General features: G+C 64.4%; 35 protein-coding genes. 23 read left to right on the top strand and 12 right to left on the bottom strand.

Annotated features, from left to right (window positions below):
* Positions 1-81 precede the first annotated feature (81 nt).
* Positions 82-1,302, bottom strand: coding sequence for an MFS transporter (locus ACO6VM_RS10465; protein WP_110994680.1), 1,221 nt, complete (start codon positions 1,300-1,302; stop codon positions 82-84).
* A 345-nt stretch (positions 1,303-1,647) separates the two neighbouring features.
* Here ACO6VM_RS10465 and ACO6VM_RS10470 point away from each other — a divergent pair, with 345 nt between their 5' ends.
* Genes ACO6VM_RS10470 through ACO6VM_RS10480 form a run of 3 tightly spaced genes read left to right on the top strand, consistent with a single transcriptional unit; the run spans position 1,648 to position 4,246 of the window.
* Complete coding sequence (locus tag ACO6VM_RS10470) at positions 1,648-3,084, top strand: cytochrome ubiquinol oxidase subunit I (protein WP_401059649.1); 1,437 nt, start codon at positions 1,648-1,650, stop codon at positions 3,082-3,084.
* Position 3,085: 1 nt separating this feature from the next.
* The gene (gene cydB / locus ACO6VM_RS10475; protein ID WP_401059651.1) at positions 3,086-4,093 is read left to right on the top strand and encodes a cytochrome d ubiquinol oxidase subunit II; all 1,008 of its coding nucleotides are present in this window, start codon (positions 3,086-3,088) and stop codon (positions 4,091-4,093) included.
* A gap of 12 nt (positions 4,094-4,105) precedes the next feature.
* On the top strand, positions 4,106-4,246 hold the full coding sequence (locus ACO6VM_RS10480) for a DUF2474 domain-containing protein (protein WP_401059720.1): 141 nt from the start codon (positions 4,106-4,108) through the stop codon (positions 4,244-4,246).
* A 72-nt stretch (positions 4,247-4,318) separates the two neighbouring features.
* Here the strand turns inward: ACO6VM_RS10480 and ACO6VM_RS10485 are convergent, their stop codons facing one another.
* Both ACO6VM_RS10485 and ACO6VM_RS10490 read right to left on the bottom strand, forming a co-directional pair.
* A complete protein-coding gene (locus ACO6VM_RS10485; RefSeq protein ID WP_401059652.1) occupies positions 4,319-5,443 on the bottom strand; it encodes a methyltransferase in 1,125 nt (374 codons plus the stop codon).
* Positions 5,444-5,530: 87 nt separating this feature from the next.
* Positions 5,531-6,232 (bottom strand): autoinducer binding domain-containing protein, encoded by a 702-nt coding sequence (locus ACO6VM_RS10490; RefSeq protein WP_422403232.1) that lies wholly within the window; start codon positions 6,230-6,232, stop codon positions 5,531-5,533.
* A 212-nt stretch (positions 6,233-6,444) separates the two neighbouring features.
* Here ACO6VM_RS10490 and ACO6VM_RS10495 point away from each other — a divergent pair, with 212 nt between their 5' ends.
* Positions 6,445-7,221 (top strand): ferredoxin--NADP reductase, encoded by a 777-nt coding sequence (locus tag ACO6VM_RS10495; protein WP_125465598.1) that lies wholly within the window; start codon positions 6,445-6,447, stop codon positions 7,219-7,221.
* A gap of 40 nt (positions 7,222-7,261) precedes the next feature.
* On the opposite strand, the gene mscL is transcribed toward ACO6VM_RS10495, so the two are convergent.
* Complete coding sequence (gene mscL / locus ACO6VM_RS10500) at positions 7,262-7,681, bottom strand: large-conductance mechanosensitive channel protein MscL (protein WP_401059656.1); 420 nt, start codon at positions 7,679-7,681, stop codon at positions 7,262-7,264.
* Positions 7,682-7,859: 178 nt separating this feature from the next.
* Here mscL and radA point away from each other — a divergent pair, with 178 nt between their 5' ends.
* The 8 genes from radA to ACO6VM_RS10540 all read left to right on the top strand — a co-directional run bounded on the left by radA (position 7,860) and on the right by ACO6VM_RS10540 (position 19,051).
* Entirely contained in the window at positions 7,860-9,227 is a 1,368-nt protein-coding gene (gene radA / locus ACO6VM_RS10505; RefSeq protein WP_390970215.1) for a DNA repair protein RadA, read from the top strand.
* A 71-nt stretch (positions 9,228-9,298) separates the two neighbouring features.
* Positions 9,299-9,802: an RNA polymerase sigma factor gene (locus tag ACO6VM_RS10510; protein ID WP_401059658.1), complete on the top strand. Its 504-nt coding sequence runs from the start codon at positions 9,299-9,301 to the stop codon at positions 9,800-9,802.
* A gap of 68 nt (positions 9,803-9,870) precedes the next feature.
* Positions 9,871-10,866 carry a FecR family protein gene (locus tag ACO6VM_RS10515; RefSeq protein ID WP_401059660.1) on the top strand — a complete coding sequence of 332 codons (996 nt, stop codon included), beginning with the start codon at positions 9,871-9,873 and terminating at the stop codon, positions 10,864-10,866.
* Between the two features lie 198 nt (positions 10,867-11,064).
* A complete protein-coding gene (locus ACO6VM_RS10520) occupies positions 11,065-13,728 on the top strand; it encodes a TonB-dependent receptor (RefSeq protein ID WP_401059722.1) in 2,664 nt (887 codons plus the stop codon).
* An 81-nt stretch (positions 13,729-13,809) separates the two neighbouring features.
* The gene (locus ACO6VM_RS10525; protein ID WP_401059662.1) at positions 13,810-14,424 is read left to right on the top strand and encodes a heme acquisition protein HasA; all 615 of its coding nucleotides are present in this window, start codon (positions 13,810-13,812) and stop codon (positions 14,422-14,424) included.
* A gap of 169 nt (positions 14,425-14,593) precedes the next feature.
* Positions 14,594-16,357, top strand: coding sequence for a type I secretion system permease/ATPase (locus ACO6VM_RS10530; RefSeq protein ID WP_401059664.1), 1,764 nt, complete (start codon positions 14,594-14,596; stop codon positions 16,355-16,357).
* A gap of 4 nt (positions 16,358-16,361) precedes the next feature.
* Positions 16,362-17,708, top strand: coding sequence for an HlyD family type I secretion periplasmic adaptor subunit (locus tag ACO6VM_RS10535; RefSeq protein ID WP_401059666.1), 1,347 nt, complete (start codon positions 16,362-16,364; stop codon positions 17,706-17,708).
* 5 nt (positions 17,709-17,713) lie between these two features.
* Positions 17,714-19,051 (top strand): TolC family outer membrane protein, encoded by a 1,338-nt coding sequence (locus tag ACO6VM_RS10540; protein WP_422403233.1) that lies wholly within the window; start codon positions 17,714-17,716, stop codon positions 19,049-19,051.
* Positions 19,052-19,120: 69 nt separating this feature from the next.
* Here ACO6VM_RS10540 and ACO6VM_RS10545 read toward each other — a convergent pair whose 3' ends face one another.
* Both ACO6VM_RS10545 and ACO6VM_RS10550 read right to left on the bottom strand, forming a co-directional pair.
* On the bottom strand, positions 19,121-20,638 hold the full coding sequence (locus ACO6VM_RS10545; protein ID WP_390970203.1) for a nucleobase:cation symporter-2 family protein: 1,518 nt from the start codon (positions 20,636-20,638) through the stop codon (positions 19,121-19,123).
* A gap of 262 nt (positions 20,639-20,900) precedes the next feature.
* On the bottom strand, positions 20,901-21,269 hold the full coding sequence (locus ACO6VM_RS10550) for a PilZ domain-containing protein (protein ID WP_390970201.1): 369 nt from the start codon (positions 21,267-21,269) through the stop codon (positions 20,901-20,903).
* A gap of 167 nt (positions 21,270-21,436) precedes the next feature.
* On the opposite strand from ACO6VM_RS10550, the gene ACO6VM_RS10555 reads away from it, so the two are divergent.
* The 3 genes from ACO6VM_RS10555 (at position 21,437) to yjiA (ending at position 24,785) form a co-directional block, all read left to right on the top strand.
* Positions 21,437-23,503 carry a carbon starvation CstA family protein gene (locus tag ACO6VM_RS10555; protein ID WP_110994697.1) on the top strand — a complete coding sequence of 689 codons (2,067 nt, stop codon included), beginning with the start codon at positions 21,437-21,439 and terminating at the stop codon, positions 23,501-23,503.
* Between the two features lie 13 nt (positions 23,504-23,516).
* Positions 23,517-23,714, top strand: a complete 198-nt coding sequence (locus tag ACO6VM_RS10560) for a YbdD/YjiX family protein (RefSeq protein ID WP_110994698.1) — start codon at positions 23,517-23,519, stop codon at positions 23,712-23,714.
* 78 nt (positions 23,715-23,792) lie between these two features.
* The gene (yjiA, locus tag ACO6VM_RS10565; protein ID WP_422403234.1) at positions 23,793-24,785 is read left to right on the top strand and encodes a GTPase; all 993 of its coding nucleotides are present in this window, start codon (positions 23,793-23,795) and stop codon (positions 24,783-24,785) included.
* Positions 24,786-25,177: 392 nt separating this feature from the next.
* Here the strand turns inward: yjiA and glyA are convergent, their stop codons facing one another.
* Positions 25,178-26,431: a serine hydroxymethyltransferase gene (gene glyA / locus ACO6VM_RS10570; protein ID WP_033701398.1), complete on the bottom strand. Its 1,254-nt coding sequence runs from the start codon at positions 26,429-26,431 to the stop codon at positions 25,178-25,180.
* 293 nt (positions 26,432-26,724) lie between these two features.
* Positions 26,725-30,555, bottom strand: coding sequence for a sensor domain-containing protein (locus ACO6VM_RS10575; RefSeq protein ID WP_401059673.1), 3,831 nt, complete (start codon positions 30,553-30,555; stop codon positions 26,725-26,727).
* Positions 30,556-30,791: 236 nt separating this feature from the next.
* Here ACO6VM_RS10575 and ACO6VM_RS10580 point away from each other — a divergent pair, with 236 nt between their 5' ends.
* The 3 genes from ACO6VM_RS10580 (at position 30,792) to gdhA (ending at position 34,782) form a co-directional block, all read left to right on the top strand.
* On the top strand, positions 30,792-31,205 hold the full coding sequence (locus ACO6VM_RS10580; protein ID WP_401059675.1) for a hypothetical protein: 414 nt from the start codon (positions 30,792-30,794) through the stop codon (positions 31,203-31,205).
* 232 nt (positions 31,206-31,437) lie between these two features.
* Entirely contained in the window at positions 31,438-33,105 is a 1,668-nt protein-coding gene (ettA, locus tag ACO6VM_RS10585; RefSeq protein ID WP_401059677.1) for an energy-dependent translational throttle protein EttA, read from the top strand.
* A gap of 336 nt (positions 33,106-33,441) precedes the next feature.
* On the top strand, positions 33,442-34,782 hold the full coding sequence (gdhA, locus tag ACO6VM_RS10590) for an NADP-specific glutamate dehydrogenase (RefSeq protein WP_401059679.1): 1,341 nt from the start codon (positions 33,442-33,444) through the stop codon (positions 34,780-34,782).
* An 87-nt stretch (positions 34,783-34,869) separates the two neighbouring features.
* Here the strand turns inward: gdhA and ACO6VM_RS10595 are convergent, their stop codons facing one another.
* From ACO6VM_RS10595 to ACO6VM_RS10610, 4 genes are all read right to left on the bottom strand, one after another.
* The gene (locus ACO6VM_RS10595; RefSeq protein WP_401059681.1) at positions 34,870-35,391 is read right to left on the bottom strand and encodes a GreA/GreB family elongation factor; all 522 of its coding nucleotides are present in this window, start codon (positions 35,389-35,391) and stop codon (positions 34,870-34,872) included.
* A 69-nt stretch (positions 35,392-35,460) separates the two neighbouring features.
* A complete protein-coding gene (locus ACO6VM_RS10600) occupies positions 35,461-35,817 on the bottom strand; it encodes a hypothetical protein (protein ID WP_125465581.1) in 357 nt (118 codons plus the stop codon).
* A 184-nt stretch (positions 35,818-36,001) separates the two neighbouring features.
* A complete protein-coding gene (locus ACO6VM_RS10605; RefSeq protein WP_401059683.1) occupies positions 36,002-37,855 on the bottom strand; it encodes a DUF4105 domain-containing protein in 1,854 nt (617 codons plus the stop codon).
* Positions 37,856-37,932: 77 nt separating this feature from the next.
* Positions 37,933-38,421: a DUF3015 domain-containing protein gene (locus ACO6VM_RS10610; protein WP_110996202.1), complete on the bottom strand. Its 489-nt coding sequence runs from the start codon at positions 38,419-38,421 to the stop codon at positions 37,933-37,935.
* 256 nt (positions 38,422-38,677) lie between these two features.
* Between ACO6VM_RS10610 and ACO6VM_RS10615 the strand changes: the two genes are divergently transcribed.
* The 5 genes from ACO6VM_RS10615 (at position 38,678) to ACO6VM_RS10635 (ending at position 43,524) form a co-directional block, all read left to right on the top strand.
* Positions 38,678-41,116 (top strand): Lon protease family protein, encoded by a 2,439-nt coding sequence (locus ACO6VM_RS10615; protein ID WP_258643264.1) that lies wholly within the window; start codon positions 38,678-38,680, stop codon positions 41,114-41,116.
* A 162-nt stretch (positions 41,117-41,278) separates the two neighbouring features.
* Complete coding sequence (locus tag ACO6VM_RS10620; RefSeq protein ID WP_110996200.1) at positions 41,279-41,617, top strand: hypothetical protein; 339 nt, start codon at positions 41,279-41,281, stop codon at positions 41,615-41,617.
* 240 nt (positions 41,618-41,857) lie between these two features.
* Entirely contained in the window at positions 41,858-42,346 is a 489-nt protein-coding gene (locus tag ACO6VM_RS10625; protein ID WP_110996199.1) for a TIGR00645 family protein, read from the top strand.
* Between the two features lie 170 nt (positions 42,347-42,516).
* Positions 42,517-42,822 carry a DUF6482 family protein gene (locus tag ACO6VM_RS10630; protein WP_125465577.1) on the top strand — a complete coding sequence of 102 codons (306 nt, stop codon included), beginning with the start codon at positions 42,517-42,519 and terminating at the stop codon, positions 42,820-42,822.
* Between the two features lie 84 nt (positions 42,823-42,906).
* A complete protein-coding gene (locus ACO6VM_RS10635) occupies positions 42,907-43,524 on the top strand; it encodes an FKBP-type peptidyl-prolyl cis-trans isomerase (RefSeq protein WP_125465576.1) in 618 nt (205 codons plus the stop codon).
* Positions 43,525-43,589 lie beyond the last annotated feature (65 nt).

Raw genomic sequence — 43,589 nt, forward strand, 5'->3', positions numbered from 1 at the left:
CCCCCCCCCTCCTCCCCCCCTCCCCCCCCCCCCCCCCCCCCCCCCCCCCCCCCCCCCCCCCCCCCCCCCCCCCACGGAGGGTCAGCCGTTGTGCAAGCGGTCGCGGTGGGTCAGGGTCGGGAACAGTTTCATCCACACCCCGGTCACCACCAGGGTGCCGACACCACCGAGCACCACCGCCGGCACTGTGCCAAACCAGTGCGCGGTGAGCCCCGATTCGAACTCGCCGAGCTGGTTCGAGGCGCCGATGAACAGCCCGTTCACCGCACTCACCCGGCCGCGCATTTCATCCGGGGTCTCCAGTTGCACGAAGGCGCCACGGATGACCATGCTGATCATGTCAGCCGCACCCAGCACCACCAGCACCGCCAGGGAGAACCAGAACGAGGTGCTCAAGCCGAAAGCGATGGTCGCCACGCCGAACACCCCCACCGCGGTGAACATGACCAGGCCCACCTTGCGTTCCACCGGGAAGCGCGCCAGCCACAGCGACATCAGCAGCGCACCCACCGCCGGGGCCGAACGCAGCAGGCCCAGGCCCCAGGCGCCGGTGAGCAGGATGTCCTTGGCGAACACCGGCAGCAGCGCGGTGGCGCCGCCCAGCAGTACGGCGAACAGGTCCAGCGAGATGGCGCCGAGGATGTCCGGGCGGCTGCGGATGAAGCGGATCCCGGCCAGCAGCGACTCAAGGCTGGCGCGGCCTTGCTGGAGTGGTTGCTGGCGGGCGTCGAGGCTGAGCATGAGCAGGCAGGCGATCACGTACAGGGCCACGGTCGGGGCATACACCCAGATGCTGCCGAAGGCATACAGAAAACCGCCCACCGCCGGGGCGACGATGGTCGCCGTCTGGGTCGCCGACGCCGACGCCGCCACCGCCCGCGGGAACAACCCCGGCGGCACCACGTTGGGCAGCAGCGCCTGGGTGGCCGGCATCTCGAACGAGCGGGTGGCGCCCAGCAGGAAGGCCAGCACGAAGATCAGCTCGCGGCTGACGTTGTCAGTGGCACTGCCAAGGGCCAATGCCAGGGCGATCAGCGCCTGCAAGGCCTGACAAAGCGCGGCGACCTTGCGCCGGTCATAGCGGTCGGCAACGTGCCCGGTGTGCAGCATGAACAGCACGCGCGGGGCAAATTCCACCAGCCCGACCAGGCCCAGGTCGAGCACATTGCCCGTCAACTGGTAGAGGTGCCAGCCGATGGCCACGGTGAGCATCTGGAAGCCGCTGGCAGTGAAGACGCGGGCCAGCCAGAAGGCCATGAAAGGGCGGTGATGACGCAGCAATTGCGGGGCGGAGTCGGACATCGGCAGGCCTGTAACCTCGGCAATAGAGGGGTCTGCAGAGTAGCATCTGTTTGTAACATTTAGTTGCTGAATGTCGAGGTGGACAGTTTTTCAGCGTCCGGAAAAGGGGGTGGGACAACGGGTCACGCGGCAATCAACCACACATCTTGTGACTTGATTCGGGACTATGCTTCCAGACATTCGTTGACCTGGATCAATCGTTCCAGATGCAACGAACTTGGCCCTCGGGCCGGAATCCCTGCGATCGAACAGAACAATTCCAACGAGCCGCACTCGATCACTGTGGGGGCAGTGGGCGATAAGGGCCACAAGCCTGGACGCCGGATTATCTGAAGAGGAAGCACCATGTTCGGATTAGAAGCCCTAGAGCTCGCCCGAATCCAGTTTGCCTTTACCGTGTCCTTTCACATTCTGTTCCCGGCCATCACCATTGGCCTGGCGAGCTACCTGGCGGTTCTCGAAGGCCTTTGGCTCAAGACCGGCAACAACACCTACCGTGACCTCTACCACTTCTGGTCGAAGATCTTCGCCGTCAACTTTGGCATGGGCGTGGTCTCCGGCCTGGTCATGGCCTACCAGTTCGGCACCAACTGGAGCCAGTTCTCCGACTTCGCAGGTTCCATCACCGGTCCCTTGCTGACCTACGAGGTACTGACGGCGTTCTTCCTCGAGGCCGGTTTCCTTGGCGTCATGCTGTTCGGCTGGAACCGTGTCGGCCGCGGCCTGCACTTCTTCGCCACTTGCATGGTGGCGCTCGGCACCTTGGTCTCGACCTTCTGGATCCTGGCGTCCAACAGCTGGATGCAGACCCCCCAAGGCTACGAGATCGTCAATGGCCAGGTGATCCCGGTGGACTGGTTCGCGGTGATCTTCAACCCATCCTTCCCCTACCGCCTGATGCACATGGCCACCGCCGCCTTCGTCGCCACGGCGTTCTTCGTCGGCTCTTCGGCGGCCTGGCACCTGTTGCGTGGCCGGGATAACCCGGCGGTGCGCAAGATGCTGTCGATGGCCATGTGGATGGCGCTGGTGGTCGCGCCGATCCAGGCGGTGATCGGTGACTTCCACGGCCTCAACACCCTCAAGCACCAGCCGGCGAAGATCGCGGCCATCGAGGGCCATTGGGAAAACAAACCCGGTGAACCGACGCCGCTGATCCTGTTCGGCATCCCGGACATGCAAGCCGAAACCACCCGCTACAAGATCGAGATCCCGGCCCTGGGCAGCCTGATTCTGACCCACAGCCTGGACAAGCAAGTACCGGCAATGAAGGAGTTCCCGCCCGAAGACCGCCCCAACTCGACCATCGTGTTCTGGTCGTTCCGGGTCATGGTCGGCCTGGGCATGCTGATGATCTTCGTTGGCCTGTGGAGCGTGTGGCTGCGCAAGCGCGGCACCCTGTACAGCTCGCGGCCGTTCCTCTACCTGACCCTGTGGATGGGCCCGTCGGGGCTGATCGCCATCCTCGCCGGCTGGTTCACCACCGAGATCGGTCGCCAGCCATGGGTGGTCTACGGGCTGATGCGGACCGCCGACGGTGTGTCCAACCATAGTTATGCGCAGCTCGGTTTCACCCTGGTGATGTTCGTGGTGGTGTACTTCGCCCTGTTCGGCACCGGCATCGGCTACATGATGCGGCTGGTGCGCAAAGGGCCGAAAACCGGCGAAGGCGAGGAGCACACCCCGGGTGGCCCTGGCCAGCAACGTACGCCGGCGCGGCCACTGTCCGCCGCCGATGATGGCCATGAGGCCACCTCCACCCGCCTGAGCGAGGGGAACTGAGATGGGTATCGATCTTCCGCTGATCTGGGCCGTGATCATCATCTTCGGCGTGATGATGTACGTGGTGATGGACGGTTTCGACCTTGGGATCGGCATGCTCTTCCCGTTCGTCCAGGACGAGCGTGACCGTGATGTGATGATGAACACCGTCGCCCCGGTATGGGACGGCAACGAAACCTGGTTGGTGCTGGGTGGCGCCGCGCTGTTCGGGGCCTTCCCGCTGGCCTACTCGGTGGTGCTGGAGGCGCTGTACCTGCCGCTGATGCTGATGCTGGTGGGGCTGATCTTCCGCGGCGTGGCCTTCGAGTTCCGCTTCAAGGCGCGGGCCAACAAGCGGCATATCTGGGACAAGGCGTTCATCTGGGGCTCGCTGGTGGCCACCTTCTTCCAGGGCGTGGCCCTGGGCGCCTTCATCGAAGGCTTCAAGGTGGTCGACCGCAAGTTCGTCGGCGGCTACCTGGACTGGCTGACGCCGTTCACCCTGTTCTCTGGCCTGGGCCTGATCGTCGCCTACACCCTGCTGGGCTGTACCTGGCTGATCATGAAAACCGAAGGGCCGCTGCAGCAGAAGATGCACGACATGGCGCGGCCCCTGGCGCTGGTGCTGCTGGCGGTGATCGGCATCGTCAGCCTGTGGACACCGATTGCCTACCCGCAGATCGCCGACCGCTGGTTCAGCATGCCTAACCTGGTGTGGTTCATGCCGGTGCCGCTACTGGTGATGGTGACCTTCTACGGCCTGCTGCGCGCGGTGGCACGTAACGCGCACTACACGCCGTTCCTGCTCACCCTGGTGCTGATCTTCCTTGGCTACAGCGGTTTGGGGATCAGCCTGTGGCCCAACATCATCCCGCCGTCGATCAGCATCTGGGATGCCGCCGCACCGCCGCAGAGCCAGGGCTTCATGCTGGTGGGCACGCTGTTCATCCTGCCGTTCATCCTCGGGTACACCTACTGGAGCTACTACGTGTTCCGCGGCAAGGTTACCCATGAAGACGGCTATCACTAGGAGCGCGCCATGATGGATGTCGAACAGAAGAAACCGTTGTGGCAACGCCTGGGCTGGCTGGTGCTGATCTGGGCGCTGAGTGTCGCGGCGCTCGGGGTATTCGCCTACGGGATGCGAATGTTCATGACTGCGGCGGGGTTGAGCACGCACTGAGCCTGCATCGAAACCATCGTGGGTAGCGTGGGAGCGGCAGTGCGCCGCTCCCACCTTGCCACCGGGTCTACATTACTTGCGCGCCTTGAGCACGACGAACTTCGGCGTCGCCGCCACTTGCTCCACCCCTCTGAACAACCGCGCCAGCTTGCTGTGGTAGCCCAGGTGCCGGTTGCCGACGATGTACAACGCTCCCCCCACCTCCAGCGCCTCCCGTGCCTGCTGGAACATGCGCCAGGCGAGGAAATCGCCGACCACCTGCTGCTGGTGGAACGGCGGGTTGCACAGCACCACGTCCAGCGACTGCTTCGCAAGCCCCGCCAGGCCATCCGCCGCCTCAATCGCTACTTCACGATCGCCCAGCGCGGCCTGCCAGTTGTCACGGGCCGATTGCACCGCCATGTACGACTCGTCCACCAGGGTGTAATGCGCGTCAGGGTTCGCCAGGGCGCTGGCGATGGCCAGTACGCCATTGCCGCAGCCCAGGTCTGCCACTCGGGCGCGGCCCAGGTCGCGTGGCAGGTGCGGCAGGAAGGCACGGGTGCCGATGTCCAGGCCTTCGCGGCAGAACACGTTGGCGTGGTTGACCAGTTCCAGTGCCGGCACATCGAGGCGGTAGCGGCTAGGGTAGGGGGACTGGGCGAGCGGGCGCTCGGCGACCGTGGCGGTGAGCAGGCGCGCCTTCTTCTGGGCCAGCGAGGCCTGGACCGGGCCGATGTATTTTTCCATCAGGTCGCCGGCCGCACGTGGCAGGTGCTTGATCATGGCGCCGGCGATCACCTGAGCGCCGGGGGCCAGGTGGCCCTGCAGGCGGATCAGCTGTTCTTCGAGCAGGGCCAGGGTTTTCGGCACGCGCACCAGCACGCGATCGAACGGCCCTTGCCAGTGCTGGTTGGCGGCTACGAAAGGTACGGCATCGAACGGCTTGCCGTTGCCTGCCAGGTTCTTCTCCAGCGCCATGCGCGCCAGGTGCGAGTCGCCGCTGCTGGTGACGTCCAACGTGCCGGCCAGGCTGGCGGCCAGGGCGCCGAAGCTGTCGTTGAGCACCAGCACCCGGCAGTCTGCGGCCGGTGCTTGGGCCGCCAGGTGCTCCAGCAGGTACTGGTCGGCGGCGTCGAACGCCAGCAGCGGGTCGTTGGCCTGTTCCGGCTGGCGAATCAGGTCGAGGTCGGCGAAGGGGCTGTTGAACAGTGGCATGAAGTACGGCTCGGCGCGAATCTGGCCGTCGCGGTGCGCGACAGGCTTGAGGTAGGCGATTCTACAGGGCTTTGCGCTTCGAGGGGGTTACAGCAGGCCTTGGCGGAAGACGTTGACGATGGCTGCCACCTTGTTGTTGGTGTTGGTCTTGGCGATCACGCTGCGAATGTGGAAGTTCACGGTGCTGGTGGATAGCGAGAGTATCTTGGCGACATCCTCGGCGATCTTGCCTTCCGAGGACCACTTCATCACTTCCAGCTCACGCTTGCTCAGCGGCGGATAGTGCTCCTCGCTGGCCATATGCTGTTCGCTCACTGCGGTATGCAGCACCTGGCACAACCACATGATCTGTGCGCCGTTTTCATAGAGTTCGATGGGGCGAATCGGGCCGTCTGGCCGGGCTACACTCAGCTGGCTCTCGTTGTGCAGTTGATCGAACAACGATTGCGTCCAGCCATGGCGCAGGCCGTGGGCACAGGCTGACTCGCGCAGCTGCGGCATCTCTTTGAACAGGTCGTCGTTCCACAACAGCGGCAGGGTAATCTTGCGGCATTCGCAGCAAGCCGGGTCGCTGTTCATGAACTCGTGCTGATAAACCTGGTGCCACTCGTCCGGGTAGTTGCTGCGGAAACTCACCTTGGGGGCTTTACCCGCGACATGCATGTGGGTCGCCAGGCTGACGAATTGCATACCGAGTGCCTGCACCAGTTCGACTGCCTGGAGGAACAATCTGTCGGGGTCGTGCTCCCCCAGCATCTGCTGAAGCTGTTCGCTGTGCCACTGTGACATTGGTGGAGCTCCCTGAAATCCGATGGATCCAATTACCGGACTGCACGGGCCAAGTGTAGGAAAAGTCCTCGTGCCGTGCTGGGTTTTTTTGCTATAGCTGTCGCATTTCTTGCGCAGCTTTTTGTCAGCCAAAAGCGATGCCCTACAATCCGGTGGTGTTTATCACCGGCGCTTTGCGAGACACTTGGCGCATCTGATTTTTGGAGCCCGTCATGACCGCCAGCGCCGACAAGTTCACCCGCCAGACCCTGCTCGATGTTCAGCCCCTGACGCCGAACCTGTTCAGCCTGCGGGTCAGCCGTGACCCAGGCTTTCGCTTCCGCTCCGGGCAGTTCGCCCGCCTGGGCGTGACCAAGGCCGATGGCAGCGTGGTATGGCGCGCCTACTCGATGGTCAGCGCCCCCCACGACGAATTCCTCGACTTCTTTTCCATCGTGGTGCCCGGCGGTGAGTTCACCAGCGAGCTCAGCCGGTTGGGCGCGGGCGATACCTTGCTGATCGACCGCCAGGCATTCGGCTACCTGACCCTCGACCGCTTTACCGGTGGCCGCGACCTGTGGCTGCTGGCTACCGGCACCGGTATCGCGCCGTTCATGTCGATCCTGCAGGACTTCGAGGCCTGGGAGCGCTTCGACAACATCAAACTGGTGTACTCGGTGCGCGAGGCCAAGGAGCTGGCGTATGTGCAGGAGATCGCCGGGCTTGAGCAACGCGACTACCTGGCGGAGTTCGCCGGCAAGTTGCAGTTCATTCCGGTGGTGACCCGAGAGCCGCATCCGGGGGCGTTGAATGCGCGGATCACCACGCTGATCGAGAACGGCGAGCTGGAGCGCGCGGCGGGGCTGGAACTGTCGCCGGAGCATTCGCGGATCATGCTGTGCGGCAACCCGGACATGATCGATGAGACGCGCAAGGTGCTCAAGGCGCGCGACTTGCAACTGAGCCTGAGCAAGCGGCCTGGTCAGGTCGCGGTGGAGAACTACTGGTAAACGAAAACGGCGCTTGAGGGCGCCGTTTTCATGCTCAGCCTCAGGGCTGGCGATTCTGGTTCTGTGCCTTGAGCAGGTCGCGGATCTCGGTCAGCAGGGTCTCTTCGGCGCTCGGTACCGGTGGCGCGCTCGGCGCCACGGCTTCTTCGCGCTTGAGGCGGTTGATCGCTTTCACACCCATGAAGATGGCGAAGGCGACGATGATGAAATCGAGGATGGTCTGGATGAACTTGCCGTAGGCCAGCATCACGGCCGGCACGTCACCCTCGGCGGCCTTCAGGGTAATGGCCAGGTCACTGAAGTCCACACCACCGATCAGCAGGCCGATGGGGGGCATGATCACGTCGCCGACGAACGACGAGACGATCTTGCCGAAGGCGGCGCCGATGATGATACCGACGGCCATGTCCACGACATTTCCTTTGACGGCGAAGGCCTTGAACTCACTGAGCATGCCCATGTGCGATTTCCTTGTAACAAATGGTGAGGTAGACGCAGTGTAAGCCACTTAAACGCTTCATGCGTGGCAATCAGGGCTACTGACTGCGGTTAGAACGAATAGTTTTGTCGCCTTTCGGCGCGTTCGGGACACGTCCGGCTTCGGCTATCATGGCGGTTTTTTCCAGGAGACTGCGCCCATGGCCAAGGCCAAGCGTTTGTATGGCTGTACCGAATGTGGCGCGACTTTCCCCAAATGGGCCGGCCAGTGCGGCGAGTGCGGCGCCTGGAACACCCTGGTCGAGACCATGATCGAAAGCGGCGGCGCGGCGGCCCCCAGCGGTCGGGCCGGCTGGGCCGGGCAGCAGGCGCAGCTCAAGACCCTCGCCGAGGTCAGCGTCGAAGAGATCCCGCGCTTCACCACCAGCAGCACCGAGCTTGACCGGGTGCTCGGGGGTGGCCTGGTCGATGGTTCGGTGGTGTTGATCGGCGGCGACCCGGGCATCGGCAAATCGACCATCCTGCTGCAGACCCTGTGCAACATCGCCACGCAGATGCCGGCGCTGTACGTCACCGGCGAAGAGTCGCAGCAGCAGGTGGCCATGCGCTCGCGGCGCCTGGGGCTGCCCCAGGACCAGCTCAAGGTCATGACCGAAACCTGCATCGAGGCGATCATCGCCACTGCCCGCCAGGAGAAACCGCGGGTGATGGTGATCGACTCGATCCAGACCATTTTCACCGAGCAGCTGCAATCGGCCCCGGGTGGCGTGGCCCAGGTGCGCGAAAGCGCGGCGCTGCTGGTGCGCTATGCCAAGCAGAGCGGCACGGCGATCTTCCTGGTCGGCCACGTCACCAAGGAAGGTTCGCTGGCCGGCCCGCGCGTGCTGGAGCACATGGTCGACACCGTGCTGTATTTCGAGGGTGAATCGGACGGGCGCCTGCGCCTGCTGCGGGCGGTGAAGAACCGCTTCGGCGCGGTCAACGAACTGGGCGTGTTCGGCATGACCGATCGCGGCCTCAAGGAAGTCTCCAACCCTTCGGCGATCTTCCTCAACCGTACCCAGGAAGAGGTGCCCGGCAGCGTGGTGATGGCCACCTGGGAAGGCACCCGGCCGATGCTGGTGGAGGTGCAGGCACTGGTCGATGACAGCCACCTGGCCAACCCGCGGCGGGTGACCCTGGGCCTGGACCAGAACCGCCTGGCCATGCTGCTGGCGGTCCTGCACCGTCACGGCAGCATCCCCACCCACGATCAGGATGTGTTCCTCAACGTGGTCGGCGGGGTCAAGGTGCTGGAGACCGCCTCTGACCTGGCGCTGCTGGCGGCGGTGATGTCGAGCCTGCGCAACCGGCCCTTGGCCCACGACCTGCTGGTGTTCGGCGAGATCGGCCTGTCTGGCGAGGTGCGACCGGTGCCCAGCGGCCAGGAGCGCCTCAAGGAGGCCGCCAAGCATGGCTTCAAGCGTGCCATCGTGCCCAAGGGCAATGCGCCGAAAGAGGCGCCGCCGGGCTTGCAGGTGATTGCCGTGACTCGTCTGGAGCAGGCCCTGGATGCATTGTTCGAATAGTCGGCTTCTTGCAAGTGATTCTCAATAGCTAGTAGCATGCGGCCACCTTGCGACCATCGTATGGAGTGCGTGTGGCGGAGTTCGACCTCAAGCGGCTGTTCCTCAAGCACGCGAAAAACCTGCAGGCCATGCTTTCGCGCAAAGTACGCGACCCGCAATTGGCCGCCGACCTGGTGCAGGACAGTTTCCTGCGCCTGGCCGAGCAGCAGCACGTCGACCGCATCGACAATGCCCAGGCCTACCTGTACCGCACGGCCCATAACCTGATGGTCGATCATGTGCGTCAGCAGCAGCGGCGCAAGACCGATCTGGTCCCCCACGAAGCGCTGGAAAGCATCATCGAGGACGGCCCCGGGCTCGACGAGCAGGCTGCCCGCATCCAGCACCTGCGCCGCTTGCAGGCGATCCTCGAGACGTTGCCCGAACGTACCCGGCAGGTATTTCGCCTCAATCGCCTGGAGGGCATGACCCACGCCGAAGTCGCGCGTCACTTGGGTATTTCCGACAGCTCCGTGCAGAAGCATCTGGCCAAGGCCCTGGCCTATGTGATGCAGTGCCTGCAGGAAGCGGAATGACCAACGGTTTACTGACAAACGCCGCTTCAGACGTCAGCCCAGACATAACCAGATCGCGAGAGAACCGTGTGAGCAGCCAGAACGAGCAAGCCATCCGCGAGCAGGCCGCCGAGTGGGTGGTGCTGCAAGGCGCCGGCCCCCTGAGCAGTGTGCAGCAGCAGGCGCTGGAGCAGTGGTGTGCGAGCGACCCGCGCCATGCCCGGGCCTATGCCTTCGCGCAGGCGACCTGGGGCGACCTGGGGCAGTTGGCGGGCCTTGCCCCCGCTGGCGCGCCGCATCGCGCGCCGCTGCCGCGCAGTACGCGCACGCCTGCCCGGCGCAGGGTTTCGCGTATTCGGCGCGCCGTGGCCTGCAGCGCGCTGGTGCTGCTGGCGGTGCTGGGCGTGGAGCAGGGGCCCGGCCTGTTGCTGGACTGGCGCGCGGACTACGTCACCGCTGCTGGCGAAGTGCGTCGGGTGACCTTGCCCGATGGCAGCCTGGTCGATCTCGACAGCCGCAGCGCCTTGCAGTTGGCCTACGATGGCCAGCAGCGGCGGGTGCGTCTGCTGGCCGGCGATGCCGTGTTCAGTGCAGCGCCGGTCACGGCCGCCGAGCCACGGCCGTTCGTGGTCGAATATGCCGGCGCCAGTACGCGGGCCCTGGGCACGCGGTTCGTGGTCGGCATGGCGGGCGAGGGCGGTTGGGTCGGCATGCTCGAACACAGTGTCGAGGTAAAACTGCAAGCCGCGCCGGTCCAGGGCGTGACCAGCCAGCTGTTGCAGGAGGGCCAGGCGCTGCGCTACGACCAGGCCCAGGGCGTGCGCCTGTGGCCTGGGCGCGATGTGCAGCGGGCCACCGACTGGCAGCGCGGGGTGCTGGTGTTCGAGCGCCAGCCGCTGGCCGAGGTGGTCGAACGGCTGAACCGCTACCGTGACGGGCGCCTGCTGGTGGTCGACGCGGCCTTGGCGCAACGCCAGGTCAGTGGGGTGTTCCGCCTCGACAACCTGGCCGTGGCCGCCGATGTGCTCACCGCCGAACTCAAGGCCGAACGCCTGCAATTGCCTGGCTTGACGCTGATCTACTGAACCGCTGAAAAAAACTTTCGTTTCGCGTTACTGAGTTTTCCTGCGTCGCACGTCTGATTGTTGAGATTGATTTTCATTACTAGAAATCGCCAACAGAAGACGAGACGCGCAGTGAGCACGCACCCCGCACAACCCCGCCGACCCCTGAGCCGCATTGCCCTGGCCAGCAGCCTGGCCATTGGCGCCTTGAGCCTGCCGATGGGGATCGGCCTGGCCCAGGCCGCCACGTCGCCGAACAGCACAAGCCGCAGCCTGGTGCAGTTCGACATTCCCGCCCAGCCGCTCGACAGCGCAGTGCTGGCCTATGCCGAACAGTCCGGTGTGCAGGTGTTCTATGACAGCCGCAAGCTGGTCGGCCTGTACAGCGAAGGGCTGCGCGGTGGCTACAGCGTGGAAGAGGGCCTGCGCCTGCTGCTGCGCAACATGCCGGTGCGCTACCACTTCAGCGCCGCGGGGCAGGTGGGGCTGGAGCGGCTCGAAGAGTCCGGCACGGCCCTGGAACTGGGGGCCACCCAGGTCGAGTCCAGCCGTGACGGTGACTGGGTGTACCAGGCGCCACGTTCGGCCAGCGTGATCACCCGTGATCAGATCGATAAGCGCCCGCCGCGCCATGCCGCCGACATGCTCGAGCAGACCGCCGGGGTGTACACCGCAGTCAACCAGCGCGATCCGGGCCTGTCGGTGAACATCCGCGGCGTGCAGGACTACGGCCGGGTCAACATGAACATCGACGGCATGCGCCAGAACTTCAGCGTCAACGGCCACCAGCAGCGCAATGGCACGATGTTCATCGACCCAGAGTTCGTCAGCAACGTCGAGATCGAGAAGGGCAGCCAGTCCGGCATGGGCGGCGCGGGTGTGCTCGGCGGCATTGCCAGCTTCAACACCCTGAACGCCGCCGAGTTTCTCGGCCCGGGCAAGGAGATGGGCGGCCGGATTCGTGCCGGGCATGGCATCGGCGAGCTGGGCAACGGCACCTATTTCAACGGCAGCGGCGTGTTCGCCTTCGGCAACGAAGTGGGTGACCTGCTGCTGGGCATGAGCGAGCGCCACTTCGGCAACTACCGCGCCGGCACCAACAACAAGGACAACCTGGGCACCGAGATGCGCCTGCGCAAGTTGTTCCCGCGGGCCTGGGACAACTGGATCGAGTCCGAGGTCGGCGACATGGGCACGGTGACCCGCTCGAACCTGATCAAGGTGGGCCTGAACCTGCCCGAAGACCAGCGCCTGCAACTGAGCTACATGGAAACCGACACCGACAGCAAGGACGCCTGGACCTGGCTGGCCTCCGACCTCAACTCGTTCTACTACCGGCGCACTGCCAGCAGCGACATCAACGCGAAGAACTTCGGGCTCGACTACAGCTACGCGCCGGACAACGACCTGATCGACTTCAAGGCCAAGCTGTATTTCGTCACCACCCGCCAGGACCGCTGGAACAACAGCAATACGGCCAGCGTCGGCAGCGGCAACTTCTACGCCGACTACAACGATCACTTCCAGACCGATACCTGGGGCCTGCAGGCGCAGAACACCTCGCGCTTCTATTTCGGCCAGAGCAACCTGCTGAGCTTCAACTATGGCGCCGAACTGTTCCTGGATACCTTCAAGCCGAGCAGCGAACGCATCCCCGCGCCGAGTGAAAGGGACAACCCGTTCATCGCCGGGGCCGACCCAGAAGGCAAGCGAGCCATGGGCAGCCTGTTCGGCAACCTGTCGTTCGAGCATGACGGCTGGCTGACCCTGGATGCCGGCCTGCGCTACGACCGCTATCGCCTGACCGGCAAGACCGGGTTCAGCACCTGGGCCTACCCGCTCGGTGTCACCGGCGTGGACGTGATGCGTGAGCAAACCGAGTTTGCCTATGACGTCGAACGCGAGGAGGGGCGCTTCTCGCCGACCTTCGGTATCGGCGTCAAGCCGGGGCTGGACTGGCTGCAGCTTTACACTCGCTGGGGCCGCGGCTGGCGCCCGCCGGCCGTGACCGAAGCGTTCATGAGCGGCAAGCCGCACGGCGGCGGCAACGAACTGGTGTACCCCAACCCGTTCCTCAAGCCCGAGCAGTCGCATAACTGGGAAGCCGGTTTCAACATCTTCAAGGAGTCGCTGTTTCGCGATGGCGACCGCCTCGGCATGAAGGTGGCCTACTTCGATACGCGGATCGAGAACTTCTCGTACCTCGACTACAGCGTCGACCTGCCCGGCACCGACATCACCGGGCTGTCGCTGGGCAACAGTGCCTACACCAACAACCTCGAAGGCACCACCTTCCGCGGCGTGGAGTACTCGCTCGACTACGACAACGGCCGCTTCTACACCCAGCTCAGCTACACCCACATGATCGGCAGCAACGAGTTCTGCTCCAAGCAGCTGTACATGGGCGGCGGTGTGCAGCGCAACGAAGCCGGCATGATCGACACGGTGATCGACTTCGGTGGCTTCCCGATCCCGGTGACCCTGCCGGGCTACAACTTCACCGAGGGCCAGGCGATCAATGACCAGATCAGCTGTGGCGAGATCATGGGCAACGCCGCCTACATGCCGTCCGACCGTGGCGCGTTGACCACCGGCCTGCGCTTCTTCGACAACACCCTCGATGTCGGCGCCCGTCTGCGCTACAGCGCGGGCCGGGGCGAGCACCTCAACAGCCAGGGCTACGGCAACCTGGAGAAGGCCCGCTGGCCGGAATACAAGGTCTACGACCTGTATGCCAGCTACTGGGCGACCCCGCAGCTGAACATTGCCCTGTCGCTGGAAAACGTCACCGACGAGGCTTACTTCGTGGCCATGGGCGACGCCAACAACCTCTCCCTGGCCCGTGGCCGGACCCTCTCCGGCATGCTCGAGTACCGTTTCTGATTCACCAGGTTCGCCCACTGTCGGGCAACACGAAGGCGTTGGACGCCTTCGCTCTCAACTGCAACGCAATGAGGAAATGCAATGTCTCTGTCCGTTACCTACTCGGCTTCCTTCGCCAACTTCACCGTTGACCAGTACCTCTCGGCCTGGGCCACCGGTTTCAAGACCGCTGCCCACAACGCCAGCAACACCGGTGGCTTCAACGAGGGTGGCACCGATGGCAGCCAGTACGCCATTCGCGGCACCAATGGTTCGAACTTTGCCGTGATCGCCGAAAGCGACACCCCGACCGGCCTGCACTACGCCTGGAATGCCTCGCTGCCGGCCAGCGACAACCAGAACCACTACCTGTACGGCGAGCTGGACACCGTGACCCTGGGCAACACCCTGCTGCGTGACGCCAGCGGCAACTACAGCGTGCAGGCGCTGGCCGTGAGCTTCGACGGCCTGGACCTGAACGCCGCTCAAGGTGCCGGCCGTGCAGGCAACGACGTGCACAACGTGATCTACAACCTGATGCAGGGCAAGACCACCGGCCTGGAAACCGTGCTGGACAACCTGCTGGCCGACTACGGCGTATCCACCAACAACACCTTCGCCCAGATCAACACCGCCCTGGCGGCTGGCCCGGTCGCGGCCTCGGCCGAAGCCGTTGGCGTGCAGGCGCTGCCTGAAGACCTGGCCTTGGCGGCCTGAGCCCAGGCATGAAAAAGCGAATGGAAGGTAACCCTGCCATTCGCTGATCTGTTGCATTTACCCCGCAGCCCGTGTCTTTGCCGGGCCCAGGCTGCGGTGGTGCGAATTCTGTGGCGTCGACGGGCACAAAGCAATCGCCGGTCGACGCACCCTGTGAGGTTTCCAACGAATGCGAACCGCTCCCGCCGCGGCCAACGAAGTGCTGCAGGCGCTCAAGGCCTGCCGTGCCGGCCTCGCCAACGTCGCCCTGTTCACCGCAGTGATCAACCTGCTGATGCTGGCGCCGGCGCTGTACATGTTGCAGGTGTATGACCGGGTCCTGTCGTCGCGCAACGAGATGACGCTGCTCATGCTCAGCCTCCTGGTGCTGGGGCTGTTCGCCTTCATGGGCGTGCTGGAGTGGCTGCGCAGCCAAGTGGTGGTGCGCCTGGGCACGCGCATGGACATGGACCTCAACCCGCGGGTGTTCGACGCCGCCTACGCGGCCAGCCTGGCGGGGCACAAGGGCGCGGCCGGGCAGATGCTCGCCGACCTGACCAGCCTGCGCCAGTTCGCCACCGGCCAGGCGCTGTTCGCCTTCTTCGACGCACCCTGGTTCCCGGTGTACCTGCTGGTGATCTTCATGTTCAGCCCGTGGCTTGGCCTGATGGCGTTGGTGGGCGCGGTGTTGCTGACAGTGCTGGCCTGGGTCAACGAGCGCCTGACCAAGGCCCCGTTCGCCGAGGCGGGCGAGCTGTCGCAGCAGGCTGGCCTGGAGGCCAGCGCCAACCTGCGCAATGCCGAGGTGATCGAAGCCATGGGCATGCTGGGCGCGGTGCGCCAGCGCTGGGCACGCCTGCACCATGGTTTTCTTGCCCGGCAGAACCTGGGCAGCGAGCGCACTGCGGCGGTCAGCGCGGTGTCCAAGACCGTGCGCCTGGCTTTGCAGTCGCTGGTGCTGGGGCTGGGCGCTTGGCTGGCGATCGAGCAGTTGATCACCCCCGGCATGATGATCGCCGGCTCCATCCTGATGGCCCGGGTGCTGGCGCCGATCGACCAGTTGATCGGCGCCTGGCGCCAATGGAGCGGTGCCCGCCTGGCCTACCTGCGCCTGAGCGAGCTGTTGCGCACGCAACCGCCACGCCCGGCCGGCATGCCCTTGCCGGCGCCGTTGGGCAGGCTCACGGTGGAACAAGTGGGCGCGCTGCAGCCGGGCAGCAACCGGCCCTGCCTGAACAACCTGGGTTTTGACCTGGCTGCCGGTGAGTCGCTGGGCATCATCGGCCCGTCGGGTTCGGGCAAGTCGACCCTGTCCCGTCTTTTGGTCGGTGCTGCCGCGCCGTCCACCGGCAAGGTGCGCCTGGACGGAGCCGACCTGCGGGTGTGGGAGCGCCAGGCGCTGGGCCGGCATATCGGCTACCTGCCGCAGGATGTGCAACTGTTCGCCGGCAGCATTGCCGACAATATCGCCCGCCTGGGCCCGGTGGACGCCCAGCAGGTGGTGGCCGCCGCGCAAATGGCCGGTGTGCACGAGATGATCCTCAAGCTGCCGGCTGCCTATGACACGCTGCTGGGCGAGGGCGGCAGCGGGCTGTCTGGCGGCCAGCGCCAGCGCATCGGCCTGGCCCGTGCGCTGTACGGGTTGCCGGCGTTGATCGTGCTCGACGAGCCCAACTCGAACCTTGACGAGGCCGGTGAGCAGGCGCTGCTCGAGGCCGTCGGCAAACTGCGAGAGCACAAGCGCACGCTGATCCTGATCACCCACAAGTCGTCGTTGCTGGCGGGCCTGGACAATCTGCTGATGCTGCAGAACGGCCAGCTGCAAGCCTACGGGCCGACCGCCCGGGTGCTGCAAGACCTACAGCGCGCCGCCCGCCCGGCGCCGGTTGCCGCCGCCCCTGCCACACGCCCGCCCCTTGGCCTGAGCGCCAGCTTCGGCCTGCCAAGAGCCTGACTTCATGACCGTACATGCCGTTACCAAGCGCAAGACCGATGTGCCCGCCGACCCCGACAACGTGCTCAGCCTCAGTGAACATCGCCCTGCCCGGATGGGGCGCTGGCTGGTGTTGGCCGGCTTTGGCGGCTTCCTCTTGTGGGCTGCGCTGGCACCGCTGGACAAGGGCGTGCCGGTGACCGGCAACGTGGTGGTGGCGGGCAGCAAGCAGGCGGTGCAGCACCCCACGGGTGGGGTGATCGAGCAACTGCTGGTGCGCGATGGCGAGCCGGTCAGTGCCGGCCAGGTGTTGCTGCGCATGGACCCGACCCAGGCCCAGGCCCAGGTCGGCTCGCTGCGGGTGCAGTACGTCAACGCCCGTGCCGGTGAGGCGCGTTTGCTGGCCGAGCGTGACGGCCTGCCGGGCCTGGCGTTCCCGGAGGGCCTGCAGGCCGAGGCTGGCACGCCCTGGGTGGCTGCGGCCCTGGAGGGCCAACGCCAGTTGCAGATCAGCCGTGCCCGCGCATTGGACATGGAGCTTGGTGGCATGCGCGAAGGCATCGCTGGCGCCGAAGCCTCGTTGCAGGGCTTGCAGGGCTCGCTGGCCAGCAAGCAGGCCCAGCGCGACGCCCTCGACGAGCAACTGCGTAGCCTGCGCGACCTGGCCCGGGATGGCTATATCGCCCGCAACCGGCTGCTCGACAATGAACGCCTGCTGGCCCAGGTCAACGGCTCGATCGCCGAAGACCTGGGCTCGATCGGCCGTACCCGGCGCCAGGTGCTGGAACTCAAGCTGCGCATCGGCCAGCGCCAACAGGAGTTCCAGAACGAAGTGCGTCAGCAGTTGACCGAGCTGCAAGCCAGTGCCGAGGACCTGGGCAATCGCCTGCGCAGCGCCGAGTTCGAGCTGGCCCACACCCAGGTGCGTGCCCCGGTGGCCGGCACGGTGGTGGGGCTGAGTGTGTTCACCAATGGCGGGGTGATCGCCCGTGGCCAGCAGTTGATGGAGATCGTTCCGGCCGGTGCGCCGCTGCTGGTCGATGCCAGGGCTCCGGTGGAGATGGTCGACCGCTTGCGCCCGGGGCTGCCGGTGGAGCTGATGTTCGCCGCCTTCAACCAGAGCACCACGCCTCGGGTGGAGGGGGAGGTGAGCCTGGTATCGGCTGATCGGCTGGTCGATGAAAAGACCCAGCACCCCTACTACCAGGTGCGCATCAAGGTCAGCGAGCAGGGCCTGCAGCAGCTGGCGGGGCTGGATATCCGCCCGGGCATGCCGGTGGAAGCGTTCGTGCGCACCGGTGAGCGCTCGCTGCTCAACTACCTGTTCAAGCCGTTGGCCGACCGGGTGCATGTCGCCCTGGCGGAGGAGTGATGCGGATGCCGCTGTTTGCCCGCCTTGCCCTGCCCATGCTGATCGCTGCCAGCCTGCCGGCGCAGGCGCTTGACCTGGGCGATGCCTATGCCCTGGCCCTGCGCAACGACCCGGCCTGGCACGGGGCGATCGCCGAGCGCGCCGCCGGCGTGGAGAACCTGGCGATCGGCCGTGCCGGCCTGTTGCCCAAGCTGTCGTACCGCTACAACCGCGCGCGCAACGACTCCGAGGTGACCCAGCACAGCCAGTTCGGCAACGTCACCACCCAGCGCGACTACCGCAGCTACAGCTCGACGCTGACCCTGGAGCAACCGCTGTTCGACTACGCCGCCTGGAGTGCCTATCGCCAGGGCGTGGCCCAGGCGGCGCTGGCGGACGAGCGCCTGCGCGGGCGCGGCCAGGAACTGGTGGTACGGCTGTTCCAGGCCTACAGCGAGGCGTTGTTCGCCAACGAACAGATCGGCCTTGCCCAGGCCCAGCGGCGCACCTATGCCGAGCAACTGACACTCAATGAACGATTGTTCAAGGGCGGCGAGGGCACCCGTACCGACCTGCTGGAAACCCGCGCCCGCTTCGAGCTGGCCCAGGCCCAGGAGATCGAGGCCGGCGACAGCCTCGATGCCGCGCTGCAGGCGCTGCAGGCGATCATCGGCGAGCCTGTGACGGTCGAGGACCTGGCACCGCTGGCGACGCGCTTCACGGTCCAGCCACTGACACCGGCCCGCTTCGAACCCTGGCGCGACCTGGCCGTGGCCCACAACGCCGAGCTGGCCAGCCAGCGCCATGGCCTGGAGGTGGCCGAACACAACGTCGAGCGCCAGCGCGCCGGGCACCTGCCGTCGCTGAGTGCGTATGCCAGCAGCGGCGTTTCCAGTTCCAGTTCCGAAAGCAGCTACAACCAGCGTTACGACACCGACAGTGTCGGCCTGCAACTGAGCATGCCGCTGTTTGCCGGGGGCGGGGTGTCGGCCTCGGTGCGCCAGGCCCAGGCCCAGCGTGATGCCGCGGGCTTCGAGCTGGATGCCCAGTTGCGCGACACGGTCAACCAGTTGCGCCGGCAGTTCAACCTGTGCGCCAGCAGCACGGCGAAGATCCGTGCCTATGACCTGGCGGTGAACGCTGCGGGCGCGTTGGTGGAGGCCACGCGCAAGAGCGTGGCGGGTGGCGAGCGGGTCAACCTGGATGTGCTGGATGCCGAACAGCAGCTTTACAGTGCCCGCCGCGACTTGGCGCAGGCGCGCTACGACTACCTGCGGGCGTGGCTGAAACTGCGCTACCTGGCGGGGGTGCTGGATGCCGGGGACCTGAACGCGCTGAACGGTTACTTTGCCGCCCACGGTTGACCGCCAGCGACAAAAAAGGGGAGCCGACGATGCGCATCGGCTCCCCTGCGTGATCGCTTCGCTTAGCGATCAGTGCTCGGCAACGGCCTTGCGCCTGGGCGCTTCGTTGCCGTGTTCGTCCAGTTCCATGACCGGTACTTCATTGCCATCGGCGTCGAACAGCTTGCCATCCTTGAAGTAGTCGCCATCGCGCAGGCACGAGATGTCCGAGTACTGGATGGTGCGCTCGTAGGCCGCTGCGAACACCGACTGGTTTTCCGAGTTGCCGGTGGTGAAGTGGTTGAACATCAGGTTGAGCAGGATGGCCATGATCGCCGCCGAGCTGATGCCGGAGTGGAAGATGGTTTCGAACCAGCTCGGGAAGTTGTGGTAGAAGCTCGGCGCGGCGATCGGGATCATGCCGAAGCCCAGCGAGGCGGCGACGATGATCAGGTTGACGTTGTTCTTGTAGTTGACCTTCGACAGGGTGCGGATGCCACTGGCGGCCACGGTACCGAACAGCACGATGCCGGCGCCGCCGAGAACCGGGGTCGGGACTGCGGCGATGATGCGGCCCATGATCGGCAGCAGGCCGAGCACCACCAGGATCACGCCGCCGGTGGCCACCACGTAGCGGCTCTTGACCCCGGTCACGGCCACCAGGCCAACGTTCTGGGCGAAGGCGCTCTGGGTGAACGAACCGAAGATCGGCGCCAGGATGCTCGAGGCCATGTCGGCGCGCAGGCCATTGCCCAGGCGTTTGGAGTCGACCTTGGTGTCGATGATTTCACCGACCGCGAGGATGTCGGCCGAGGTTTCGACCAGGGTCACCATGATCACGATGCACATCGACAGGATCGCGGCGATGTGGAAGGTCGGCATGCCGAAGTGGAAGGGGGTGGGGAAGGCGAAGATCGGGCCTTCGGTGACTTTGCTGAAGTCGGTCATGCCCAGCGCCCAGGCGATCAGGGTGCCCGCCACCATGGCCAGCAGGATCGACAACCGCGAGATGGTCGCGCTGCCCAGCTTGCTCAGCAGCAGGACGATGGCGAAGGTCAGTGCCGCCAGGCCGATGTTGGCCACGCTGCCGAACTCCGGCGAAGCGCTGTTGCCGCCCATTACCCAGCGCGCCGCGACGGGCATCAGGGTGAGGCCGATGGTGGTGATGACGATACCGGTCACCAGCGGCGGGAAGAACTTGGTGATGCGCGAGAACACCGGGGTGATCAAGAAGCCGATCAGCGAGGCGGCCATGACCGCACCCAGCACCGCTGGCAAGCCACCACCGTTCTGGCTGCTGAGGATCGCCCCCATGGTCGCCACACCGGCAAACGAGACGCCCTGCACCAAGGGCAACTGGCAGCCGAAGAACGGCAGGCCGAGGGTCTGCAGTAACGTCGCCAGCCCCCCCGCGAACAACGAAGCCGCAATCAGCAGGCCGATTTCCGCGGGCGCCAGACCGGCCGCCTGGCCGAGGATCAGCGGTACCGCGACGATCCCGCCATACATGGTCAGAACGTGTTGCAGGCCGTAGGCCAGGTTGGCGCCAAGCCCGAGGTTTTCATCCTCGGGGCGTTGGGTGGGAGACGTGCTAGGGGACGTAGTCATGGAGCAGGCTCTCAGCATTTATTGTTGTGGCACTACTGTAGACAGGATGTGGATTCGATTGCTATCAGAATTGTATACAATATTTTGATCCTGACGCGCACAGTGCTGCCTCCAGGGTGCGCTTTTTCTGGATGCAGAATGCGTTCCAACTCGACAAATGCGGTACTAGAAGGGTGTGTACAAGGGTCGATGGGGCCCGCACAAAGCTGTCTGGGTAGACAGGAAACACTCCCAGGTCAGTTTGTTAGCAGGCTAAGAGATTTCAATCTTCGATCAATTCACGCAGCTCGCGCATCATTTCGGTGCTGTCGGCCACGTTCAATTCCACCAGACGGTGCAAATGGGTCATCGAATCGATGTCGATATAGAGGCAGATGAAACCCAGGCAGGCTTCCTCTTCATGGCGCAGTTCGACCTGCATTCGCACCTGGGTCGTGCCGTCATCAAGCTTGATGATCGCCTCGAAGTCCTGGGTGAGGTCGGCGTCCCAGGGGGCGGGGCGCTCGATGAGCAAACCCTTGAGCGAAAGATCCAGCAGCTTGGCGGGCCAGCGGCGTTCGCCCTGGCGCAGTTCGGTAGGTGCATCGAAGTTGATGCGTTGGAAGCGGCGGCGCTCGTCGTGACTGCTCATGGGGGAAGGTCCTCAAGGGTTCAACCTGACTATAGTGGTTAATGTCGCTGTAGCAGGTACCGCAATCTGGCCGCAGAGGCTCTAGACCAAAGCAAGTGTGGCAATGCGCGATGACACGCCCTAGACTCGATGGGCGGTCTTTCCAATCCACCAGCTGGAAGTAAACCATGAACAACAATAATAGCCTGCTACGCCACATTCCGTGGCTGGCGCTGGCAGTCATAGGGGCCTGCGCGCTGGGTGTGGTAGCCCTGCGGCGCGGCGAGGCAATCAACGCCTTGTGGATCGTGGTCGCGGCAGTGGCCATCTACCTGGTTGCCTACCGTTACTACAGCCTGTTCATCGCCACCAAGGTGATGCAACTGGACCCCCGCCGGGCCACGCCCGCGGTACTCAACAACGATGGCCTGGACTACGTCCCGACCAACAAACACATCCTCTTCGGCCACCATTTCGCGGCAATCGCCGGTGCCGGCCCGCTCGTGGGCCCGGTGCTCGCCGCACAAATGGGCTACCTGCCCGGCACGCTGTGGCTGATCGCCGGCGTGGTGCTGGCTGGCGCGGTACAGGACTTCATGGTCCTGTTCCTTTCCACTCGTCGCAACGGCCGCTCGCTGGGCGACATGGTGCGTGAGGAAATGGGCCGCATCCCGGGCACCATCGCCCTGTTCGGCTGCTTCCTGATCATGATCATCATCCTCGCGGTGCTGGCGCTGATCGTGGTCAAGGCCCTGGCCGAGAGCCCATGGGGCATGTTCACGGTGATGGCGACCATCCCGATCGCGATGTTCATGGGCATCTACATGCGCTATATCCGCCCGGGCCGCATCGGCGAGATCTCGGTCATCGGCGTGGTGCTGTTGCTGCTGTCGATCTGGCTGGGGGGCCAGATCGCCGCGGATCCGGTCTGGGGCCCGGCCTTCACCTTCACCGGCGTGCAGATCACCTGGATGCTGGTCGGTTACGGTTTCGTCGCCGCCGTGCTGCCGGTTTGGCTGGTGCTGGCGCCGCGTGACTACCTCTCTACCTTCCTCAAGATCGGCACCATCGTCGGTCTGGCCATCGGTATCCTGATCATCGCTCCTGAGCTGAAAATGCCGGCGCTGACCCAGTTCACCGACGGCACGGGCCCGGTGTGGAAGGGCACCCTGTTCCCGTTCCTGTTCATCACCATCGCCTGCGGCGCGGTGTCCGGCTTCCACGCGCTGATCTCCTCGGGGACCACGCCCAAGCTGCTGGACAACGAAACCAACGCCCGTTACATCGGCTACGGCGGCATGCTGATGGAGTCGTTCGTCGCCATCATGGCCATGGTCGCCGCGTCGGTGATCGAGCCAGGCGTGTATTTCGCCATGAACAGCCCAGCCGCAGTGGTCGGTGCCGACGTCGCTTCGGTAGCGCAAACGGTCAGCAGCTGGGGCTTCCTGATTACCCCCGAGCAGCTGGAAGCGGTCGCCCGTGACATCGGCGAACACACCATCCTGGCCCGTGCCGGTGGTGCGCCGACACTGGCGGTCGGTATCGCGCAGATCCTGCACCAGGTGCTGCCGGGTGAGAACACCATGGCGTTCTGGTACCACTTCGCGATTCTGTTCGAAGCGCTGTTCATCCTGACTGCCGTGGACGCCGGTACCCGTGCCGGGCGCTTCATGCTGCAGGACCTGCTGGGCAGCTTCGTGCCGGCGCTCAAGCGCACCGAGTCGTGGGGCGCCAACCTGCTCGCCACCGCCGGTTGCGTGGCGATGTGGGGCTACCTGCTGTACCAGGGCGTGATCGATCCGCTGGGTGGCATCAACACCTTGTGGCCGCTGTTCGGTATCTCCAACCAGATGCTGGCCGGTATCGCCCTGATGCTCGGCACCGTGGTGCTGATCAAGATGAAGCGCCAGCGCTACATCTGGGTCACCCTGGTACCAGCGGTCTGGCTGCTGATCTGCACCACCGCCGCGGGCCTGATCAAGCTGTTCGACCCGAACCCGGCCGTCGGCTTCCTGGCCCTGGCCAAGAAGTACAGCACCGCGCTGGACGCCGGCCAGGTACTGGCCCCGGCCAAGGACATCGGCCAGATGCAGCACGTGATCTTCAACGCCTACACCAACGCCGGCCTGACGATCCTGTTCCTGCTGGTGGTGTTCAGCATCCTGTTCTTCGCCCTCAAGGTCGGCTATGCCGCCTGGGGCCGCAAGGAGCGCAGCGACAAGGAAACCCCGTTCCAGGCTTTGCCTGACGCTTGAGAGGAATGCCGCGATGTTCAACGACTTGAGTCGACTGGGTAAGTACCTGGGGCAGGCAGCCCGCCTGATGGTCGGCATGCCCGACTACGACAACTACGTCGAGCACATGCAGACCAAGCACCCGGACAAGCCGGTGATGAGCTACGAAGCGTTCTTCCGCGAACGCCAGGAAGCGCGCTACGGTGGCAAGTCCGGGCCCAAGTGCTGTTGAACCCGCGACACGTGTGAATCAGTGGGAGCCCGGGCAACCGGGCTCCCACTTTCGTTTTCAGCTCCAGGAGACAACCGCGTGCATACGCCGATTCCCGTTACCGTGCTGACCGGCTTCCTCGGCGCCGGCAAGACCACCCTGCTCAAACACATGCTCAAGGCCGAGCACGGCCTGAAGATCGCCGTGATCGAAAACGAGTTCAGCGAGGCCGGCATCGACAGCCAACTGCTGGGCGACGAACCGGTGCAGGTCATGACCCTGGCCAACGGCTGCGTGTGCTGCAGCATCCATGGCGACCTGACCCGCGCCCTGTACCTGCTGCTGGAGCGCCTGGATGCCGGCGAAATCGCCTTTGACCGCCTGGTGATCGAGTGCACCGGCCTCGCCGACCCGGCGCCGGTGGCGCAGACCTTCTTCATCGATGAGGAACTGCGTGAGCGCTATGTCCTCGACGGCATCATCACCTTGGTCGATGCCGTGCATGCCGAACTGCACCTGACCCAGGCCATCGCCCAGGCCCAGGTCGGTTTTGCCGACCGCCTGCTGCTGAGCAAGACCGACCTGGCCGAGCCCGAAGCCGTCGAGGCGCTGCGCGAACGCCTGGCGCGCATCAACGGCCGGGCGGCGATCCGCTTGGTTGAGCATGGTCGTATCGACCTGGCCGAGTTGCTCGATGTACGCGGCTTCAACCTCAATCCGGACTTGGGCATCAGCCTGAAGCCGAGCCTGCGCCCCGTGCTCAAACCCGCGACGCCGGACCGTATCTCGACGCTGGTGCTGCGCACCGAAGCGCCGTTGGATATCGATCGTCTCAGCGACTTCATGAACGAGCTGCTGGAGGAGCACGGCAAGCAGTTGCTGCGTTACAAGGGCGTGCTGAACATCGCCGGCGAAGACCGCCGCCTGGTGTTCCAGGGTGTGCTCAAGCTGTACGGGTTTGACTGGGATGCCGAGTGGAAGGAAGGTGAGGCTCGGGAAAGCGTGATGGTGTTCATTGGTGATGAGCTGCCGGAGGAGAAGATCCGGGCAGGTTTCGAGGCCTTGAGTGATGAGTCGGTCAGAAGTGTCTGACTTGTGAGTGCCGCCTTATGGCGGCATTTTTCCACCTCAGTGTCTTCATGAGAGTGGGTCAAATGAATCTTCACATCGGGTCGAATTTCGATGACTTCCTTTTGGAAGAGGGTTTAGCTGAGGCGGTGATGGAGCCAGCGTTGAAACGGGTGCTCATCTGGCAACTGATGCAAGCCATCAAGCGCTGTCATGCATTAAGACGCGACGGGGCAAATGCCGAAGCAGAAACGCCTAGGCCCGCTAGAACTATTAGCGGGATTAGCGTGGAGACTGCTAGTTGTGTGACGTAACAGTTGTTTTGCCTATGAGATCGAGCGCCGCAAGACTCTCGCCAAGCACCCACAAAAAAGCCCGGCACATGGCCGGGCTTTTTCACATCAGCGGTCTGCCAATCAGTTGCCGTACACCGGCAGCTTCTTGCAGATGGCCTTGACCTTCTCACGCACGGCGTCGATCACCGCTTCGTTGTTCAGGTCGGCCAGGATGTCGCAGATCCAGCCGGCCAGCTCTTTGCACTCGGCTTCTTTGAAACCACGGGTGGTCACGGCTGGGGTGCCGAAACGCAGGCCCGAGGTGACGAACGGGGAACGTGGGTCGTTCGGTACCGAGTTCTTGTTGACGGTGATGAAGGCCTTGCCCAGGGCGGCGTCGGCGTCCTTACCGGAGATTTCCTGCTTGATCAGCGACAGCAGGAACAGGTGGTTCTGGGTGCCGCCGGAAACCACGTCGAAACCTCGCTCGATGAACACCGAAGCCATGGCCTGGGCGTTCTTCACCACTTGCTGCTGGTAAGCCTTGAACTCAGGTTGCAGGGCTTCCTTGAAGCAGATGGCCTTGGCGGCGATGACGTGCTCCAGCGGGCCGCCCTGGGCGCCCGGGAAGACGGCGGAGTTCAGCTTCTTCTCGATGTCGGCGTTGGCACGGGCCAGGATCAGGCCGCCACGTGGACCGCGCAGGGTCTTGTGGGTGGTGGTGGTGACCACGTCGGCGAACGGTACCGGGTTCGGGTAGACGCCAGCGGCAACCAGGCCGGCGACGTGAGCCATGTCGACGAACAGGTAGGCACCGACCTTGTCGGCGATTTCGCGGAAGCGTGGGAAGTCCAGCACTTGCGAGTAGGCAGAGAAGCCGGCAACGATCATTTTCGGCTTGTGCTCGACCGCCAGGCGCTCGACTTCGTCGTAGTCGATCAGGCCGTTGCCGTCGATGCCGTACTGGATGGCGTTGTACAGCTTGCCCGACGAGCTTACCGAAGCACCGTGGGTCAGGTGGCCACCGTGAGCCAGGCTCATGCCCAGGATGGTGTCACCGGCCGACAGCAGCGCCAGGTAGACGGCGGCGTTGGCCTGGGAGCCGGCGTGCGGCTGGACGTTGGCGTAGTCGGCGCCGAACAGCTCTTTGGCGCGGTCGATGGCCAGTTGCTCGACCACGTCGACGTACTCGCAACCACCGTAGTAGCGCTTGCCTGGGTAGCCTTCGGCGTACTTGTTGGTCAGTACCGAACCCTGGGCTTCCATGACGGCGGGGCTAGTGTAGTTTTCCGAAGCGATCAGCTCGATATGCTCTTCCTGGCGCAGGGCTTCTTGCTGCATGGCTTCGAAGAGCTCGGCGTCGTACTTGGCAATGGTCAAATCACGGCTGAACATGGCGGTCCTCAAGGATCGGGCTGGATTGGGGGGGCATTCTAACCGATTGATTCGCGCCTGGCATATGAAGTGGCATCAAGTCGCGGACCAATGGGGCTCATGTTGCAGGCCGCGTGGTGACTGGGCTGGAGTTGACCTTCGGGTCCGGTTTTTCCAGGGGTGCGCGACGTCTGCGTGGGAGCGGGCTTGCCCCGCGATTGGGCCATGAAGCGATGTAGCCAGGGCCGGCCTATCGCGGGGCAAGCCCGCTCCCACGACGCTCCCACGACGCTCGCGCAGAACCCTCGGAGCGGCTACTGGAACATGAACAACGTCTCGTTGCTGAACTGCGCCTCGAACTGGTTGGCCGGCATTGGCCGGCCGAACAGGTAGCCCTGCACCTCGTCGCAGCCATGCTCGCGCAGGAACTCCAGCTGCTCGTGGGTTTCCACACCCTCGGCGATCACCGCCAGGTTGAGGCTGTGGGCCATGGCGATGATCGCCCGGGCGATCTGCGCGTCCTGCTCGCCCTCGGGCAGGCCGTCGACGAAGGTGCGGTCGATCTTCAGCACGTCGATGGGGAACTGCTTGAGGTAGTTCAGCGACGAGTAGCCGGTGCCGAAGTCATCGACCGCGATGCTCAGGCCAAGGTTCTTCAGGCTGTCGAGGATCTGCATGGCCTCGTGGACTTCACGCATCAGGATGCTTTCGGTCAGCTCCAGCTCCAGGCATGCCGGCGGCAGGCCGGTCTCTTCCAGGATGGTGGCGATACGCGTGCCAAGCTGGCCATCGGAGAACTGCCGGGCCGAGATGTTCACCGACACTTTCGGCACCCGCACCTTGGCCAGGTGCCAGGCCTTGAGCTGGCGGCTGGCCTCGCGCAGCACCCAGTCGCCGACGTCCACCACCAGCCCCAGCTCCTCGATCACCGGGATGAAGTCGCCCGGCGGTACCAGGCCGCGGGTCGGGTGGCGCCAGCGCAGCAGCGCCTCGGCGCCGGTCAGGCGCTTGCCGTCGCCGCTGAACTGCGGCTGGTAGTAGAGGATGAACTCGTTCTGCTCCAGGGCGTGGCGCAGGTCGCTCTCCAGCTCCAGGCGCTCCAGGGCGCTGGCGTTCATGTCCGCCTGGTAGAACTGGAAGTTGTTCTTGCCGCGCTCCTTGGCGTGGTACATGGCGGTGTCGGCGTTCTTCATCAGCTGGCTCAGCTCGCTGCCGTCCTGAGGGCTGAGGGCGATGCCGATGCTGGCGGTGACGAAGAACTCGCGGTTCTCCAGAACGAACGGGGTGACCAGGCTGCCGAGGATGTTCTCGGCGACGTGGATAGCGCGGTTGAGCGCCAGTTCGCGGGTCGCCTTGGGTTGCAGCAGCAGGGTGAATTCATCGCCGCCCATGCGCGCCACGGTGTCGTCGTCGTCGACACAGGCCAGCAGGCGCTCGGCCATGTCCTTGAGCATGCGATCGCCCGCGGCGTGGCCGAGGGAGTCGTTGATCGGCTTGAAGCGGTCGAGGTCGAGGAACATCAGCACCACCCAGGCCTTTTGCCGTTCGGCCTGCTGCAGGGCGGTGTACAGGCGGTCCTGGAACAGCGTGCGGTTGGGCAGGTGGGTGAGGGCGTCGTAGTAGGCCAGGCGGTGGATGCGCTGTTCGCTTGCCTTGCGCTCGCTGATGTCGGTGAAGAAGCATACGTAGCTGGCCAGGTCGCCTTCGTCGTCGAGTACCGCGGTGATGCCGACCCAGGCCGGGTAGTGCTCGCCGTTGCGGCGCTTGAGGAACACTTCGCCTTCCCAGCTGCCGCGCTGGTTGAGCTGCTTGAGCACGTAGCCCAGGTGGGCATCCTGCTGGTGTTCGACGGTGAGCATGCCCGGCAACTGGTCGAGCACTTCGGCGACCGCATAGCCGCTGACCCGGCTGAACGCCTCGTTGGCCTGAACGATGTAGCCGGCCGGGTCGGTGATCAGAATCGCCGAGGTGGAGTGCTCGAATACCGTGGCCGCCATGCGCAGGTCCTTCTCGGCCCGGCGCTGCTGGCTGATGTCGCGGCCCACGCCGAGTACGCCCTCGAAGCGTTCATGCTCGTCCCACACCAGCACCAGGCGCAGCTCGATGGGGATCTTGCGGCCGTCGGCGCGCAGGCAGTCGAACAGGAACAGTTGCGTGGGCAGGGTGGTGCGCAGCAAGGCCAGTTGCTGGTTGTCGCCGAGGGCCTTGCTGACCCGTTCCATCAGGGCATAGACGCCGCTGAGCTGGGCCGGGTTGGCGACGATCGACTGCCAGCCGTTGGCGAAGATCCAGTCGGCCGGGTAACCGAGCACCGCCTGCGCCGAAGGGCTGACGTAATTGAGCTGCAACAGGCTGTCGGTGGAGAAGATCACGTCGCTGATGCTTTCGGCGAGCATGCGGTAGCGTTGCTCGCTGTCGCGCAGCGACGCGCTGGCCTCGATCTGCACGGTGACGTCCTTGCCCACACCGATGATGCGGGTGATCAGGCCGTCGCTGTCGCGGGTCAGCACTTGCTCGCGAATTTCATAGCAGCGCCAGCCGCCGTCGCGGTGGCGGAAGCGCAGCTGGCAGTACAGTGACTGTTCACGGTTGCTGTCCAGTTGTTGCCGGCGCAGCGTTTGATAGTGCTCGGAGTCCTCGGGGTGCAGCAGCAACTCCCAGAAGCGCTCACCCATCTGCGCCAGCTCCGCGCGGTCGTAGCCCAGGGTCTGGCCTAGGTGGCGGTTGCTGAAAATCATCCGCTGGCTGTGCACGTCCTGCACGTAGAGCTGGTCGGGCACGGTGCGGACCACGTCCGACCAGAAACTCTCGCGTTCGAGCAACGACAGTTCCACCTGCTTGCGGCTGGTGATGTCGCTGATGCTCAGGATCACCGCCTGGAAGTCGCGGCGCTGCTGCGGCAAGCGCACCATCAGCCACAGGTGCAGTTCGCCGCCCAGCGGGGCCGGCAGTCGCACTTCCAGTTCGAGCTGGCTGCGCTCTTCGATCAGCGCGTCGATCAGTTGCATGCCGACGCTGTCGCGACCGTCGCCGCTGCCATCGATCAGGCGTTGCCAGGCGCCTTCATTGCAATCGACGTTGAGCAGTTGGCGGGCGACCTGGTTGATTTCCGTGATCTTCAGCTCGGCCAGCAGCGAGCGGCGCAGGTTCGGGTCCAGGGCCAGGCTCTGCTTGAGCGCGGCGCGGTTGCGCAAGTGGTAGCGGTCGAGCTGGCCGGGCAGGCTGGAGAGGTCGAGCACGCACAGGGCCACGCCAGTGCCCTCGAAGATTTCCTGATAACGCCGGCGGTCCTCCTGCAAGGCGCGCTGGCGGCGGCGCATGTTGATCAGCGCCAGTACCGGCAGCAGGGCGCAGAACAGCACCAGCACACATTTGCCGATCAGCGCCGGGAGCAGCTTGCTGCGGGCCAGGCCGGCGTCGAACAGGCCGCGCAGCTGCCAGCTGCTGTTGTCGATGTAGGCCAGCATCACGTTCTGCAGCGGCTCGTCGCTGGTGGTCGTCGGGCCGTGGCGCTCGATCACCGCGCCGTTGCGGCTGTTTTCCAGCAACCACAATGGGTGGCCGGGGCCATCCAGGTGTTGGGCCAGTTCCTGGTAGTAGTCGGGGCTCAGGCGCAGCAGCCAGTAGCCGCGGTCATGCTCGGCGGGCTGGCGCAGCAGCAGGTAGACCTGTGTGTTGTCAGGGCTGTTGGTATAGAAGAAGGCGCGCCCCTGGTTGAGTTGCAGGAGCTCGTCGATCAGTGGGCGATCGTCGCTGTCGGGCAGGGTGTCGACCAGTGTCTGGCCATTGCTGTCCAGCCAGGCCAGCTGCTGCAGGGCAGGCAGGCGCGCCTGCAAGGTTTCGAGCAGGGTCGGCAGGGCGGCGGGCGCCGGAGTTTTGACGTAGGGCTGGACCAGATTCAGCGCTTGCTGTGCCTTCAGCGCCATGTTCAGGCCCAGATGGTCGGCCAGTTCCGCGCTGGTCGTCAGGCTTTGCTGGCGAAGGTCGGCCTGGGTGTGGCGGAACTGGGTGAACAGTTGCCAAAGCAGCAGGCCCAGCAACACCAGCGCCAGCAGGGCCAGCGCCCCTTTCAACGAGCCGCGCAGGTGGCTGCCGGCCTTGGCAGCAGCGGGGCGCAGGGGTGACGGATGCGTGAGATTGGTCAAGCGTTGGTCCTGCGATTGGGCTGACGGCAGGGAGGGCGCATGCACGGCGCATGCCGTGGCCAGGCAAACCGCCGGGCGCACTATAAGCCGCCAATGTGAAGCCGCCTAGCATGCCTTCAAACATGGCAAAGTGCCAGTGGGTGTGATCGCAGCTGGTCCTGCCGGTTCGGCAAGCCCCTGCATCCTGTGCGAGAATGCCGGCCGCTTCATAGTCAACGCATCGGAGAAGTAAGGTTTTGGTTACCCACTATTCCACCAATGGTCTTGATTCTGCCTGCGGACGCAGCAGTCAGGCCCTGGTCAGCACTGCTGCGGCCGAGGACGTATCCTGCAAGACCTGCCAGCGCTCGCTGGCCAAGCCGGACGCGGCTGCTGCCAGCCTGAACAAGACGCCGTCGCTGGCCGAGCTGCGCAAGTCGGCCAAAGCGGCCAAGGCCGCCGCTGAGCCTGTTGCCGAAGTTGCCGCGCAGCCGCTCGCCAAGCCTGCCGCCGCACCCGCCAAGGCGGTGAGCAAGCCGGCCACCAAGCACGTCGACAAGCCTGCACGCAGCGGCGGCTTCAGCGTCAAGTCGGCCTGGGCCGCACGCCTGGCCGAGCAGTCGGACCGTTGCCGCCTGCCGCGTGGCAAGGCCAGGCAGTCGCACGTCTGAGTCCTGCCAGACCCTACTGGCCTCATCGCGGGCTTGCCTGCGATGGGGTCCTGACAGCCCATCGCTGTCACTCCAGCCCCAAGGGCTCGGCCAACGAGCGACCACTCTGTGCAATGGCTCAGCTTGGCGTAGAATGGCCCACTTTGTTCAATGACACCCCGTAAACACATCCCCCGGGCAACCGCCTCGGGCGTACGTCGATGTCTTTACCTATCTGATAGAGGGCTTGGTTTTGGCTCAATACGTCTACACCATGCATCGGCTGAGCAAGGTCGTGCCGCCGAAGCGGGAAATTCTCAAGAATATTTCCCTGTCGTTCTTCCCGGGCGCCAAGATCGGCGTGCTCGGCCTGAACGGCGCGGGTAAATCGACGCTGCTGCGCATCATGGCGGGCGTCGACAAGGAATTCGACGGCGAAGCCCGTCCGATGCCCGACATCAACGTCGGCTACCTGCCCCAGGAGCCGCAGCTGGATCCAACCAAGACCGTGCGTGAAGTGGTCGAGGAAGCGGTCAGCGTGATCAAGGACGCCCAGGCCCGCCTGGACGAGGTCTACGCCGCCTACGCCGACCCGGATGCCGACTTCGACAAGCTGGCCGCCGAACAGGCCAAGCTCGAAGCCATTCTGCAGGCCGCCGACGGCCACAACCTGGAGCGCCAGCTGGACGTCGCCGCCGACGCCCTGCGCCTGCCGGCCTGGGATGCGAAGATCGAGCACCTGTCCGGTGGTGAAAAGCGCCGCGTGGCCCTGTGCCGCCTGCTGCTGTCGGCCCCCGACATGCTGCTGCTGGACGAACCGACCAACCACCTGGACGCCGACTCGGTGGCCTGGCTTGAGCGCTTCCTGCACGACTTCCCCGGCACCGTGGTGGCGATCACCCACGACCGTTACTTCCTCGACAACGTCGCCGGCTGGATCCTCGAACTGGACCGCGGTGCCGGTATCCCGTACGAAGGCAACTACTCGGGCTGGCTGGAGGCCAAGTCGGACCGTCTGGCGCAGGAATCCAAGCAGCAGAGCGCCCACGAAAAAGCCATGAAAGAGGAACTGGAGTGGGTGCGCAAAGGCGCCAAGGCTCGCCAGTCCAAATCCAAGGCCCGTCTGCAGCGCTTCGAAGAGATGCAGTCGCAAGAGTTCCAGAAGCGTTCCGAGACCAACGAGATCTACATCCCGGCCGGCCCGCGCCTGGGCGACAAGGTCATCGAGTTCAAGAACGTCTCCAAGGGTTACGGCGACCGCGTGCTGATCGACAACCTGTCGTTCGCCATGCCCAAGGGCGCCATCGTCGGCGTGATCGGTGGTAACGGTGCCGGTAAATCGACCCTGTTCCGCATGCTGATGGGCAAGGAACAGCCGGACTCGGGCAGCATCGAGATCGGCGAAACCGTGCAACTGGCCTGTGTCGACCAGAGCCGCGAAGACCTGGACGGCAACAAGACCGTGTTCCAGCAGGTGTCCGACGGTTCCGACCAGATCCGCATCGGCAACTACGAGATCCCGTCGCGCACCTATGTCGGCCGCTTCAACTTCAAGGGCGGTGACCAGCAGAAGTTCGTCAAGGACCTGTCCGGTGGTGAGCGTGGCCGTCTGCACCTGGCCCTTACGCTGAAAGAGGGCGGCAACGTCCTGCTGCTCGACGAACCGTCCAACGACCTCGACGTCGAAACCCTGCGTTCGCTGGAGGAGGCCCTGCTGGACTTCCCGGGCGCCGCCATCGTGATTTCCCACGACCGTTGGTTCCTGGACCGTGTGGCCACCCACATCCTGGCGTACGAAGATGACTCGAGCGTGATGTTCTTCGAAGGCAACTACACCGAGTACGAAGCCGACCGCAAGAAGCGCCTGGGCGATGCCGCTGCCCAGCCGCACCGTGTGCGTCACAAGAAGCTGGCTCAGTAAGCTGGTTTAGGTTGCACAAGAATGGGGCCCTCAGGGGCCCCATTTTTGTGCCAGTCAAAAAACTTTTTGGCGGGTCTTGTGGGAGCGGGCTTGCCCCGCGATAGCAGGTATCTGGCTGATCGCGGGGCAAGGTGGTGTGAGTATATGTATGGTGTTCCCTTCTCCCCTCTCCCCCCCCCCCCCGCTCCCACAAAACCGCTCAAAAACTTGTATACAGTTATAGAAAACGCACCAAATAATTTCATAAAAACGACATTCCGCCCTGTTCCAGTGCGATTGGTTCTTGGTACATTCCCGAAAAAACCAAAAACAATCCCTCTTGGTGAGATGTCTACCATGACTGAATCTGTCGACGCCTTCCTGGCCCGTCTGCAACAGCGCGACCCTGCCCAGCCCGAGTTCCACCAGGCGGTGGAAGAGGTGCTGCGCAGCCTGTGGCCCTTCCTCGAAGCCAACCCTCACTACCTCAAGGCCGGCATCCTCGAGCGCATGGTCGAGCCCGAGCGCGCCGTGCTGTTCCGTGTGTCGTGGGTGGATGACCAGGGCAAGGTCCAGGTCAACCGCGGCTACCGCATCCAGATGAGCAGCGCCATCGGCCCGTACAAAGGTGGCCTGCGTTTCCACCCGTCGGTGAACCTGGGCGTGCTCAAGTTCCTGGCCTTCGAGCAGGTGTTCAAGAACTCGCTGACCTCGCTGCCGATGGGCGGTGGCAAAGGTGGCTCGGACTTCGATCCGAAAGGCAAGAGCGATGCTGAAGTGATGCGCTTCTGCCAGGCGTTCATGAGCGAGCTGTACCGCCACATCGGCGCCGACCTCGACGTACCGGCCGGTGACATCGGCGTGGGTGCCCGCGAGATCGGCTACATGTTTGGCCAGTACAAGCGCCTGGCCAACCAGTTCACCTCGGTGCTGACCGGCAAGGGCATGACCTATGGCGGCAGCCTGATCCGCCCGGAGGCCACCGGCTTCGGCTGCGTGTATTTCGCCGAAGAGATGCTCAAGCGCCAGGACAAGCGTATCGATGGCCGCCGCGTGGCGATCTCGGGTTCGGGTAACGTTGCGCAGTATGCCGCGCGCAAGGTGATGGACCTGGGTGGCAAGGTGATCTCGCTGTCCGACTCCGAAGGCACGCTGTTCTGCGAAGCCGGTTTGAGCGATGCCCAATGGGATGCGCTGATGGAGCTGAAGAACGTCAAGCGTGGCCGCCTCAGCGAGCTGGCCACCCAGTACGGCCTGGAGTTCCGCAAGGGCCAGACGCCATGGGCCTTGGCGTGCGACATCGCCCTGCCGTGCGCCACCCAGAACGAACTGAACGCCGAAGACGCCCGTACCCTGCTGCGCAACGGCTGCATCTGCGTGGCCGAAGGCGCCAACATGCCAACCACCCTCGACGCTGTGGATATCTTCATCGAGGCTGGCATTCTCTATGCGCCGGGCAAGGCGTCCAACGCCGGTGGCGTGGCCGTGTCGGGCCTGGAGATGTCGCAGAACGCCATGCGCCTGCTGTGGACTGCGGGCGAGGTGGACAGCAAGCTGCACAACATCATGCAGTCGATCCACCATGCGTGCGTGCACTATGGCCAGGAAGACGATGGCAGCATCAACTACGTCAAGGGCGCCAACATCGCCGGCTTCGTGAAAGTCGCCGATGCCATGTTGGCACAGGGCGTGGTTTGATCTGAAGACCCGTGGGAGCGGCGATGCGGCGCCCCGACTTGCCCCGCGATGCTGCTGGGTCAGGCCAAGAAGTTTGCCTGGCTAGCGCTATCGCGGGGCAAGCCCGCTCCCACGGGGCTCGCTTCCAATTTCTACCACTTCGATCATCTGATCCCCCACTGGCCGCCGCCAAACCACTTCATCCCCAGGCCCGGCCCCCAGCAGCGCCCGCCCCAACGGCGAGTCCCAGTTGATCAACCCCTGCGTCGCATCGGCTTGATCCTCTCCTACCAATTGCACTTGATGCTCCTGGCCGTCCTCATCGACAAACCGCACCTGGCTGCCAATGTGCACCTTCTCGCGGGATGTGGCAGCGGGCACTACCTGCGCGCTCTGCACGCGGGCAGTGAAGTAACGCAGGTCGCGTTCGGTATCAGCCAACTGCTGTTTGTCAGCGCGCTCACCCTGGGCCTGCAGCTCGGCACGCCGCGCATTGAGCGCGGCCACCCGCTGCTGCAACAGGGCCAGGCCCGTGGCAGTGACATAGTTGGGCTGGTCGCTGACCCTGCGCTCCACCGGCTGGTCGGCCTGGGCGGCGGCCTGGTCTTCGTTGACGAATGCTCGGCTCATGGTGGGGCCTCCTTGTGCTGGAGACCATGGTGGCAGGTCGTGGTTTACAGCGGTTGTCCGTTTGCGACGTCAGTTGCGGCGATAGGCACGGGCGGCGCCCTGGTCCTTCTCGCGCTGCCAGTCGCGGTCGCGTTCGTCCCAATAGCGGTCATGGTACTGGCGCTGTTCTTCGCTGTTCTGCATGGCCTGGCATTGGCGAAAGCCGTCGTCCCAGCCGCTTTCGTACTGGCGGTTGTGCAGGTAGCGCGCAACGTCCTTGCGAAAATCGCCGGCCATCGGCCCGGCGGCCTGGCGGCCGCTGCTGCAGCCGTCCTCGAAACCGTCGGCGTAGGCGGGGGGATAACCTTGGTTGACCATCTGCTCGTGAGTGGTCTCGCAGCCTGCCAACAGCAACAGGACACACAGGCCCAACCAGTACCGCGACATATCCACAAGACTCTTGAAGTGATAGCGCAAAGTCTAGGCGGGGAACTGTTGGGGATATGTCAAAACGCTGTCGAAGGATTGCACGTGTTCGTGGGAGCGGGCTTGTCCCGCGAAGCGCTAGATGGTTTATCGCGGGGCAAGTCGGGTCGCCGCACCGTCGCCCCCACGAGGAAAGCTGAGTTGATCAATACTGATACCACTTCAACTCCAGCATCACTTCGTTCTGCGCCGTGGCCAGATGACTGAACTGGCGCGAAGCACTCAACCGCACGCCCAGGTCCCGGCTGATCTCCCACTGCTGGTTCAGGCTCACACTGCGCCGCACCTCGCCGTTGCTGAAGTAATCGCCCTTGGCCTCCAGCGTCAGGTTGCCCAGCCCATTGCGCCACAACAGGCCGCCATTGAAGCCGGCCGCCGGTGAGACGAACTCGGCGAAGTCGTTGTGATGCTCCACCCGCAGCGTGCCCAAGGCAAAGCCCAGCAGCCCGTCACTCAGTTGCCAGGTACCGCCGGCGCCACCGTTGACGTGGCTGACCAGCACTTCGTCATCATGCTTGCCCGGCACCCGTTCCAGCCCGCCCGCCACCTGCCACGACCAGGGCTTGAGCAGCTCGTTGCGCGGGGTCAGTGAACGAATGGTGGCCAGGTCCAGGCGCTGCACCTGCCAGTCGTTGCCTTCGTACTGGCGCAGCTTGAGCTGGAGGATCTCGATCTGCGCGCCGAGGGGGAAGCTGTACAGGTTGTCGTTGAGGTCGTGGTAGGCCATGCGCAGGCCGTACTCGGCGAAGGCGCGGTCTTCACGGGTGCCGACACCCAGCTGCCAGGTCCGCGATTGGTGGCCGTCTTCAGGCAGGCCTGGGCGCTCAATCTGCAGCGCTGGCGGCGGGTTGCGGTTGATCGCCCTGAGCAGCTCGAAACTGCGTGCGGCCTGGGCCGGGTCGCGTTCCTGGCCGTTGGCCCGGTATCGCTCCAGGCGGTAGGCGGCGTCCTGCACCAGGGCCTGGCGGTCGCGGGGCAGGGCGGTGAATTCGGCGCTTTGCAGTTGCCCGGTGTCGGCGCTGAGGGCCAGCACCTGTTGTTTCTCCGCGGGCTCCAACGGCTCGGCCCGGGCCAGCAGCTCGCGTTCGCGGGACGGGCGGTAGCGCACATCGGTGACCAGCCCGGACTGCTTGACCGCCTTGACCGTGTCGGTGGGGATGGCGGTCAGCGGGAACTGGGAGGTGAGGTCCAGGCTCGGGCGCGCCACCTGCAGCAGTTCGAGCAGGCGGTAGGAGCAGTTTTCGTCGAAGAAGAAATAGTCGAACTTGATCTGCTTGAGCTCCCACACATGCTCGACCATCCGTCCGGTCTCTTCCGGCGTAAGGTCCAGCTGGTACTCCCACAGGTCGCGGTTTTCCAGGCTGCGGTACTCGGACAGCTTTTCCTGGTAGGGCATGATCGCGAACAGCCCGGGGTAGCCGCCCATCAGGCCTTTCCAGGCGTAGAGGATGCTGTTGTCGCTGCCTTCGATATAGGCACCGAAGTTGATCGCGTAGCTGAGCAACGTGGTGTCGTCGCGGCGGGTGTTGGACTGGTCGATGCGCAGCAAGGTGTGGCCGAACATCGACGACGGGCTGTTGAGGTAGGCCGCCGGGAAGATCAGTGTCGCGCTGTGCGGGTCGACCGATGTGTACCAAGTGGCGAACTCCTGGCAATCCGGTTTCGGCAGGTCGGTCAGGCCCAGCTGTTCACGCAACCAGCGGGTACGTGCCGGGAATACGCACTGCGGGTGCTTGTCGCCGAGGCTGGCCGGGGCATACAGCGCTGCGAGCGTGGCCTTGAGCTCCTGGTCCGGATGGTGCGCGCCGTCTTCTGCGAGAAAGAACCGGCTGTCGTCCACATAGCTGCGCCAGCCGCCGAGCTTGGCCGTTTCATAGTGGCCCAGGGCGATCCAGTAGGGCGTGGCGGCCAGCTGTTGCAGGCGGGCCGGGTCTGGCTGTGGTGCGGCGTGCAAGGGTGCGCTGACGATCAGCGCCAGGGTAGCGAAGCGTTTGAGCATGTCGGGCAACTACGTCTGAATGATGCCGAAGGTGGATCGCCAAGCCCGCCCCGCTGCCGGGGCGGGAGGCGTGGGGCTCATGCCTCGGTGGCGTATTTGGCCAGTTGCGGGTCGCTCTTGAGCACTGCCAGGGTGTTGCTGTGGACAGTTTCGGCAGTGACGTCGGCGCTGCTGAAGATCTGCTGGAAATGCTCGTGGGTGACGGCGGCGAAATGCGCGCGGTCTTCAGGCGCCACGCCGAGGACCACGGCGTAGGTGGTCAGGGCTTCGCCCTGGCCCTTGGCCATGTCTTCGGACAGTTCGTTCATCATGCCGTTCATGGCGAACCACGACTTGCCGCCATAGGTGAGGGAGGCCTTGGTCGAGCAACCGTTGGTGCCCGAGGTCATGCCGAAGGTTGCGTTGCCGGACGTGCCGTTGGTGGTGGAGGCCAGGAAGTGGGCCGGGGTGCCGCGCTGGCCTTCGAACAGCAGGTTGCCCCAGCCGCAGTTGGGGCCACCCGGCGCTTCGGCCATGGCGTTGATAGAGACAGCGGCGAACAGAGTACCCAGAAGAATCCGTTTCATAGCGTTGTTCTCATTCTCAAGTGACGTACCAATGGTCAGGGTTCTGGCAACGCGGTTGCCAGCACAGGAAGTCTTGCCACCCCCCCGCGCAGCTAGGAGTTTAGGCACGATCCAAAGGTTGCGTTGTTTATTGCGAAAAATGTCTTGCGTGATCGCCATTGTTGGGCTGCGACATAAAGTCCCGCAGAGCCTTGCAAGCTGCGCGCTGGCGGCGCCAGAATGCTTTCCATCCGCCCCGCCGAAGTAAGGAAACCCAATGCCCGATCCTGTCGCCTCGCGCCTGCGTCTCGCGCCCGAAGCCCTGACCCGGCGTTTCTCCGCTGAACAGTTTGCTTTCTCCAATACCGACGATCTGGAGCCATTTCGTGGTGTGCTGGGCCAGGAGCGTGCCGTCGAGGCCCTGCAATTCGGCGTGGCGATGCCGCGCCCCGGTTACAACGTGTATGTGATGGGCGAGCCCGGCACCGGCCGTTTCTCGTTCGTGAAGCGTTACCTGAAGGCCGAAGGCAAGCGCCAGGCCACGCCGTCCGACTGGCTCTACGTCAACAATTTCGAGGACTCCCGCGAGCCGCGTGCGCTGGAGCTGCCCGCCGGCAGCGCACATGCATTCATCAGTGACATGAATGGCCTGATCGACAACCTGGTGGCGACCTTCCCGGCGGTGTTCGAGCACCCCTCCTACCAGCAGAAGAAAAGCGCCATCGACCGCGCCTTCAACCAGCGCTACGACCGTGCGCTGGACGTGATCGAGCGCGCCTCGCTGGAAAAGGACGTGGCCCTGTACCGCGACAGCAGCAACGTCGCCTTCACCCCCATGGCCGACGGCAAGGCCCTGGACGAAGCCGAGTTCGCCCAGCTGCCGGAGGAATTGCGCGAGCGTTTCCATGAAGACATCGCCCTGCTCGAAGAGCGCCTGAACGAAGAACTGGCCAGCCTGCCGCAGTGGAAGCGCGAGTCGAACAACCAGCTGCGCCAGCTCAACGAAGAAACCATCACCCTGGCACTGCAGCCGCTGCTGGCACCGCTGTCGGAAAAGTATGCGGAGAACGCGGCTGTCTGCGCCTACTTGCAATCCATGCAGTTGAACCTGCTGCGCACCGTGGTCGAGCAACTGGTCGATGACAGCAAGACCGACGCCGTGGCGCGCAAGATGCTCGAAGAGCAGTACGCGCCCAACCTGGTGGTGGGCCATTGCGGCAACGGCGGCGCACCGGTGGTGTTCGAGCCGCACCCGACCTACGACAACCTGTTCGGCCGCATCGAATACAGCACCGACCAGGGCGCCCTGTACACCTCCTACCGCCAGCTGCGGGCGGGGGCACTGCACCGCGCCAATGGTGGTTTCCTGATTCTTGAAGCAGACAAGATGCTCGGTGAGCCCTTCGTCTGGGATGCACTCAAGCGCGCCCTGCAGTCGCGCAAGCTGAAGATGGAGTCGCCGCTGGGCGAGCTGGGGCGTGTGGCCACGGTCAGCCTGACGCCGCAGATGATCCCGCTGGGGGTCAAGCTGGTGATCATCGGTTCGCGCCAGCTGTACTACGCGCTGCAGGACCACGATTCGGACTTCCAGGAGATGTTCCGGGTGCTGGTCGACTTCGACGAAGACCTGCCCATGGTCGACGAGAGCCTGGAGCAGTTCGCCCAGCTGTTGCGCACCCGCACCAATGAAGAAGGCATGGCGCCACTGACCAGCGACGCCGTGGCGCGCCTGGCCACCTACAGCGCGCGCCTGGCAGAAAACCAGTCGCGGCTGTCGGCACGTATCGGCGACCTGTTCCAGCTGGTCAGCGAGGCCGACTTCGTCCGCCAGCTGGCCAATGAGAGCATGACCGACGCTGGCCACATCGAACGTGCGCTCAAGGCCAAGGCCACGCGTACCGGGCGGGTGTCGCAGCGGGTGCTCGACGACATGCTCGCCGGGATCATCCTGATCGACACCGAAGGCGCGGCGATCGGCAAGTGCAACGGCCTGACCGTGCTGGAGGTGGGTGATTCGGCGTTCGGTATGCCGGCGCGTATTTCGGCCACCGTCTACCCGGGCGGCAGCGGCATCGTCGACATCGAGCGCGAGGTCAACCTGGGCCAGCCGATCCACTCCAAGGGGGTGATGATCCTCACCGGATACCTGGGCAGCCGCTATGCCCAGGAGTTCCCCCTGGCGATCTCGGCGAGCATCGCCCTGGAGCAGTCCTACGGCTATGTCGACGGTGACAGCGCCTCGCTGGGCGAGGCCTGCACACTGATTTCGGCACTGTCGCGCACGCCGCTCAAGCAGTGCTTCGCCATTACCGGTTCGATCAACCAGTTTGGCGAAGTGCAGGCGGTGGGTGGGGTCAACGAGAAGATCGAGGGCTTCTTCCGCCTTTGCGAAGCCCGCGGCCTGACCGGCGAACAGGGGGTGATCATTCCCAAAGCCAACGTTGCCACGCTGATGCTCGACGAGCGAGTGTTGCAGGCGGTCGAGGCCGGGCGCTTCCACGTCTACGCCGTCAGCCAGGCCGACGAGGCCCTGAGCCTGCTGGTGGGCGAGGAGGCCGGTGCGCTGGATGACAAGGGCGAATTCGCCGAGGGCAGCGTGAATGCCCGGGTGGTCGAGCGCCTGCGGGTGATTTCCGAAATGATCAGCGAGGAAGAGATCAAGGAAGCCGAGAAGGAGCGGCTCGAGGAAGTCATCGCCCAGGCGAATCCGGCTTAAGTCAATAATCCGGCGCTGGCGGCCAAGTGCTACCGTTCAGCGCCGGTTTTCTAACTTTTCCGTAGGTCGGCTACAGTGGAACTTAAGGACGTTTACAGGGTTCAGGATGGAAACAGCCCGTAGCTTTCGGGCTGAACAGGGCTCCATAGAGGGGACGCCGCCATGCGCAACCTCAGCCTTACTCGCCAGTGCCTGGGCCTGGTGACCCGCATCGAATGCAGTATTCGCCCACTGGCCGGTGACAACGGCATGTGGACCTTGCTGTTCGCCGCCGGCATGGCCGGCGAACAACCCTCGGCGATCAAGGCCCAGGGGCCGTTCCATGGCCCGATGGTGGCCGAGTCGGTGATGAATGCCATCGTCGACAGCCTCACCCTTCATGGTTACCAAGTCGCTGAAGATCCGCAGATCTGGTGCCTGCACCTGCAGGCGCAGTTGCGCAAGATCAATGGCGAGCGGTGCCGCAATCTTGGGGATTACCAGTTCCATCCGGAAACCTGACTAATTGCGTGGGAGCGGCGGTGCGCCGATGCGACTTGCCCCGCGATAGCTCCCGGACAGGCCAGCTCGATAGGACTGCAGACGCAATCGCGGGGGCAAGTCGCATCGGCGCAGCGCCGCTCCCACGGTCCCGCGTCGGCTCTTAACGCCTGCGGCAAGCCGCCGCAGGCTTTTGCTGTCACGGGTGGCTGGCTATACTCGCGCACGCTTTTCCAGTCACCTTATGAGTCCCCACTGTCCATGGAACGTATCCTCGAAAACGCGATGTATGCCTCGCGCTGGCTGCTCGCACCGATCTACTTCGGCCTCTCGCTGGGCCTGCTGGCACTGGCCCTGAAGTTCTTCCAGGAAATCATCCATGTCCTGCCCAACGTGTTTTCCCTCGCCGAGGCCGACCTGATCCTGGTGATCCTGTCGCTGATCGACATGTCGCTGGTTGGCGGCCTGTTGGTGATGGTGATGATCTCCGGCTACGAGAACTTCGTCTCGCAACTGGACATCGACGAGAGCAAGGAGAAGCTCAACTGGCTCGGCAAGATGGACTCTTCGTCGTTGAAGATGAAAGTGGCCGCGTCCATCGTCGCCATCTCTTCGATCCACCTGCTGCGGGTGTTCATGGATGCGCAGAACATCTCCACCGAATACCTGATGTGGTACGTGATCATCCACATGACCTTTGTCGTCTCGGCGTTCGTCATGGGCTACCTGGATCGCCTCACCAAGCACTGATGCCTGTTCGCGGGTAAACCCGCTCCCACAGGATCTGCGCATAACCTGTGGGAGCGGGTTTACCCGCGAAAAGGACGATGCGGTACAACTGACGAACGGCGCCTTGTCTAAAACCAGGTTCTGTACAAAAAATGAGCACTCAAGCGGGGTTCCCGCAGCGAGGTGCACCCATGAACCTGCAGCAGCTCAACGCCGAGGCCAGGGCTGGCCATGTCGACGAACTCAACCTGATCGCCATCGAAGGCGGTGATTATCTGCTCGAAGCCCGGGTCAAGGGCCGTGCCCACCCCCTGTCCAGCCCCAGTGGCGAGCGCTTGCGCGTGCATTCGGTGGAGGATGCGCGGGGGTTGCTCAAGGCTATCCCGATGGTCTCGATGAACCTGATGCACTGGTCCGTGCAAGACGAGATGTGTGGCATGGGTACGCACCCGGAAGAAGACCTGAAGGTGCCGATTTCCCAGCGTTCGGCCTGGTAGCTGATTCACCGCACCGCTGTGTGCTAGGCTTCATGCCCTTTTTCTTACAGGGCGGAGTTCGTTCGCCCTACAGCGGAGAGCGAAATGTCCGAACTCATCCTGACCACCGACGAAACCCGCGTCAGCTACGGCATCGGCCGCCAGCTGGGTGGCCAACTGCGTGACAACCCGCCACCAGGCGTCAACCTGGACGCCATCGTTGCCGGCCTGACCGACGCCTTCAATGGCGCCGAAAGCCGTGTCAGCGAAGCCGACCTGTCGGCTGCCTTCAAGGTGATCCGTGAGGTGATGCAAGCCGAAGCTGCTGCCAAGGCCGAAGCCGCCGCTGCAGTGGGCAAGGAATTCCTGGCCGACAATGCCAAGCGTGAAGGTATCGTCACCCTGGCTTCGGGCCTGCAGTACGAAGTACTGACCGCCGGTGAAGGCGCCAAGCCGACTCGCGAAGACAATGTCCGCACCCACTACCACGGCACCCTGGTCGACGGCACCGTGTTCGACAGCTCCTACGAGCGCGGCCAGCCGGCCGAGTTCCCGGTGGGTGGCGTGATCGCTGGCTGGACCGAAGCGCTGCAGCTGATGAACGCCGGCAGCAAATGGCGCCTGTACGTGCCAAGCGAACTGGCTTACGGCGCCCAGGGCGTCGGTAGCATCCCGCCGCACAGCGTACTGGTGTTCGACGTCGAGCTGCTCGACGTTCTGTAAGACCTACACAATCGCGGGGGGGGGGGGAGGGATTCGGAGGGGCTACTGCGGGGGGGGGTCACGGC

The organism is Pseudomonas sp. GZD-209, assembly GCF_049310485.1.
GTDB classification, from domain to species: Bacteria; Pseudomonadota; Gammaproteobacteria; order Pseudomonadales; family Pseudomonadaceae; genus Aquipseudomonas; species Aquipseudomonas sichuanensis.

Bases quoted from the DNA above. Each gene is read 5' to 3' on its own strand.
- ACO6VM_RS10465 (WP_110994680.1), bottom strand. From the start codon at position 1,302: ATGTCCGACTCCGCCCCGCAATTGCTGCGTCATCACCGCCCTTTCATG.
- ACO6VM_RS10470 (WP_401059649.1), top strand. From the start codon at position 1,648: ATGTTCGGATTAGAAGCCCTAGAGCTCGCCCGAATCCAGTTTGCCTTT.
- cydB (WP_401059651.1), top strand. From the start codon at position 3,086: ATGGGTATCGATCTTCCGCTGATCTGGGCCGTGATCATCATCTTCGGC.
- ACO6VM_RS10480 (WP_401059720.1), top strand. From the start codon at position 4,106: ATGGATGTCGAACAGAAGAAACCGTTGTGGCAACGCCTGGGCTGGCTG.
- ACO6VM_RS10485 (WP_401059652.1), bottom strand. From the start codon at position 5,443: ATGCCACTGTTCAACAGCCCCTTCGCCGACCTCGACCTGATTCGCCAG.
- ACO6VM_RS10490 (WP_422403232.1), bottom strand. From the start codon at position 6,232: ATGTCACAGTGGCACAGCGAACAGCTTCAGCAGATGCTGGGGGAGCAC.
- ACO6VM_RS10495 (WP_125465598.1), top strand. From the start codon at position 6,445: ATGACCGCCAGCGCCGACAAGTTCACCCGCCAGACCCTGCTCGATGTT.
- mscL (WP_401059656.1), bottom strand. From the start codon at position 7,681: ATGGGCATGCTCAGTGAGTTCAAGGCCTTCGCCGTCAAAGGAAATGTC.
- radA (WP_390970215.1), top strand. From the start codon at position 7,860: ATGGCCAAGGCCAAGCGTTTGTATGGCTGTACCGAATGTGGCGCGACT.
- ACO6VM_RS10520 (WP_401059722.1), top strand. From the start codon at position 11,065: ATGGGGATCGGCCTGGCCCAGGCCGCCACGTCGCCGAACAGCACAAGC.
- ACO6VM_RS10525 (WP_401059662.1), top strand. From the start codon at position 13,810: ATGTCTCTGTCCGTTACCTACTCGGCTTCCTTCGCCAACTTCACCGTT.
- ACO6VM_RS10530 (WP_401059664.1), top strand. From the start codon at position 14,594: ATGCGAACCGCTCCCGCCGCGGCCAACGAAGTGCTGCAGGCGCTCAAG.
- ACO6VM_RS10535 (WP_401059666.1), top strand. From the start codon at position 16,362: ATGACCGTACATGCCGTTACCAAGCGCAAGACCGATGTGCCCGCCGAC.
- ACO6VM_RS10540 (WP_422403233.1), top strand. From the start codon at position 17,714: ATGCCGCTGTTTGCCCGCCTTGCCCTGCCCATGCTGATCGCTGCCAGC.
- ACO6VM_RS10545 (WP_390970203.1), bottom strand. From the start codon at position 20,638: ATGACTACGTCCCCTAGCACGTCTCCCACCCAACGCCCCGAGGATGAA.
- ACO6VM_RS10550 (WP_390970201.1), bottom strand. From the start codon at position 21,269: ATGAGCAGTCACGACGAGCGCCGCCGCTTCCAACGCATCAACTTCGAT.
- ACO6VM_RS10555 (WP_110994697.1), top strand. From the start codon at position 21,437: ATGAACAACAATAATAGCCTGCTACGCCACATTCCGTGGCTGGCGCTG.
- ACO6VM_RS10560 (WP_110994698.1), top strand. From the start codon at position 23,517: ATGTTCAACGACTTGAGTCGACTGGGTAAGTACCTGGGGCAGGCAGCC.
- glyA (WP_033701398.1), bottom strand. From the start codon at position 26,431: ATGTTCAGCCGTGATTTGACCATTGCCAAGTACGACGCCGAGCTCTTC.
- gdhA (WP_401059679.1), top strand. From the start codon at position 33,442: ATGACTGAATCTGTCGACGCCTTCCTGGCCCGTCTGCAACAGCGCGAC.
- ACO6VM_RS10595 (WP_401059681.1), bottom strand. From the start codon at position 35,391: ATGAGCCGAGCATTCGTCAACGAAGACCAGGCCGCCGCCCAGGCCGAC.
- ACO6VM_RS10600 (WP_125465581.1), bottom strand. From the start codon at position 35,817: ATGTCGCGGTACTGGTTGGGCCTGTGTGTCCTGTTGCTGTTGGCAGGC.
- ACO6VM_RS10605 (WP_401059683.1), bottom strand. From the start codon at position 37,855: ATGCTCAAACGCTTCGCTACCCTGGCGCTGATCGTCAGCGCACCCTTG.
- ACO6VM_RS10610 (WP_110996202.1), bottom strand. From the start codon at position 38,421: ATGAAACGGATTCTTCTGGGTACTCTGTTCGCCGCTGTCTCTATCAAC.
- ACO6VM_RS10615 (WP_258643264.1), top strand. From the start codon at position 38,678: ATGCCCGATCCTGTCGCCTCGCGCCTGCGTCTCGCGCCCGAAGCCCTG.
- ACO6VM_RS10620 (WP_110996200.1), top strand. From the start codon at position 41,279: ATGCGCAACCTCAGCCTTACTCGCCAGTGCCTGGGCCTGGTGACCCGC.
- ACO6VM_RS10625 (WP_110996199.1), top strand. From the start codon at position 41,858: ATGGAACGTATCCTCGAAAACGCGATGTATGCCTCGCGCTGGCTGCTC.
- ACO6VM_RS10630 (WP_125465577.1), top strand. From the start codon at position 42,517: ATGAACCTGCAGCAGCTCAACGCCGAGGCCAGGGCTGGCCATGTCGAC.
- ACO6VM_RS10635 (WP_125465576.1), top strand. From the start codon at position 42,907: ATGTCCGAACTCATCCTGACCACCGACGAAACCCGCGTCAGCTACGGC.